This is a genomic window from Rhodococcus sp. BE178 (assembly GCF_050433545.1).
In the GTDB taxonomy this organism is placed as follows: Bacteria; Actinomycetota; Actinomycetes; order Mycobacteriales; family Mycobacteriaceae; genus Prescottella.
The window spans coordinates 1-57,671 of sequence record NZ_JBNPXA010000021.1 but is presented as its reverse complement, the minus strand read 5'-3'; the positions used below and the strand labels follow the sequence as shown (position 1 = coordinate 57,671).

42 protein-coding genes and 1 pseudogene (1 of these 43 running past the window's edge) are annotated in these 57,671 nt (G+C 68.1%); 18 read left to right on the top strand and 25 right to left on the bottom strand.

Annotated features, from left to right (window positions below; all coding sequences use genetic code 11):
• Window positions 1-706 carry the 5' end (the start) of a SpoIID/LytB domain-containing protein gene (locus tag J2X34_RS26255; protein WP_429520157.1) on the bottom strand. Its footprint begins 1,010 nt before the window's first position, so the window shows 706 of its 1,716 coding nt (coding positions 1-706); the start codon lies at window positions 704-706; its stop codon lies beyond the left edge, outside the window.
• 389 nt (window positions 707-1,095) lie between these two features.
• Between J2X34_RS26255 and J2X34_RS26250 the strand changes: the two genes are divergently transcribed.
• Window positions 1,096-3,126: an N-acetylmuramoyl-L-alanine amidase gene (locus J2X34_RS26250; protein WP_429520156.1), complete on the top strand. Its 2,031-nt coding sequence runs from the start codon at window positions 1,096-1,098 to the stop codon at window positions 3,124-3,126.
• A gap of 144 nt (window positions 3,127-3,270) precedes the next feature.
• Here J2X34_RS26250 and J2X34_RS26245 read toward each other — a convergent pair whose 3' ends face one another.
• The 13 genes from J2X34_RS26245 to J2X34_RS26185 form a co-directional block, all read right to left on the bottom strand.
• Window positions 3,271-6,513, bottom strand: coding sequence for a protein kinase domain-containing protein (locus J2X34_RS26245; RefSeq protein WP_429520155.1), 3,243 nt, complete (start codon window positions 6,511-6,513; stop codon window positions 3,271-3,273).
• Window positions 6,514-6,795: 282 nt separating this feature from the next.
• Window positions 6,796-7,620, bottom strand: a complete 825-nt coding sequence (locus tag J2X34_RS26240) for an HAD family hydrolase (RefSeq protein ID WP_114724131.1) — start codon at window positions 7,618-7,620, stop codon at window positions 6,796-6,798.
• 91 nt (window positions 7,621-7,711) lie between these two features.
• Entirely contained in the window at window positions 7,712-8,470 is a 759-nt protein-coding gene (locus J2X34_RS26235; RefSeq protein WP_114724132.1) for a lysophospholipid acyltransferase family protein, read from the bottom strand.
• A 119-nt stretch (window positions 8,471-8,589) separates the two neighbouring features.
• A complete protein-coding gene (locus tag J2X34_RS26230; protein ID WP_429520154.1) occupies window positions 8,590-11,172 on the bottom strand; it encodes an Ig-like domain repeat protein in 2,583 nt (860 codons plus the stop codon).
• 203 nt (window positions 11,173-11,375) lie between these two features.
• Window positions 11,376-13,376, bottom strand: coding sequence for an Ig-like domain-containing protein (locus J2X34_RS26225; protein ID WP_258558155.1), 2,001 nt, complete (start codon window positions 13,374-13,376; stop codon window positions 11,376-11,378).
• A 106-nt stretch (window positions 13,377-13,482) separates the two neighbouring features.
• Entirely contained in the window at window positions 13,483-14,898 is a 1,416-nt protein-coding gene (locus J2X34_RS26220) for an Ig-like domain-containing protein (RefSeq protein WP_114724133.1), read from the bottom strand.
• 435 nt (window positions 14,899-15,333) lie between these two features.
• Window positions 15,334-16,581, bottom strand: a complete 1,248-nt coding sequence (locus J2X34_RS26215) for an Ig-like domain-containing protein (RefSeq protein ID WP_429520153.1) — start codon at window positions 16,579-16,581, stop codon at window positions 15,334-15,336.
• A gap of 250 nt (window positions 16,582-16,831) precedes the next feature.
• Complete coding sequence (locus J2X34_RS26210; RefSeq protein ID WP_429520152.1) at window positions 16,832-17,887, bottom strand: Ig-like domain-containing protein; 1,056 nt, start codon at window positions 17,885-17,887, stop codon at window positions 16,832-16,834.
• The gene (locus J2X34_RS26205) at window positions 17,770-18,906 is read right to left on the bottom strand and encodes an Ig-like domain-containing protein (RefSeq protein WP_429520151.1); all 1,137 of its coding nucleotides are present in this window, start codon (window positions 18,904-18,906) and stop codon (window positions 17,770-17,772) included. Before J2X34_RS26205 ends, J2X34_RS26210 begins: the two co-directional genes overlap by 118 nt.
• 26 nt (window positions 18,907-18,932) lie before the next feature.
• Entirely contained in the window at window positions 18,933-21,254 is a 2,322-nt protein-coding gene (locus J2X34_RS26200) for an Ig-like domain-containing protein (protein WP_429520150.1), read from the bottom strand.
• Between the two features lie 257 nt (window positions 21,255-21,511).
• Entirely contained in the window at window positions 21,512-25,177 is a 3,666-nt protein-coding gene (locus tag J2X34_RS26195; RefSeq protein WP_429520149.1) for a beta strand repeat-containing protein, read from the bottom strand.
• A 325-nt stretch (window positions 25,178-25,502) separates the two neighbouring features.
• Window positions 25,503-28,436 carry an Ig-like domain repeat protein gene (locus J2X34_RS26190; RefSeq protein ID WP_429520148.1) on the bottom strand — a complete coding sequence of 978 codons (2,934 nt, stop codon included), beginning with the start codon at window positions 28,434-28,436 and terminating at the stop codon, window positions 25,503-25,505.
• Between the two features lie 221 nt (window positions 28,437-28,657).
• Entirely contained in the window at window positions 28,658-31,879 is a 3,222-nt protein-coding gene (locus J2X34_RS26185; protein ID WP_429520147.1) for a beta strand repeat-containing protein, read from the bottom strand.
• A gap of 553 nt (window positions 31,880-32,432) precedes the next feature.
• Between J2X34_RS26185 and J2X34_RS26180 the strand changes: the two genes are divergently transcribed.
• The gene (locus tag J2X34_RS26180) at window positions 32,433-32,921 is read left to right on the top strand and encodes a PaaI family thioesterase (protein WP_114724140.1); all 489 of its coding nucleotides are present in this window, start codon (window positions 32,433-32,435) and stop codon (window positions 32,919-32,921) included.
• 83 nt (window positions 32,922-33,004) lie between these two features.
• Here J2X34_RS26180 and serS read toward each other — a convergent pair whose 3' ends face one another.
• Entirely contained in the window at window positions 33,005-34,264 is a 1,260-nt protein-coding gene (gene serS / locus J2X34_RS26175) for a serine--tRNA ligase (RefSeq protein ID WP_174907455.1), read from the bottom strand.
• Window positions 34,265-34,294: 30 nt separating this feature from the next.
• Window positions 34,295-34,717: an ankyrin repeat domain-containing protein gene (locus J2X34_RS26170; protein ID WP_429520146.1), complete on the bottom strand. Its 423-nt coding sequence runs from the start codon at window positions 34,715-34,717 to the stop codon at window positions 34,295-34,297.
• A 51-nt stretch (window positions 34,718-34,768) separates the two neighbouring features.
• Here J2X34_RS26170 and J2X34_RS26165 point away from each other — a divergent pair, with 51 nt between their 5' ends.
• The 5 genes from J2X34_RS26165 (at window position 34,769) to J2X34_RS26145 (ending at window position 38,709) form a co-directional block, all read left to right on the top strand.
• Window positions 34,769-35,851 (top strand): septum formation family protein, encoded by a 1,083-nt coding sequence (locus J2X34_RS26165; protein ID WP_429520145.1) that lies wholly within the window; start codon window positions 34,769-34,771, stop codon window positions 35,849-35,851.
• A 1-nt stretch (window position 35,852) separates the two neighbouring features.
• The gene (locus tag J2X34_RS26160) at window positions 35,853-36,203 is read left to right on the top strand and encodes a metallopeptidase family protein (protein ID WP_114724143.1); all 351 of its coding nucleotides are present in this window, start codon (window positions 35,853-35,855) and stop codon (window positions 36,201-36,203) included.
• A 124-nt stretch (window positions 36,204-36,327) separates the two neighbouring features.
• The gene (locus tag J2X34_RS26155) at window positions 36,328-36,636 is read left to right on the top strand and encodes a PE family protein (RefSeq protein ID WP_114724144.1); all 309 of its coding nucleotides are present in this window, start codon (window positions 36,328-36,330) and stop codon (window positions 36,634-36,636) included.
• A 55-nt stretch (window positions 36,637-36,691) separates the two neighbouring features.
• Window positions 36,692-37,918: a PPE domain-containing protein gene (locus tag J2X34_RS26150; RefSeq protein ID WP_114724145.1), complete on the top strand. Its 1,227-nt coding sequence runs from the start codon at window positions 36,692-36,694 to the stop codon at window positions 37,916-37,918.
• On the top strand, window positions 37,915-38,709 hold the full coding sequence (locus J2X34_RS26145) for an ESX secretion-associated protein EspG (RefSeq protein ID WP_114724146.1): 795 nt from the start codon (window positions 37,915-37,917) through the stop codon (window positions 38,707-38,709). The genes J2X34_RS26150 and J2X34_RS26145 overlap by 4 nt, the downstream gene beginning before the upstream one ends.
• A 3-nt stretch (window positions 38,710-38,712) precedes the next feature.
• Here the strand turns inward: J2X34_RS26145 and J2X34_RS26140 are convergent, their stop codons facing one another.
• From J2X34_RS26140 to J2X34_RS26130, 3 genes are read right to left on the bottom strand one after another with little or no spacing between them, the layout of a single operon-like run.
• The gene (locus tag J2X34_RS26140) at window positions 38,713-39,402 is read right to left on the bottom strand and encodes a histidine phosphatase family protein (RefSeq protein ID WP_429520144.1); all 690 of its coding nucleotides are present in this window, start codon (window positions 39,400-39,402) and stop codon (window positions 38,713-38,715) included.
• A complete protein-coding gene (pheA, locus tag J2X34_RS26135) occupies window positions 39,399-40,313 on the bottom strand; it encodes a prephenate dehydratase (protein ID WP_429520143.1) in 915 nt (304 codons plus the stop codon). Before pheA ends, J2X34_RS26140 begins: the two co-directional genes overlap by 4 nt.
• Window positions 40,314-40,369: 56 nt before the next feature.
• Window positions 40,370-41,104 carry a hypothetical protein gene (locus J2X34_RS26130; RefSeq protein ID WP_429520142.1) on the bottom strand — a complete coding sequence of 245 codons (735 nt, stop codon included), beginning with the start codon at window positions 41,102-41,104 and terminating at the stop codon, window positions 40,370-40,372.
• A gap of 157 nt (window positions 41,105-41,261) precedes the next feature.
• Between J2X34_RS26130 and J2X34_RS26125 the strand changes: the two genes are divergently transcribed.
• From J2X34_RS26125 to J2X34_RS26095, 7 genes are all read left to right on the top strand, one after another.
• Window positions 41,262-42,026: a DUF2470 domain-containing protein gene (locus J2X34_RS26125; protein ID WP_429520141.1), complete on the top strand. Its 765-nt coding sequence runs from the start codon at window positions 41,262-41,264 to the stop codon at window positions 42,024-42,026.
• Window positions 42,027-42,119: 93 nt separating this feature from the next.
• Window positions 42,120-43,514, top strand: coding sequence for a WS/DGAT/MGAT family O-acyltransferase (locus tag J2X34_RS26120; RefSeq protein ID WP_429520140.1), 1,395 nt, complete (start codon window positions 42,120-42,122; stop codon window positions 43,512-43,514).
• A complete protein-coding gene (locus J2X34_RS26115; RefSeq protein ID WP_114724152.1) occupies window positions 43,511-44,737 on the top strand; it encodes a serine hydrolase domain-containing protein in 1,227 nt (408 codons plus the stop codon). The genes J2X34_RS26120 and J2X34_RS26115 overlap by 4 nt, the downstream gene beginning before the upstream one ends.
• A 36-nt stretch (window positions 44,738-44,773) precedes the next feature.
• Window positions 44,774-45,592: a CPBP family intramembrane glutamic endopeptidase gene (locus J2X34_RS26110; protein WP_429520139.1), complete on the top strand. Its 819-nt coding sequence runs from the start codon at window positions 44,774-44,776 to the stop codon at window positions 45,590-45,592.
• 37 nt (window positions 45,593-45,629) lie between these two features.
• A complete protein-coding gene (locus J2X34_RS26105) occupies window positions 45,630-46,991 on the top strand; it encodes an LCP family protein (RefSeq protein WP_429520138.1) in 1,362 nt (453 codons plus the stop codon).
• Window positions 46,992-47,064: 73 nt separating this feature from the next.
• Window positions 47,065-47,610 (top strand): ferritin, encoded by a 546-nt coding sequence (locus J2X34_RS26100; protein ID WP_114724154.1) that lies wholly within the window; start codon window positions 47,065-47,067, stop codon window positions 47,608-47,610.
• A 159-nt stretch (window positions 47,611-47,769) separates the two neighbouring features.
• Window positions 47,770-48,318, top strand: a complete 549-nt coding sequence (locus tag J2X34_RS26095; protein WP_114724155.1) for a ferritin — start codon at window positions 47,770-47,772, stop codon at window positions 48,316-48,318.
• A 73-nt stretch (window positions 48,319-48,391) separates the two neighbouring features.
• Here the strand turns inward: J2X34_RS26095 and J2X34_RS26090 are convergent, their stop codons facing one another.
• From J2X34_RS26090 to J2X34_RS26075, 4 genes are read right to left on the bottom strand one after another with little or no spacing between them, the layout of a single operon-like run.
• The gene (locus J2X34_RS26090) at window positions 48,392-49,306 is read right to left on the bottom strand and encodes a DUF5926 family protein (RefSeq protein WP_114724156.1); all 915 of its coding nucleotides are present in this window, start codon (window positions 49,304-49,306) and stop codon (window positions 48,392-48,394) included.
• A 33-nt stretch (window positions 49,307-49,339) separates the two neighbouring features.
• The gene (locus J2X34_RS26085) at window positions 49,340-50,104 is read right to left on the bottom strand and encodes a glycerophosphodiester phosphodiesterase (RefSeq protein WP_114724157.1); all 765 of its coding nucleotides are present in this window, start codon (window positions 50,102-50,104) and stop codon (window positions 49,340-49,342) included.
• Complete coding sequence (locus J2X34_RS26080; RefSeq protein WP_429520137.1) at window positions 50,101-51,042, bottom strand: DUF4328 domain-containing protein; 942 nt, start codon at window positions 51,040-51,042, stop codon at window positions 50,101-50,103. Before J2X34_RS26080 ends, J2X34_RS26085 begins: the two co-directional genes overlap by 4 nt.
• On the bottom strand, window positions 51,043-51,390 hold the full coding sequence (locus tag J2X34_RS26075; protein WP_114724159.1) for a rhodanese-like domain-containing protein: 348 nt from the start codon (window positions 51,388-51,390) through the stop codon (window positions 51,043-51,045).
• Window positions 51,391-51,917: 527 nt separating this feature from the next.
• On the opposite strand from J2X34_RS26075, the gene J2X34_RS26070 reads away from it, so the two are divergent.
• The 3 genes from J2X34_RS26070 (at window position 51,918) to J2X34_RS26060 (ending at window position 55,441) form a co-directional block, all read left to right on the top strand.
• The gene (locus J2X34_RS26070; RefSeq protein ID WP_114724160.1) at window positions 51,918-52,847 is read left to right on the top strand and encodes an LLM class F420-dependent oxidoreductase; all 930 of its coding nucleotides are present in this window, start codon (window positions 51,918-51,920) and stop codon (window positions 52,845-52,847) included.
• Between the two features lie 244 nt (window positions 52,848-53,091).
• On the top strand, window positions 53,092-54,609 hold the full coding sequence (locus tag J2X34_RS26065; RefSeq protein WP_429520136.1) for an MFS transporter: 1,518 nt from the start codon (window positions 53,092-53,094) through the stop codon (window positions 54,607-54,609).
• A 127-nt stretch (window positions 54,610-54,736) separates the two neighbouring features.
• Complete coding sequence (locus J2X34_RS26060; RefSeq protein WP_114724162.1) at window positions 54,737-55,441, top strand: hemerythrin domain-containing protein; 705 nt, start codon at window positions 54,737-54,739, stop codon at window positions 55,439-55,441.
• Window positions 55,442-55,459: 18 nt separating this feature from the next.
• On the opposite strand, the gene msrA is transcribed toward J2X34_RS26060, so the two are convergent.
• Both msrA and J2X34_RS26050 read right to left on the bottom strand, forming a co-directional pair.
• Entirely contained in the window at window positions 55,460-56,128 is a 669-nt protein-coding gene (gene msrA, locus J2X34_RS26055) for a peptide-methionine (S)-S-oxide reductase MsrA (protein WP_114724163.1), read from the bottom strand.
• A 9-nt stretch (window positions 56,129-56,137) separates the two neighbouring features.
• A complete protein-coding gene (locus tag J2X34_RS26050) occupies window positions 56,138-57,334 on the bottom strand; it encodes an acyltransferase family protein (protein ID WP_429520135.1) in 1,197 nt (398 codons plus the stop codon).
• Window positions 57,335-57,512: 178 nt separating this feature from the next.
• Between J2X34_RS26050 and J2X34_RS26045 the strand changes: the two are divergent.
• Window positions 57,513-57,671, top strand: a pseudogene (locus J2X34_RS26045) (hypothetical protein); the annotation flags it as partial.

Below are 57,671 nucleotides of genomic sequence, written 5' to 3'. Positions count from 1 at the left end.
CGTAGAGATAGTCCTCCATCAGTACCCGGTTCACGGTCCGCCAGGCGCCGTTGCCGTCGCGCGTGGCGTTCATCGCGCCGCGATACGGCACGTTGCCGTCGCACAGTCGCAGGTGTTCGTTGGCCGGACGGTTCCCGCCGAGGTTCACCGGGTCGACCCACGGATGGTTGGTGGAGCCCCGCCAGATCTCGCGGCCGGTGCACCCCTCGGTGACGGTGACATCGGCGCCACCCGGCGTCGGGGTGAGGTGCGCGGAGGAATTGGGCCCGAAGTAGCGACCCGCGACGTTGAGTCCGGCCTGCGAGTAGACGTCGAGGCGCTTGTCGTCGCGGCCGAGCAGTCGCACGGCCACCCACGGGTCGTCGACTCGGCCGAGGCTGGTGTTGCCGTAGTAATGGCCCACGATCCGCTCCGCGGACCAACCCTGATTCTTGGCGTAGCCGTAGGCGCCGTACTGGCCCATCCCGCGGCCGTGTCCGTAGCCGTGACCGTTGAGCGTGATGGATGTCTCGGCGGCAACCACCGGCGCGATCGCGGGTTCGGAGTCACGCTCGAATGCGGCGAGTCCCACCACGGCTCCCACCGCGAGGGCCGGGGCCAGCCCGAATGCTGTCAGTCGGGCCAGGGACCAGGAGGGGCCGGTCACGGATCGTCGGCGGATACGGACACCGCGATTCGTGACTCTGCGGAGACGGGGGGTCGCCATACTGCGCTCCTCATCGGTGAAGGGTCCGGAACATCGCGCGAGGTCCGGAAACGGTCGTGCCGACGACGCAGCTGCCGTGGATCTGGAGCGAGGCAGCCGCCCGACCTGCACACTCCCAAAAGGCTCAAGCTAAGGTTGAGCGTTATGGATGTTGCGACTAGTGTGGCAACTGTGACTGGTGTTGGCAACAGCTACCACTGAGGTAACACCAATCACATCAGTAACATCTGCATCACAAGTTGCAGACATCCTCGGATGATCTGTGGACTTCCTCCCGGGGCAGCCCCCAGGATTCAGTCCGAACCCCGACCCCACCGGGATCGGTCCGGCCGAGAGGTCGCTCGCAGCGCACGAAGACACCCCGCGCACTACCACGAGGAGAATTCGCCTTGCCGCACCGTCGACCGAAGAACTCGATCGTTCTGGCCGCAGTCGCCGCGGTGGCAGTCGCCACGCCGTTCGCGGTGCAGGCCCTGAACAGCGACCAGTCCGATGTCCGCTCCGCCAGTGATTCCTACCCGACGATCGAGACTCAGATCGCGGAGGTCGTCCTGGCCTCGGTTCCGGACATCGTGATCCCGCTCAAGGAACTCACCGGGCTCGATCTTCCGGACATCCACCTGCGTGACCTACCGTTGCCGACCCAGATCCCGCTTCCGGGTGGCGGTTCGCTCGACCTGCCGTCACTGACCACGCCGGACGCGCCGGGCGACATTGCCGCTCCCACACCGGCACCGGCGCCCGAGACGACGACGGTCCCGGCCGATCAGCTCGGTGCCACGGTCAAGGAGATCACCCGGGACGAGCCGTTCTCGATGGTCGCGCTCACCGCGCCGGACCTCGAGTCGACGGTCACGAAGCTCCGCGCGAAGCTCGCCGACGGGTCGTGGGGTGAGTGGTTCACCCCCGACGTGATCGAGAGCGGCAGCTCCGACATGGCATCGCAGTCCGGCAAGCAGGGCACCGATCCCGTGTTCGTCGGCGAGACCAATGCGGTCCAGATTCTCGTGTCGCCCAAGGACGGTGCCGCCGCCGGCACCGCTGGAACCGGCGAGCAGGCAGCGCCGGCCGCAGGGGCCCCCGCGGAAGCGCCCGCCGAGTCCCCGGCCCCGGACGCAACGGCCGAGACGCAGCAGCCGCTGGGCTACGTCCCGGCAGCGGTGTCCAAGCCGCTCCACGCGGCCACCGTCAACGCGAACGACATCGCCGCCGTCCTCATCAATCCCGGTAGCGGACCGCAGGATTCGAACCTCTCCGACATCGCGACGCCGACGTCGGTGAACGGCATCAACGTGATCTCACGCAAGGCGTGGGGCGCCGACGAGGGCATCCGCTGCCAGAACCCGACCTACGATGACTCCACCGGCGGCGCGACCGTGCACCACACGGCCGAGAACAACAACTACACGAAGGACCAGTCGGCGGGCATCGTGCGCGGCATCTACGCCTACCACGCGCAGACGCTGGGCTGGTGCGACGTCGGCTACAACGTGCTCGTCGACCGCTTCGGCCAGATCTTCGAGGGACGTTTCGGTGGCCTCGACCGCCCCGTCCAGGGTGCGCACGCCGGTGGCTTCAACGAGAACACCGTCGGTATCGCCATGATGGGCAACTTCGTCAACACCCCCGCACCGGCCGCGACGATCGAGTCGGTGGGCAAGTACCTCGGCTGGCGGCTCAAGCTCGCGAACCTGAACCCCAAGGGCTTCACGACCATGTACTCCGAGGGCACCTCGTTCACGAAGTACCCGCTGGGCACGGCCGTGAATCTGCCGATCATCTTCGCGCACCGCGACGTCGGCTACACCGAGTGCCCGGGTGACGCCGCCTACAACCAGATGAACCAGATCCGTGACATCGCTGCAGCCAACTACGGCGGCGGAGTCGGCGGCCCGCCGCCCACGAACCCCAGCTCGGGCAACAACGGCGGCAACAACAACGGCGGGAACAACGGCGGGAACTCGCTCGACCTGGCGCAGCACATTCCGGCCGTCGTCAACGGGATCCTGTCGATCGCCGACTCCAACCCGATCGCACAGCAGTGGCTGGCCATGGGCGGCAACCGCAGCATGCTGGGCGACGCCATCACCGGACTGCTGACCACCGCGACCGGACAGCTGTACGCGTTCTTCCAGAACGGCGCCATCTTCACCTCACCGCAGGGCGGGGTGGTCACGATGCTCGGCGAGATCTTCAAGTCGTGGCAGGCGTCCGGCGGCGCACTGAGCGACATCGGTCTGCCGATCAGCGACGAGTACCGGGTGGCCAACGGCTTCCGCAGCGATTTCGAGCGTGGATCGATGATCTTCGACGAGACCACCAAGCAGGTCACGACGATCCTGAACTCGCCCGCAGCGGCGGCCCCGGCCGCAGCAGCACCGGCGGGCACGGTCTCCGAGGCCCCGGTCCAGATCAACTGATCACCGCTCGCGACAACGAAAGCGCTTCCGCTTCCACACAGTCGGCGGATTCCAGGCGTTGTCGCGACACGCGAACCGAACACGAAGTGCTTGCCACGACCGAGGTCGTGGCAAGCACTTCGTGTTCGACGATCCGGTTTACTCTCACATACCCGACGCATGTTCCTGTTCGACGACCCAAGCCGCGATCTGCGCCCGCGAAGTGAACCCCAGTTTCGTCAGGACATGCTCGACGTGCCCGTCCACCGTTCGTTGCGAAAGTACGAGTCGGGCTGCGATCGCCTTGTTCGTCAGGCCCTCGGCGACCAGCTCGGCGACCTGTTGTTCGCGCTTGGTCAGGTCGGCCGGGGCACGGGCGGCGGCGGTCCTGTCGTCGGAGCGCTCGCCGAGGGCGAAGGCGATCGCGGCCTCCAAGTCCAACGAGCGACCCTCGCGGTAGGCGGTTTCGAACGCTCGCGCACCGAGTGCGCGACGGGCTTTCCGCTCGGACTGTTCCTCGTAGGGGAGCAGACTGGGAAACAGAATTGGCGGGCTGCCCACGGTATGCCGCAGTTCGGCGGCGGCTCCCATCATGACAGCGGCCCGCCGAGAGTCGTTGCGCTCGGCGGTAATCCACGCCAGTGCCTGCAGACACGTCGATGTCGTAATCAGATTGTCCACCGGTCGAGTAAGCAGAAGTGCCTTTTCGAGTTGTTGTAGCGCGTAATCGCTGTCTCCGTGCCGCCATAGGGCGATTCCCATGGCCGCCAGCGCGTACGACCTGTACACCGACTCGCCGTGAGATTCCGTGATGGCCAGTACCTTCTCGTGATTGGCAAGAGCTCGAGCGGTCTGACCGCTCATTTGGTAAACCCATCCGAGCAGCAGGAGCGCATAGATCCGTGGCGGGAGGTCGTCCGGTACTTCGGGTACCTCGGTGGCCTCTTCGAGGCACTCCCGTGCTCGGTTCAGATCCCCGCCGGCGACAGCGACGAACCCCTCGGCGGCGGCGACGAAGGCGTGCGTCAGGGGGTCGACTCCGGCTCCCGGCACCTCGAGGGCATGAGCTTCCGCGACCCAGGTGTCGGCCGCTGCCAGGTCACCTTGGATCGCAGCGAACTCGGACGCGGCGAAGATCGCCTTGGCGCGTTCGACGGTCGAGTCTCGGCGGGGCTGGGCCAAGGTGCGATCGAGCCAGCGTCGGCCCTCGCTGACCAGTCCCCGGGAGCGCCAGAATTCGTAGAGGGCCGCAGCGATCTGGAGTGCGCTGCCGTCGCGCTCGGAGAGGCCGAACTCGAGGGCTTCGCGCAGGTTCGGCAGTTCCCGCTCCAGCCGGGTGATCCAGTCGAGCTGACGGGGACCGATCCACTCGGCTTCGGCGGCCAGCGTCAGCCGCTGGTACCACTCGCGGTGCCTGCGGCGCAGATCCTGGTACCGGTCGGCGTGCGTGATCGCGTCCCGACCGTAGTCACGGATCGTGTCGAGCATCCGGAAGCGGACCTCGCCGTTCGATCCCTCGCAGATCAGGATCGACTTGTCCACCAACGCGGTCATCGTGTCGAGGGGATTGTCCGGCGCCCCGTCGCCGCCGCACACGTACTCGGCCGCACCGAGGTCGACGCTGCCGGCAAACACCGACAGCCGACCCCACAGCTGTTGTTCGGCGGAGGTGCACAGGTCGTAGCTCCAGCCGATGGCCCCGCGCAGCGTCTGCTGCCTGGTCGGGGCGCTCCGGCTGCCACGGGTCAGCAAGGTGTACCGGTCGGTCAGCCGCTGCAGGATCTGCTCGGGCGAGAGCGTCCGAATCCGCGGCGCCGCAAGCTCGATCGCCAACGGCAGCCCGTCCAGGCGAGCACAGATCGCGGCGACGACGCCCCTGTTCTCGTCGGTGAGTTCGAAGCCCGGTACGGCGGAGGAGGCGCGTTCGGCGAACAGCGTCATGGCGTCGAAGCGGGACACGTTCCGCCGGGAGAGAGTGTCGTCCGGTTCGGGAGTCGTCAACGGGGACACCCTGATCACCGATTCGCCGCCGATGCCGAGTGCTTCTCGGCTGGTGGCGAGGATGCGCAGCTTCGGGCATCTCGTCAGCAGTGTCTGTGCCACGTCGGCGACGGCCGCGATCACCTGCTCGCAGTTGTCGAGCACCAGGAGCGTGGTGCGCGGGGCCAGGACATCGACGAGAACCTCACGCACAGGTCTGGCCGACTGGTCGCGTACTCCCAAGGAGGTGGCGATCTGCTCGATCACCAGCGCGGGGTCGCGCAGCTCGCCGAGTTCGACCAGCCACACGCCGTCGGGAACTGCCCGCTGTGCGGCCGCGGCAGCCCGCAGCGCGAGCCGGGTCTTGCCGACCCCGCCGATGCCGGTCAGCGTCACCAGACGAGCTGCCGACAGGGAATCTCGCACCTGCGACAGTTCGGTGCGGCGCCCGACGAAACTCGTCAGTTCCGTCGGGAGATTTCCCCGGCGTGCCCGGTTCTTCCGCGCATCTGCCGCCGCGATGTCGGTGCCGGCCGACGGTGCGGTCTGCCGTTCGAAAACCGGGTCGGCCTCTGGCGCAGTGTCCGCGACGGACGGGCCGTCGCCACGCTCGAGTCGGCTGAGCTGCTCGCCCAACGCCTCCGGGGTGGGGCGCTGGAGGGGGTCTCGCGCCATCGCCGCCTCGATGGCCGCACTGACGTCGGCGTCGATCCCACTCTCGCGCAGGTCCGGTACGTGTTGGGTGGTGATACGCAAGAACTGTGCGACCAGTCGCTCACCGTCGTAGCGCTCGAACGCGGCATGGCCGGTGAGCGCGCAGAACAGGGTCGCGCCGAGCCCGTACACGTCGGCGGCAGGCGTGGGGGGTTGGCCGCCGAGCACCTCGGGGGCGGTGAAGGCGGGCGAGCCGGCGACGATGCCGGTGGCAGTCTGGAAGCCGCCCGAGATGTGGGCGAGACCGAAGTCGGCCAAGGCCGGCTCACCGTAGTCGGTGAACAGGATGTTCGCCGGCTTGATGTCGCGGTGCACGATGCCGAGCCGGTGCGCTGTCTCGAGCGCCCCGGCCAAGTTCACCCCGAGCCGCAGCACCTCCTGCACCGGGAGGGGGCCGCTTTTGCGAATCCGGGCGTCCAGGGATCCCTGCTGGTGGTACTGCATCACCAGGAACGGACGCCCCGATTCCGTCTGGCCGAACTGCAGTATCCCCACGATGTGCGGGTGTCCGGTGAGCTGCCCCATCGCGCGTTGCTCGCGCAGGAATCGCGGCAGATTCTCCGCGTCCGGTTCGGCCGCGAACATCTTCACCGCGACCGTCCGGTCGAGACCTACCTGGGTGCAGCGGTAGACGATCCCGAACCCACCCCGCCCGATCTCGACAGCACTGTCGAACCCAACCGCGCTCAACTCCGCGGCTGGGGCCGACTCCACGTTCCGCTGTGTTCTGAAGGGATCGTTCTCGACCATGAAGTCACCTGCGATTCAACTGCCAAACCAGGGTAGCCCGACGCAGGCCGACCTCGTCTTCCCGAATCCGGTGCCGACCGTTTCGTTTCCGACGACCGATTCGTTTCACAGGTTCGTGGTTCCACCGGGCTGATCGCCTCCGACCGACACCGGCCTCGGCACAGTCGTTGCACCACAACATGGTTCACACAGGACCGGAATGCCCCACAGCCGAACTACGTGGTGGGGGCAGGGGTTGTTCTCGGTTCAGTCCGCCCAGATGCGTTCGAGGACCCGGGCCACGCCGTCGTCGGAGTTGGTGGCGGTGACCTCGTCGGCGGCCGCCTTCGCCTCCGGGTGCGCGTTGTCCACGGCGACACCGTGACCGGCCATCGCCAGCATCGGGATGTCGTTGGGCATGTCCCCGAACGCGACGATGCCCGACTCGGGCACCTCGAGCCGCTGCGCCATCAGCTGCAGCCCGGACGCCTTGGTCACGCCCGGCGCCGACACCTCGATCAGACCGTTGTTGGTCGAATACGTCAGGTCGGCCCGCTCCCCCACCAGTGGGCGCAGCTTCGCCGCCATGTCGGCGCTGCTCGCGCCGGGAACACGGATCAGCATCTTGACCGCGGGCGCGGACAGCAGGTCCTCGGGCGCCATCTCCGTGTGGCCGGGATTGAGCCAAGCGTGCTCGTAACCGGGGGCGCTCACGAACTGTGCGGTCGCGGTGTCGTGTGCGCTTGCACCGATCCGTTCGGCCGCCAGGCCGGCGCCCGGTAGCTCCCACTCCACCAGGTCCGCCAGCCACGCGAGGGTCTCGAGCGACAGCGTCGCAGCGGAGATGACCCGGTCGGCTTCCGCGTCGTAGAGCACCGCGCCGTTCGCGCACACCGAGAGCGGCGCGAAGCCCAGACCGTCGACCACCGGGCCGAGCCAGCGCGGCGGGCGGCCCGTCGCGAGGACGAACGGCGTGCCGGACTCGACCACCGCCTGCACCGCCGCCCGGGTGCGGGCGGTGACGCGTTCGTCGTCGTTGATCAGGGTGCCGTCGACATCACTGGCGACCAGGCTGGGGAGTTCGGGGTGCACCGGGCCATTCTGCCCCGTTCGGGCGACTTCCCGCCCCTGGGTTGCGATCGGTGAGCGCAATCTCACCACCCGCGTGGACGGGCCCCGGCCGCTAGCTTGCCCCGGTCTCCTTGTTGCGGCGTGCGGCCGCCTTGGCCTCGGCCTCGTCGGCGTCCATCTTGTTGGCTTCCTCGAGCGTCGGTGCCCCGCCGCCGAGCCGCGCGGGAACCCAGTACTCGCCCGCCGGATGGTCGTAGTTCGCTTGCACCCCGCGGAGCAACTCCTCCATGCGGGTGTGCAGCAGTGCCGTCATCTCGGACGCGGGTTCGAACGGCGCGATCGGTTCGCCGACCGCGATGGAGATGGGGGTGTTCGTTCGTCCGAGACGCTTGGGGAACCCCTTGGTCCACACGCGCTGCGAACCCCAGATCACCATCGGGATCACCGGAGTGCCCGATTCGAGCGCCATCCGGGCGGCGCCGGACTTGAAGTCCTTGAGTTCGAAGCTGCGGCTGATCGTCGCCTCGGGGAAGACACCCACCAGTTCACCGTCACGCAGGGCCTGTACCGCCGCGCGGTACGAGTCGGAGCCGGCGGACCGATCGACGGGGATGTGCTTCATCGCCCGCATCAGCGGGCCGGAGATCTTGTTGACGAAGACGTCGTTCTTCGCCATGAACCGGATGTACCGCTTCACGGCGCGGGCGGGCAGGCCGGCGTAGGTGAAGTCCATGTACCCGGTGTGGTTGATGGCGACCACCGCCCCACCGCGCGCGGGAACGTGCTCCTCGCCGGTCACGGTGAACTTCAGTCCCTGGCCTGCGAATACGACACGAGCAACGCCGATGATCGTTCGGTAGAAGGGTTCCACACCGAGCAGCGTAGTCGTCGGGTGGTGGCCACGGACACATCCGTTCCCACAGACGACACGGTCCCCCGCCTCCGGTGAGGGCGGGGGACCGTGTTCAGCAGCTCAGGAGATCAGGACCCTCAGGACCCGAATCCCGAGCGTCCGGCGCCGCCGAGCGACCCGAAGATGGTGCCGAGCGAACCGGCACTGCCGGTGCCGCCGTTGTCCGCCGCGGTGACCTGAACCGACTGCTCGGCGGAGGCCGACGCCTTGACCCCCTGTCCGCCCGAGTAGCGCGCGGTGATGCGGTGCGCGCCGTCGGTGGTGAAGGTGTGCTCCAGATTCGCGACGCCGTCGACGAGGGCGACATGGTCACCGATCGGGAGGTCACCGTCGTAGAACTGGACCGTGCCGGGCAGATTCGTGCCGCCTGCCACGGTGGCCGACAACGTCACGGGGCTGCCGACCGTGGCCGTCGCCGGGACGGTCACAGTGGTCGTGGTGACCGTGTCGTCCGGGGTCGGCACCGACACCTGGACCGTCTGCGAGGCTCCGTTCGAGTTGGTGAAACCGGATGCACCCGTGAACGTCGCGCCGACGGTGCGGTCACCGGCCGCGGTGAAGGCGTGCTCGAGCTTCGCGACACCGTTCGCCACGGTGACGGGGCCGCCGATGGCGACGCCGTTCTCGGTGAACTGCACGGTGCCCGACGCGTCGGCCGGGGTCGTGGTGGCGGTCAGGGTCACCGACGTGCCCGTCTGCGCCGCGGACGGCACCGACAGCTCCAGCGACGTCTGTACCAGCGCGGTGCTCACCGTCACGACCCGAACCGCCGACGTCGAGTTCTTGAAGCCCGTGTTGCCGGTGAAGACCGCGGTGATGCTGTGCTGACCGGCCGTCGTGAACGGCGTCTGCGTGGTGGCCTTGCCGTTCGAGACCGCCACTGCGTTACCGATGTTGACGTTGCCGTCCTTGAACTGCACCGAACCCGAGGCGTTCGCCGGATCCAGATCGGCAGTGAGAGTCACCTGCTGCCCGGTCTGCGCCGTGGCCGGTGCGGTGAGCGTCGTGGTGGTCGCGACGTTCGGCACGCTGACCGCCACCGACTGTGCCTGCGACGTCGATCCGACGAATCCGGGAGCGCCGGAGAAGACGGCCGTGATGCTGTGCTGACCCGCCTCCGAGAAGGTGTACGACAGGTCGGCCTTACCGTTCGACACCGCAACCGGCGCACCGATGTCCGCGCCGTTGTCCTTGAACTGCACGGTGCCGCCACCGGGATTCGGTGCGACGTCCGCCGACAGCGTCACCTGGGCACCGGTGTCCGCCGTGGACGGGACGGTGAGCGTCGTGGTGGTCGCCGCATCCGGGACGCTGACGGCCACCGTCTGCGCCGCGGAGGTCGATCCGGTGAATCCTGCGGAGCCGGAGAACACCGCCGTGATGCTGTGCTGACCCGCCGCGTCGAACGTGTGCTGCAGTTCGGCAGCGCCGTTCGCGACCGTGACCGGTGATCCGATGTTGTTGCCGTTGTCCTTGAACTGCACCGTTCCGCCACCGGGGTTCGGAGCGACGTCTGCCGACAGCGTCACCTGCTGCCCGGTCTGCGCCGCGCCCGGCGCGGTCACGGTCGTCGTGGTCGTGGTGTCCGGGATGCTCACCGACACCACCTGCGCGGGTGCCGACGAATTCACGAACCCGGATCCGGCGATGAAGTCCGCCGCGATGCTGTGGTTGCCGGCCGTGTCGAACGTGTGCTGCAACGTCGCCGTACCGTTCGACACCACCACCGGCGCACCGATATTCGTCGACCCATCCCTGAACTGCACCGAACCCTGAGCATTCGACGGCGTCACCGTCGCCGTGAGCGTCATCGCAGAACCCGTCAACGCCGACGCCGGAGCCGACACCGTCATCGACGTCGCCACCGACACCGAAACCGACTGCGGCGCCGACTCCGACGCCTTCGCCTTCGCCGTCCCCGCAAACTTCGCCTGCAACGAATGCGCACCCGCCGACGACGGCATCCACGCGAACGTCGCCGCACCCGACGCATTCAACACACCGGTCCCGACCTTCGTCGCACCGTCATAGAAATCGACCGAATCACCCGCCACCGCACCGGACACCGTGGCACTGAGCGTCACCGACTGCCCCACCTGCACACCACCCGACACCGCAGCCAACGACGTCGACGTCGCGTTCTTCGCGACCGTGACCGTCGGGCCCTTGTTGGAGTACGTACCGTCACCGAGCGTCCCGCTGTAGTGCACCGTCGTCATCAACGGCGTCTCACGCGCACAATCCGCACCCACCCGATACGTCACATCGTAAGTCTGCAAATTCGGCTCGATATGCGGGTACAACGCCCAACTACCCGTCACACGGGTGTAATCCGACTGCACCTCCGGAGTGATCGAACTCCCCGACAACCGAGCCGAACCCGCCACATACGTCATGCACGGAGGATGAATGTCCTTGATCGCCTGGATGTACTCCACCACACCACCGGTACGGTCGAACTGCGTCGACACCGTAACCTGATCACCCTCGTTCGGCGTCGTATTACTCACCGTCCGCGTGATCCGCTCACTCCCGTCATCCCACGTGACGGACCCCGGTGCCGCACCGGACACACCGGCACCCACCGTCACCACAAACCCCGCAGCCACCGCGGCGGCAGCCCCCGCCGCCACGGCCATCCGTTTTCTCGATCGGGCCATTTCTGTTCTCCCTTCAGAGCACTGTGCGGCCCCGAGGGATCTCGAAATCCCGACCGCTCATGTGATCGCGTTTTGACTACCACTCCCCCACGCCGGCCCGACACCGAGCGCAGAAGGTTTCGATCTTGTTGTACGACTGGGTCGGTCCGCTTCCGGACCACGCGAGGCCCTGCCCACTCGGAGCGAAGCCTCGCGTTGTCAGGTCAGGAACCGAACGGTGATCGTCCACCGCCCAGGGAACCGAGCGAACCGGTCCCGCCACCGTCGCCGCCACCGGATGCGGCGACCTGCACCGTCTGGGGCGCGGACGTCGATGCCTGCGAGCCGGATCCGCCGGAGTACACCGCGGTGATCACGTGTGCGCCAGGGGTGGTGAAGGCGTACTCGAGGACCGCCACGCCGTTGTTCACCGACACACCCGCGCCGAGAGGAGTTGTCCCGTCGTAGAACTGGACGGTTCCGCTCAGCTGATCGGCACCGGTCACGCGAGCCGAGAGGCTCGCGGTCCGACCCACGGTTGCAGTTCCCGGAACGGTCACCTCAGTGGTGGTCGCCGGATCGGTCGGATCCGGATCCGAGACCTGCACCGTGTGCGCGGTCGACGTCGATCCGATGAAGCCGGCGCCCGCGGTGAACACTGCTGTGATCGAGTGTGATCCCGAAGTCGTGAACGTGTGCTGGAGGCCGGCGGCACCGCCGTTCACGGCGACCGGATTTCCGATGTTGTTGCCGTTGTCCTTGAACTGCACGGTGCCCGACGCGTTGGCAGGCGTCACGGCCACGGACAGCGCCACAGCCGCACCCGTCTGCGCGGTCGGCTGGACGGTCAGCGCCGTGGTGGTCTCCACGTCCGCCGCGGGCGGGTTGGTCGCGATCACGTTCTTCGCCGTTGCGGTCGATCCGAGGAACCCGGTGCTCCCGGTGAAGACCGCAGAAACGCTGTGGTTACCTGCGGAGGTGAAGGTGTGGCTGAGCTCGGCCTTGCCACCCGACACGGTGACCGGAGATCCGATGTTGCTGCCGCCGTCCGTGAACTGGACCGTGCCCGCCGCGTCGGCCGGATCGATGTCCGCTGTCAACGTGACGGCGGTTCCGGTCTCCGCGGTGGGCGGAACCTGCAGCGTGGTGCTCGTCTGGACGTCGGGAGCGGTGACCGTCACCGGCTGCGGCGCCGATGTCGATTCCCCGAACCCGGCGCCGGACGTGAACGCTGCGGAGATGTCGTGGTTGCCGGCCGTGTCGAACGTGTGCTGCAACGTCGCCGTACCGTTCGACACCACCACCGGCGCACCGATATTCGTCGACCCATCCCTGAACTGCACCGAACCCTGAGCATTCGACGGCGTCACCGTCGCCGTGAGCGTCACCGCAGAACCCGTCAACGCCGACGCCGGAGCCGACACCGTCATCGACGTCGCCACCGACACCGAAACCGACTGCGGCGCCGACTCCGACGCCTTCGCCTTCGCCGTCCCCGCAAACTTCGCCTGCAACGAATGCGCACCCGCCGACGACGGCATCCACGCGAACGTCGCCGCACCCGACGCATTCAACACACCGGTCCCGACCTTCGTCGCACCGTCATAGAAATCGACCGAATCACCAGCCACCGCACCGGACACCGTGGCACTGAGCGTCACCGACTGCCCCACCTGCACACCACCCGACACCGCAGCCAACGACGTCGACGTCGCGTTCTTCGCGACCGTGACCGTCGGGCCCTTGTCCGCATACGTCCCCGAACCCAACGAACCGCTGTAATGCATCGTCGTCATCAACGGGGTCTCCCGAGCACAATCCGCGCCCACCCGATAGCTGAACTCGAAAGTCTGCGACTGCGGGCTGATGTTCGGATACACCGGCCAGTTCCCCGTCACCCGCACATAATCCGCAGCCACCTCCGGACCGGAAGTATTTCCACTGACATACGTGAAACAGGTCGGATGCAGATCCTTCACCGCCTGCAACCACTCGACCACACCACCCGTGCGCTCGAACTTCGTCGACACCGTCACGATGTCACCCTCGTTCGGCGTCGTATTGCTCACCGACCGCGTGAACTTACTACTACCGTCCTGCCACGACACCGAACCCGACGCCGCACCGGACACACCGGCACCCGCCGTCACCACGAACCCCGCAGCCACCGCAGCAGCAGCCCCCACCGCCACGGCCATCCGTCGGCGAGTCCTTCTGTCAGACATAGGTTTCCTCTCGACGACGGACTTCGCCGACCGCCATGGAGTGAGAAGTGGACCTCCGGCCCGGGACCGAGGTCCTGGGCCGGAGGGAAATCGAAACTCGAGGCGACTATCCGCCGAGCGAACCGAACATCGTGCCGAGCGAACCGGCACTGCCGGTGCCGCCACCATCGCCGCCGGTGCCTGCCGGCGCGACGGTGATCGACAGGTCATCGGACGAGGCATTCACGGTGCCGGCACCCGAGTACTCGGCCCGGATGACGCGCTGCCCCTGGGTCGTCGGGGTCCAGGTGACCGATGCGCGGCCGCTGCCGTCGACCGTGGCCGTGCCGATGACGGTGTTGCCGTCCTTGAAGGTCACGGTGCCGCCGGCACTCCCGGTGACCTGCGCCGAGATGGTCTGCGCCACACCGACCTGACCGTTGCCGGCCGAGACGACGGTGCCGGACTCGGTGTTGTTCACCGGCTTCGCGGCGACAGTCACGGTCGCGCTGGAGTTGGAGCCTGTGACTCCGTCCCTGCCGGAGAACTCCGCCTTGATCGTGTGGCTGCCGTCGGTCGTCGGCGTCCACGCGTAGGTGGCCTCACCGGCACCGTTCACAGCGACCTCGGCGAGGAGCTGTCCGCCGTCCGTGAACTTGACGGTTCCGCCGGCGGCGGCCGGGTTGACGGTGGCCTTGAGCGTCGACGCCTTGCCGACCTGGGCGCCCGAGACGGCGGCGATCGCCGTGCTCGACGGAAGGTCCGCCTGGATGACCTCGATACCCTGCACGGCTGACTCGGAAGCGGTGGCCCTCGCGGTACCGAGGAACTTCGCCTTGAGGTTGTGCGTGCCACGCGCCCCGGGCGTCCACGCGTAGGTGGCGGTGCCGTTCGCGTCGAGGGTTCCGGTGCCGATCTTGGCACCGCCGTCGAAGAAGTCGACGGCGTCGCCCTGCACGCCACCGGTCACCGTCGCGGCCAGAGTGGTTACCAACCCGACCTGGGCGCCGGAAACCTGCGCGAGCGTCGTCGACGTGGTGTTCTTGTTCACCGTGATCGTCGGGCCCTTGTTCGAATATGTGCCGCTACCCAGGCTGCCGCTGTAGTGCATCGTCGTCATCAACGGGGTCTCCCGAGCACAATCCGCGCCCACCCGATAGTTGAACTCGAAAGTCTGCGACTGCGGGCTGATGTTCGGATACACCGGCCAGTTCCCCGCCACCCGCACATAATCCGCAGCCACCTCCGGACCGGAAGTGTTTCCGCTGACATACGTGAAACAGGTCGGATGCAGATCCTTCACCGCCTGGATCCACTCCACCGGAATTCCGGTCCGCTCGAACTTCGTCGACACCGTCACGATGTCACCCTCGTTCGGCGTCGTATTGCTCACCGTCCGCGTGAACCGGCTGCTGCCGTCGTCCCACGTAATGGATCCCGGTGCCGCACTCGCCGCACCGACACCGGCAGTGACCGCGAATCCGGCGGCGACTGCGAAGGCACTCAGGCCGGCGAGTACACGACGGGTGTTCTTGTCAGACATGCATTTCCTCTCGACAACGAACCTCGATGAACATCGAACCCACGTTGCGGACGACTGGGGCGACTCGCGTGGTGGACATGGTTGTGCCAGTCAGAGGGCGTATCGGTATGACGATCCGAACACGCGGGCCGCGCGGCACTCCGCCGCTGTTCCCGCGGTCGACGAAGTGAATCGCGTCGTCGATCGGGCCATTCTCCGACTCCCCTCAGAGCACGGTCACCGTGGTTCCGGATCCTTGAATCACCGGGACCACGTGTTCTTCCGCCCAGGTGTCGGCCCGACTCCACACACCTGGCTCGTTCTTCTCGACCACAAACGTCGAGTGAAACGCGCCCCACTGTATCGAACAAACGTCCAGATCTGTGTGGAAACCGTTACCGCGAAAGATTCGAGGCCCCCTGCGCATGCGCAGGGGGCCTCGAATCGAGCATCGGATCAGGAGCCGAACGTCGAGCTTCCCCCACCGAGGCTTCCGAGGCTTCCGGTGCCGGGCGAGATGGGCGCGTCAGCGACCTGCACGGTCTGCGAGGTGGACGAAGAGCCCCTCACACCGGGTCCGCCGGTGAAGGACGCGCTGATCTGGTGCGGGCCGGTCGTGCTGAAGATGTGATCGATGCCGACGACACCGTTGCCGACAGGGATACGGGGTCCGATCGGGTTACCGCCGTCGTAGAACTGGACCGTACCGGTGAGCGGCGCCGTGCTCGAGACCTGCGCGCTGAGACGCACCGAGGTGCCGGCGGTCGCATTATCGGGAGCGGTCATGAGCGTCGCCGATTCCTTGGCACTCGGGTCCGGCGTGGACACCTGGACCAGACGCCCTGCCGCACTCGAGTTGGAGGATCCGGCGCTGCCCGAGAACTCCGCCGAGATCGCATGGGATCCGTCGGTCGTGAACGTGTGCGACATGCTTGCGATGCCCCCGGCCACCGGCACGGGCGCGCCGATGTTCGTGTTGCCGTCCTTGAACTGCACCGTGCCGGACGCGTTCGACGGCGTCACAGCCGCCGACAGGGTCACCGGTGCACCCTTGTCGGCCGTCGGCGGAACCGTCACCGCGGTGGTCGTGTTCGTGACCGGCTGCTGCACCGACAGGTTCAGCTGGTCGAGGGGGACCCACCGCTGCGTGTTGTTGAACGAGTAGATGTCGAACTCCATACCCGTAGTTCGCGGGCCTGGCTGAGCGTCCGCCGCCACCTTGTAGGTGAATGTCAGGGTCGCGCCCTTGTTTAGGAGCCCCAGACGGCACCATGCAGCGACGCAGTTGCCAGGTCCCTTCCAGTCCAGCCGCACCAACCCCGTGACCGAATCCTGAGTCGCGTTGCCGTCGAACTGCCCCGACTTGTTCCATCCGCCGCTCACCGAGTCGCCGCGCCACACGTTGGCGGTGACGCCCTGCAGGACGTAGTTCTGCGGCGGGTGGTCCGTGAAGTTCTGCAGATACCGGTCGATGATGTTGGTCGTTTGGAACGTCACCGTGGAGACCACCGTGTCCCCCGGGAAGGCGTTGGGCTTGTCGATCGTCTTGGTCGCCTTGATGTTGTCCGTCGTCACCGTCTGCGACACCGGATCGGCCGCAGCGACACCGCCGCCGAGGACCGCCTGTCCGACTCCGAGCGTGGCGACCGCCATCGCCCCGACGAGCATCTTCGACACGGTTCTCCGCATCACCGATCGGGCCATTCCGACTCCTTCCAGAGCGTCCACCCCGCGCGTCGGTGGGGACACCGACTCCACGCAGCGCATACGAACGCATGTGCAAATGATTCGTCGACCGCCGGCCCGACTCCAACGTTCGACCGTGCTCGATGTGCCGCAATGGCACTCGGAGCCCGTCTCGATCTTTATAGAACAAACGTCCAATATCAGCGAGTTTTCGTTACACCCGCCCGAGGAGGACGGCGGATCTCGCCGCCGCCCTCCTCACGGATGCTTACGACCCGAAGCTCGGCAGACCCGCGAGGCTGCCCGTGCCGGTGGTGCCGCCGGGTGCCGTTTCGGTCGAGGTGATCTCGACGACGCGCACATCCGACGACGAACCCTTCAGGCCTGCCGCACCGGAGTAGACCGCGGTGATCCGGTGGGCACCGGACGTGGTGAACGCGTGGTCCCGCGTGGCGACGCCGTCGACCAGTTCGACGGCCTCCCCGATCGGCGTGTCACCGTCGAAGAACTGGACGGTCCCGTCGACGGGGCCCGACGACACCACCGAGGCCCACAACCGGACGGTGCTGCCACTGGCCGCGCCGGCCGGAACTGTCAATGCCGTCGCGGTGTCGGCATCGGTCGGCGCCGGTGCCGTCACGTTCACCATTCGGGTGACGGCCGTCGACCCGTCGAGCGATGAAACTCCGGAGAACACCGCGGAGATCGCATGTGCACCAACGCCACTGAACGTGTTTGGCAGCCGCACCACACCGTCGGTCACCGCGATCGGGGCGCCCAGATCGGCCCCGCCGTCGCGGAACTGGACCGTGCCACCGTCGACGGCGACACCGGCCGACGTCCGGACCGTCGCCCAGAGATCGGTGACGACGCCGGTCTTGGCCTCGCCGGGCACACTGAGCAGCGTCACCGTTCCACGGGGCGACACGACGGGATCGGTCACCGAGACGGACTGCGGCGGCGACGTCGACGGCTCGAATCCCGCTGCGCCCGAGTACGTCGCGGTGATGTTGTGGGTGCCGACGGACGTGAAGGCGTGGTCGAGCGTCGCAGCGCCGTCGACGACGGCGATAGGGCCGCCGATGGCGGTGGCGCCGTCCTTGAACTGCACGGTTCCGCCGGTCGGCTTCGGGCTGACCGACGCCGACAGCGTCGCCGCGGCACCGGTCTGAGCGGCCGACGGCGCGGTGACCGTCGTCGTGGTCTTCAGATCCGGATCGGTGACCGAAACCAGCTGCGGCTCAGAGGCGGACGAAACGAAGCCGGCGCCGGTGAAGGCCGCCGTGATCGGATGCGTGCCCGCCGAGGCGAATGTGTGAGACACCTGAGCTGTGCCGGCGGTGACCGGAACCGGTGCACCGATGTTCGTGTCGCCGTCCTTGAACTCACCGTGCCGGAGGCGATCCCGGGCTCGACCTTGGCGGTGAGGTTCACGGCGGTGCCGGTGAGGGCGCTCGGTGGCACCGTCGCGGTCGTGGTGGTCGGGACGTCGGCCTCGGCGACGGACACCGACTGCACGCCCGACTCGGATCCGTTCGCGAACGGCGTGCCGGCGAACTCGGCCTGCACCGACCGCACTCCGGCCGTCGACGGCGACCACGCGAAGGTGGCCACACCCGACGCGTTCAGCTGTCCTGAACCGACCTTCGCCGGGCCGTCGTAGAAGTCGACCGGGTTGCCCTCCGCGCCACCGGTCACGGTTGCACTCAAGGTCACCGACTTCCCGACCTGCGCACCCGGCACCGCGGCCAGCGCCGTGGTGGTGGTGTTCTTCGCGACTGTGATCGACGGACCCTTGTTGTTGTACTCCCCCGAACCCAACGATCCGCTGTAATGCATCGCCGACGTCAACGCCACCCCACGCGCACAGTCCGCACCGACGCGATACGAGAACTCGAACGTGTGCGGCTTACCGTTGATCAACGCGCCCACGGGCCATTCCACGGACGACCCCTGGACCCGTGCGAAGTCGGCGCCCTGGCTCTCCAACCCACGCACCGAACCGTTCACCTTCGCCGACCCGTCGACATACGTCAGGCACGTCGGATGAAGATCCTTGACGGCATAGATGTACTCGCCGGGAATCGCCGTCCGTTCGAACTTCGTCGAAACGGTGATGACGTCGCCCTCGTTCGGCGTCGTGTTGCTCACCGTCCGCGTGAACTTGGTGCTGCCGTCGTTCCAGGTCACCGAGTCCGACGCGGCACCGGCCGTACCCGCGCCGAGAACGACGGTGAGCCCCGCCGACAGCGCGGCCACACCCGCGGCGGCCACCAGCCTCCGCTTGGTCCTACTCGACATGCCCATCTCCCGTTCCTCGTGCCACGTCGTCGTTTTCGTCATTCGCTCGCGCATCGTTTCGTTTCCGCTCACGAGCCGAAGGCCGGGATGTCGATGCTGCCGGTGGTGGTGCCACCGCCGGTGGTGCCGCCGGCTTCGGTGACCGCCAGAGTTCCGGAAGTCGACGTGGCGGCGATGAATCCCTCCGCGCCGCTGTACTTCGCGGTGATCGAGTGGGCACCGGTCCCGGTGAACGTGTGCGCGAGCGTCGCGCGCCCGTCCACCAGGTCCACGGCCACACCGAGGGGCTTGTCGCCATCGAAGAACTGCACGGTGCCGTGCGGGGTCCGCGGCGCGATCACGCGCGCGGTGAGAGTAACCGGGCTCCCGGCCGTGCCGGACGCCGGAATCCCCAGCTCGACAGCCGTCGCCAGGTCGCTCACGGCTGCCGCAGTGACGTTGATGTCCTGAGTGTCGGTGGTGGAGGTGCCGTAGGCTCCCGCGCCGCTGTAGACGGCCGAGACCGCATGCGTGCCGGCGGTGTCGAATGTGTGCACCAGCTTGGCAGTTCCGCCCACGACCGGCACCGGAGAACCGAGATTCGTCGCGCCGTCACGGAACTGCACCGTGCCGCCGTTCGACACCTCGGTGCCCTCGGGCAGCTCGAAGACCGTGGCCCACAGCTCGATCGGCGCGCCCGTCTTGGCCTCACCGGGAGCGTTGAGCAGCGTCACCGTACCGATGTTCGACGCCGTCACGGCCACGTTCACCGGCGAGGCGCTGGAGCCGAGGGAGCCCACACCACCGCTGTAGACCGCGGTGATCGGATGCGACCCGCCACGCGCGAACGTGTGGGCTAGCGTCGCGACACCGTCCGAGACGAGCACGGGGGAGCCAAGATCGGTTGCACCGTCACGGAATTGCACGGTGCCGTCGAGAGGTGCCGGGGACACCGTCGCCGAGATCGTCACCTCTGCGCCGACCTCGGCCGTCGAGGGTGCCGTGACGACGGTGGTGGTCGCGACCGCGTCCGGCATCGGCTCGGACACCGTCACCGTCCGGTTGCCCGACATCGAGGGCGCGAATCCGGTGCCGCCCGAGAAGCTGGCGCTGATGCCGTGCGCACCCGTCGTGGTGAAGGTGTGCGACAGCGTCGCGATCCCACCGGCCACCTGGACCGGCGCGCCGATGGCGTTGCCGTTGTTCGTGAACTGCACGGTGCCCGACGCGGTGGACGGCGTCACCGCGGCCACGAGATCGACGGCGAGGCCGGTGGTTGCGTTCGGCGGCACCGTGACCGCCGTCGTGGTGGCGGCTACGGGCGGCGTGACCGTCACGGTTCGAGCCTCCGAAGTCGACGACGCGAAGCCGGATGCGCCCGAGAACTCGGCGGTGATGCTGTGCGCACCGAGCGAGCCGAACGCGTACGACAGAGCAGCCGAACCGTTGGCGACGGGTACCGCCGCGCCGATGGCGTTGCCGTTGTCCTTGAACTGCACGGTTCCCGACGCGTCCGCGGGCGAGACCGCGGCAGTCAGCTGGACGGCGGAACCGGTCGCGGCGGTGCTGGGCACGGTCAGCGCCGTCGTGGTGGCCGCGTCGGGCACGGTGACCCGGATTGTCGCGAGCGGACCCGCGCCCGCGTTGAGGCCGCTGGATTCCCCGTTGCGCGGGCTACAGCGCGTCGGCGCCCACTGCACGCCCAAGAACGACGCCTTTGCAAGCTGGGTACTGAAGTTCTTGTCGTTGTTGTAGCTGCCCGCGTCACCACTCGTGCGGATCTTCGGCTGGATGACACCGGGCTGCCCGGCGACCATCGTGACGTCGATCGCCGGCATCTGGAACCAGGAGTCGCCGTTGCCGTTGGGCGTGCCGTTGATGTTCTTCTTCAGCTTGGGGGCCAGAATGCCGCCCTCGCTGTTGGTGCTGTTGGAGGCGCCGTTTCCGATGACCTCGTTGTTGCCGGAGATCCGAAGAATCGTGCCGTTCGGGTCGACGGTTCCGCTGTCGTTGACCCGGATGACGCTCGGTGCGACGCCCGAGATGTTGACCGCGGAGTTCCCCACGATCGACGCGCTGACGAACGTCGCGTTGGTGGGGATCTCGAAATCGTTCTTGAGGCGCGACAGGTTCGTCGTGGACGCACCCGAATCGGAGTCGGGGAACGACTGCGCGTTCGTCTGCATGCGGAAGGTGAACGTCTCACCCGGCGCGACGCTCGCGGGACTCGTCACCGTCACCGAGGCGGCGGGAGTCTTGGTCACGTTCATCGTCGCCGTGGCCCGGCATGTGGTGGTGAACTCGACCGTCGACGTTGCGGCCGAAGCCGGTTGGACGATCAGTAACGGCCCGGACAGCACCACGGACCCGGCGAACGCGACAGCGCAGCGCCTCCGAAACGAGGAACTCATCAAACTCCCTGAACAAACAGTCGAAGGGCGCCGCGGTTGCTGAGCTCCCGAGCCGGAAGGATAGACCCTCCAACTGGAACGTGTGTCAGTTTTCTAAGTCAAACGTTCAGTTAGCCATTTAACGACAACGACCGAACGAACGAACTGGTCGGATGCTGTTCTTTCGCTACACGAAACAAGGAATTATCCGCCGGTGAAGGACGAATGGCCCCCTGCCCGATACCGGGCAGGGGGCCACTCACTCAGGAGCTACGGAGTCAGGAACCGAACAGTAGGCCGCTCAGGCTGCCGAGCGAACCCAACGAACCGTTACCACCGTCACCGCCGCCGGACTGCACGACGTCCAGCGTCTGCACCGGCGACGTCGAACCCTGCACGCCCGGGCCGCCCGAGTACACCGCGTAGATCTGGTGCGGCCCACTCTGGGTGAAGGTGTGCACCAGTTCGGCGACACCGTTCACCACCGACACCGGCTGACCGATCTCGACACCGCCGTCGAAGAACTGGACCGTGCCCGGCAATGTCGGAGCACCGCCCACCTGGGCAGTCAACGTGAACGCGGTACCCGCCGTTGCCGACTGCCCCGACGCGATCACCACCGTCGACGGCACGTCGGTCGGATTCGGCGCGGACACCTCGACCGGATGCGGCGTCGACGTCGAAGCCGCGAACCCGGCACCCGGAGCGAATACCGCGGTGATCTGATGCGTCCGTACCGTGGTGAACGTGTGCTCGAGCGTTGCCGCACCGTTCGACACCGTCACCGGCGAACCGATCTCGATGCCGCCGTCACGGAACTGCACCGTGCCCGTCGGCACCGCCGTCCCGGACTGCGCCTGCACCGTCGCCGAGAGAACCGTCTCGATGCCCGTCGTGGCCGTGTCCGGGGAACCCACCACGGTCACCGTCTCGACATCGATCGGGGCAGGATCGGAAACCGTGATGCTCTGCGTCGCGGACGTCGAGCCCTCGAATCCGGGCGCGCCCGAGTACACCGCCGAAACCGCGAACGATCCAGCCGAGTTGAACGTGTACGGCATGCTCGCGTGGCCGCTCACATCCACAGTCACCGGAGCGCCCGCATCGGCACCGGCCACCTTGAACTGCACGGTTCCGCCCGTCGGAGCCGGCGACACCGCCGCCGACAGCGTCACCTGTTGACCGGTCTCGCCGGTCGCGGGAACAGTCACCGCCGTGACGGTTTGTGTATCCGGGACAACCGGATTCGTCACCGTGATGCCCTGCGGGGCAGCGGTCGAGTTCGTGAATCCGGCAGCGCCGGTGAACTCGGCAGTCACCGAGTACGAACCAGCAGCACCGAACGTGTACGGCAGCGTTGCGGAACCACCCGACACCGCCTGCGCGGTTCCGACCGGTGCGCCGTCGACCTTGAACTGCACCGAACCCTGGGCATTCGACGGACTAACCGTCGCCGACAGGTTCACCGAAGCGCCCGTCTCCGCAGAGCCCGGAGCGGCAACCGTCAGCGACGTCTGCTGATCAGGATCCGTCACCGTCACCGACTGGGCCGCGGCCGATGAATCCACGAAACCGGGGCCCGCCGCGAAATCGGCAGTGATGCTGTGGGCGCCCGACGTAGTGAAGGTATGCGGCAGAGTGGCAGCACCGTTGACGACGGCTACCGGGGATCCGATGTTCGTGCCGTTGTCCTTGAACTGAACCGTGCCTGCAGCATTCGATGGCGACACCGTCGCCGTCAGATCAACCTCGGAGCCGGTCTGAGCCGAACCCGGAACCGTCAACGACAACGACGTCTGCTGATCGGGGTCGGTGACCGTCACCGACTGTGCCGTGGCAGTCGAGTTCGTGAACCCGGCAGCACCGGTGAACTCCGCCGTCACCGCGTAGGTTTCAGCGGCGTTGAACGTGTACGCGTACGTCGCCGTACCACCTGACACCGTCACCGGGCCACCGACAGCAGTGCCGTCCACCGAGAACTGCACCGTGCCTGCAGCATCCGACGGAGACACCGTCGCCGTCAGATCAACCTCGGCGCCCGTCTCCGCAGAAGCCTGAACACCAACCGTCAGAGACGTGGTCACATCAGGATCGGTCACCGTCACCGACTGGGCCGACGCCGACGAATTCACGAAACCGGAACCGGCAATGAAATCGGCCGTGATGCTGTGCGAACCAGCCGCAGCGAACGTGTGCGGCAAGGTCGCCGAACCACCCGACACCGACACCGGCGAACCGATACTCGTGCCGTTGTCCTTGAACTGCACCGAACCCTGAGCATCCGACGGAGACACCGTCGCCGTCAGATCAACCTCGGACCCCGTCTGAGCCGAACCCGGAACCGTCAACGACAACGACGTCGTCACATCAGGATCTGTGACCGCTACCGACTGCGCCGACGCCGACGAATTCACGAAACCGGAGCCGGCAACGAAATCGGCCGTGATGCTGTGCGAACCAGCCGTCGTGAAGGTGTGCGGAAGGGTAGCCGTGCCACCGGACACCGTCACCGGCGATCCGATGTTCGAACCATTGTCCTTGAACTGCACCGAACCCTGCGCGTTCGACGGAGACACCGTCGCCGACAGATCCACCGAAGCGCCCGTCTCCGCAGAAGCCGGAGCCGCAACCGTCAACGACGTCGCAACATCAGGATCGGTGACGGTGATCGACTGCGCCGCAGCGGTCGAACCCGTGAACCCGGCAGCACCCGTGAACTCAGCGGTCACCGAATACGAACCAGCAGCACCGAACGTATGCGGCAGCGTTGCCGAACCACCCGACACAGGAACCGCCGCACCCACCGGAGACCCATTCACCGAGAACTGCACCGAACCCTGAGCATTCGACGGAGACACCGTCGCCGACAAATCCACCGACGCACCCGTCTCAGCAGAAGCCGGAGCCGCAACCGTCAACGACGTCGCCACATCAGGATCCGCGACCGTCACGGTCTGCGCCGCTGCCGACGAATTCACGAAACCGGAACCGGCCACGAAGTCGGCGGTGATGCTGTGCGCGCCGGTAGCTGTGAAGGTGTGCTGCAGCGACGCCTGGCCACCGGACACCGTCACCGGGGATCCGATGTTCGAACCATTGTCCTTGAACTGCACCGTGCCCGACGCGTTCGACGGCGTCATCGCCACGGACAGGGTCACCGGAGTGCCGGTCACGGCAGTTCCCGGGACCGACAAGGCGGCGCTGGTTGCAACCGGGGCGTTCACCTGCACGTTCTGCGCGGCGGACTGCGACGAGGCCGCGATCGCCGTGCCCGGGAACTTCGCCGACAGACTCCGGGCACCCGCCGTGGTCGGAGTCCACGCGTAGGTCGCGACACCCGCCGCGTTCGACTGGCCGTCACCGAGCTTCGTTGCACCGTCGTAGAACTCGATCGTGCTGCCTTGCGCCACGCCGGTCAGCGTCGCACTCAGAGTGACCGCCTGCCCCGTCACGATCGGATTGGGCACCGCGGCCAACGTCGTGGTGGTGGCGTCCTTCGCGACGGTGATCGTCGGACCCTTGTCCGTGTAGGTGCCATCGCCCAGTCCGCCCGAGTAGTGCATCGTCGTCATCAGCGGAGTCGCACGGGCACAGTTCGCGCCCACTAAGTAGTTGAACTCGAACGTCTGCGACTTCGGGCTGATGTTCGGATACACCGGCCAGTTTCCCGACACCCGAACGTAGTCGGGAGCGATCTGCGGGTTGGAGGTGTTTCCACTGACAAATGTCAGGCACGGCGGGTGGATGTCCTTCACTGCCCAGAGCCACTCGACCCCGCCACCGGTGCGCTCGAACTTCGTGGACACCGTGACGGTCTCCCCCACAGAAGGGGCGGCGTTGCTGACCGTGCGGGTGAACTTGCTGTTGCCGTCCTGCCAGTTCACCGACGCCGGTGCGGCACCTGCTGCCCCCACACCGACGGTCGCTGCGAATCCCGCGGACAATGCGAAAACGCTAATTCCGCCGACTATTCGGCGAAGTCCCCTGCCAACCATGCACTTCCCTCTCGACGACGACTCGACGGCCGCCAACTCAACGGATCAGGTACGACCTGGGACATCGCGCTGAGGGGATCGAGTCCGGGGCGCGTTGCAGGGCCCATGCCACCCCCTGCAACCAACCGCAGCCCGACTCCGCGTCTGAAATGCGGCTCGAACTCTACCGGACAAACGTCCAGATCAGGATCGAACGAGGGATTCGACCAGTGGAACGACTGTGGCCCCCGGACCATCAGGTCCGGGGGCCACAGTCTGCGTCAGTCGAGAGGTGTCAGGACCCGAACCGCAGCCCGCTCAGGCTGCCGAGAGACCCCGTCCCCAACGACCCGAAGCTGCCCGTGCCGTCACCGGACTCGGCGACATCGAGCACCTGCACCTGGGACGTCGAACCCGCCACGCCCGGGCCGCCCGAGTAGACCGCGTGAATCTGATGCGGACCGCTCAGGGTGAAGGTGTGCGCGACCTCGGCGAAGCCGCCCACCACGGGCACCGGCTGACCGATCTCGACGCCACCGTCGAAGAACTGCACCGTGCCCGGCAGCGACTGCGCACCGATCACCTGAGCCCTCAACGTGAACGGCGTGCCGGCCGTCGCGGATGTAGTCGACGTCATGACCGCCGACGTCTGGACGTCCACGGGGTTCGGCGCGGACACCTCGACCGGACGCTGCGTCGACGTGGATCCCGCGAAGCCCGAGTCGGGCTGGAACACCGCGGTCATCTGACGCGTCCCCGGGGCGGTGAACGTGTGCTGAAGTGACGCCGAGCCGTTCAGCAGGGCTACCGGCGAACCGATCAGCGAATCGCCGTCACGGAACTCCACCATTCCCGTCGGGACAGCTGTCCCGCTCTGCGCCTGCACCGTCGCCGACAGCGTGGTCTCCACGCCGGTCGTCGCCGAACCCGGAACACCCAGCAACGTCACGGTCTGGATGTCGACCGGAGCCGGATCGGTCACCGTGATGTTCTGACCCGTGGCCGTCGAGTTCGTGAACCCGGTAGCACCCGCGAACTCGGCCGTAACCGTATACGTATCAGCAGCATTGAACGTGTATGGCACTGCCGCAGCACCACCCGACACCGTCTGCGGCGATCCCACCGCGACACCGTCGACCTTGAACTGCACCGAACCCTGAGCGTTCGACGGTGACACCTGAGCCGACAGGCTCACCTGCTCACCAGTCCTAGCGGTCGCCGGCACCGACACCGTCGTCGTGGTCTCCTGATCCGGATCAGTCACCGTCACCGCCTGGGCCGAAGTGGTAGAGCCCGCGAAACCCGCAGCACCGATGAACTCCGCCGTCACCGCGTACGTGTCAGCGGCATTGAACGTGTGCGCCAGAGTCGCCGAACCACCCGACACCGTCACCGCAGCACCAACCGTGCTGCCGTTGACCGAGAACTGCACCGTTCCTTGAGCATTCGACGGAGTAACCGTCGCCGACAGATCCACCGACGCACCCGTCACCGCAGAACCCGGCACCGTCAACGACAACGACGTCTGCTGATCCGGATCCGAAACCGTGACGTTCTGAGCCGACGCAGTCGAATCCGTGAACCCGGCCGCACCCGTGAACTCAGCGGTCACCGAGTACGAACCCGCAGCACCGAACGTATACGGCAGCGTCGCAACACCACCCGACACCGTCTGAGGCGAACCCACCGCGACACCGTCGACCTTGAACTGCACCGTGCCCTGAGCATTAGCCGGAGCCACCGCCGCCGACAGGCTCACCTCGGAACCGGTCTGAGCCGTACCCGGCACCGTCAACGACACCGACGTCGTCACATCAGGATCCGTCACCGTCACCGACTGGGCCGCCGCCGACGAATCCACGAAACCGGGGCCGGCCGTGAAATCGGCAGTGATGCTGTGCGAGCCCGCAGAGGTGAACGTATGCGGCAACGTCGCAACACCATTCACCACGACAACCGGAGAACCGATCGGGGCACCATTATCCGAGAACTGCACCGTGCCCTGAGCATCCGAGGGAGACACCGTCGCCGTGAGATCCACCGACGAACCCGTCACCGCAGAAGCGGGAGCGGCAAGCGCCAGCGAGGTAGTTACATCGGGATCGGTGACCGTGACGTTCCGTCCCGGGGCCGTCGAGTTCGTGAACCCGGCAGCACCGGTGAACTCGGCCGTCACCGCGTAGGTGTCAGCCGCGTTGAACGTGTGCGGCAACGTCGCCGAACCACCGGACACCGGAATAGCCGTACCCACCGGAGCGCCGTTCACCGAGAACTGCACCGAGCCCTGAGCATCCGACGGCGACAACGTCGCCGTCAGATCCACCTCGGCACCCGTCTGGGCCGAACCCGGAACCGTCAACGACAACGACGTCGCCACATCAGGGTCGGTGACCGTGACGGACTGCGCGGCCGAAGTCGACCCGAAGAAGCCGGCGCCGGGGACGAACTCCGCGGTGACGCTGTGCGCGCCGGCCGAGTCGAATGGATGAGAAAACGTGGCCACACCATTCACCGGCGTCACCGGCGAACCGATGTTCACACCGCCGTCCTTGAACTGCACCTGGCCGATCGCGTTGGTCGGGTTCACGGTCGCTGTCAGCGTCACCGGCTGCCCCGTCGTCGCGGACGTCGGCGCCTGGAGTGTGGTGGTCGTGGCGAACTCCTCGACCCTGACCTTCACGTTGAACGGATTGGCACCCTTCGGGTTTCCGGAGAACGCCCACACGTCCAGCAGCACGCCGCTGTCATACGTACCGAACGCGAAAGTGTCCGGTACCCGGTAGCTGGTCTCGAGCGTGACGTTCTGCCCGCTCTTGACGATGAACCCGTTGCCGAAGGCGTTGCAGCCACTGCCGCTGCACTTTGCGGTGACGCCGCCATCCGACTCGTTGGTGAAGGTGGCCTTGTTCGTGGCACCCAGGTACGTCACCTTGGGGCTGCCCGACACCAGCGTGAACCCCGCGGGCGGCACGTCCCGGAACTTCGGAATGTAGCGCTCCACACCGCTGTCCACCCAGATGGTGCTCTTGTACGTGACCGTGTCGCCTCGATGGAGGACGTTGCTACCGATCACTTCCTTCTTGAACTTGACGTTGTCGGACGAGCCCTGGTTGCTGGCCGGAGGTGGATCGGCCGCAAAGGCCAGGCCACTTCCCGCGACCAAGAGTCCGACCGCCGCTACACCCGCTACGACCGGTGTAGCGAGCCGCCGCAAGGATGACAAACCCACTGAATCCTCCCTCAGGTATGCGCTTCCCCGACCCAGCGGTGTAAAAAGAATGCCGACGCTAGCTGGACTGCAGCGTCACCGTTTGCTGATCGTTGCAGAGTCGTTTCTCGGCAACCGCCAAGAGCGATTTCCATTCGCCAACAATCATTTTCGGATCTGACGATCTCAGGCGCGGCCCCGTCTCCGCATGGAGGCGAGACCGCGCCTGGATCAGGAACTACTTACGAGCCGAACTTCAAGCCACCAAGAAGGCCGCCGAATAGTCCGCTCAGACTGCCCAAGCTTCCGCTCGGGTTGCCCCCGGAGACCTGGACGGTCTGCGAACCCGAGGTCGAGTTCGCGATGCCCTGGCCGCCACTGAACACCGCGTGGATGCTGTGCGCACCCGACGTGGTGAAGGTGTGGTTCAGAACCGCCGTGCCATTGACCACCGGCACCGCGTCCCCGATCGGGTTGGCCCCGTCGAAGAACTGGACCGTGCCGTTCACCGCAACGTCACCCGCACCGGTCACCTGCGCCGACAACTGCACCGAGGTTCCGGCCGTCGCGTTCGCCGGCACCGTCACTACGGTGGCCGTCTCGACGTCGGCCACTGTCGGCACCGTGACCACGACCTGCTTCGCCCCGGCGTTGGAACCGGCAAACCCGGTCGCGCCGCTGAACGTCGCGGTGATGGTGTGCGTGCCCGCCGCGGTGAAGGTGTGCGCCAATGTGGCAACACCGTCAACCACCGGAGCTGTTCCGATCGACGTTGCGCCGTCGAAGAACTCGACAGTGCCGCCGCTCGGGACGACCTCCGCAGTCGCGGCGTTGTACACGGTTGCGTACAGATCCTCCGGCTCACCGGTCTTGGCGTTGCCCGGGACGTTCAGCATCGTCGTGGTGTCCGCCTCCACCGGAGTGGGATCCGAAACCGCGATCGTCTGCGCAGACGCAGCCGAGTCCGTGAATCCGACCGCACCGGTGAACGCTGCAGTCACATTGAACGAGCCCGCGGCAGCAAAGGTGTGCGTGTACGTTGCCGCACCGCCCGACACCGTGACCGGAGCACCGACCGGGCTGCCGTTCACCGAGAACTGCACCGTGCCTGCGGCATTCGCCGGAGTCACCGACGCCGACAGATCCACCGCAGCACCCGTCTCAGCCGTGGCCGGAACCGTCAGCCCCAGCGTCGTCACCACATCCGACGGAGCCGGATCCGAAACCGCGACGTTCTGAGCCGACGCCGTCGAACCCGCGAACCCGGTGGTTCCCGAGTACACCGCGGTCACTGCATACGAACCCTCCGCATTGAACGTGTACGGCATGCTCGCGTGACCGGTGCCATCGACATTCACCGGAGTACCGACATCGCTGCCGGCGACCTTGAACTGCACCGTGCCACCGGTCGGAACCGGGGCAACCGCAGCAGACAATGTCACCGAGGAGCCCGTCTCAGCGGTGCCCGGGGCCGTCACGGTGGTGGTGGTCTCGGTGTCCGGCACCACCGGATCGGTCACCGTCACGGTCTGTGCACCCGCGGTCGAGCCCGCGAATCCCGCTCCACCGGTGAAGGTGGCCGTGATGCTGTGCGAACCGGCCGAGGTGAACTGATGCGACAGCGTCGCAACACCGTTCGAGACCGTCACCGGCTGACCGATGTCGGTGCCGTTGTCCTGGAACTGCACCGAACCGACCGCATTCTGCGGAGTGACGTTCGCCGTCAGGTCCACCGCTGCGCCGGTCTCCGCGTCCTGCGGGACCGTGAGCTCAGTCGTCGTCGTAGTGACCGGATCCGTCACAGTGACGTTTTGCGTCTGCGCCGCAGTGGAGGCAGCGAATCCGGCGTCACCGGTGAATGCTGCGCCGACCGCGTACGAGCCGGCAGTGGCGAACGTGTGCGGCAGCGTCGCAACACCGTTGGACACCGTCACCGGCGAACCGATGTTGCTGCCGTTGGCCGTGAACTGCACCGTGCCGGAAGCATTCTGCGGGGCGACGTTCGCGGTGAGCGTCACCTCGGCCCCGGTCGCGGCGTTGGCCGGAGCCGACACCGTCGTCGTGGTCTCGACATCCGGAACCACCGGATCGGCGACGGTCACGTTCTGGGCTCCCGCGGTCGAACCCGTGAAGCCGGGTGCGCCCGTGAAGTCGGCCGTGATCGCGTGTGCGCCGGCCGCGGTGAACGAGTGCGACAACGTCGCCGCACCGGACGCCACCGTCACCGGGGAACCGATGTTGTTGCCGTTGTCCTTGAACTGCACGGTGCCCGCGGCATTCGCCGGGGTCACGGTGGCGGTCAGGTCGACGGCCGTGCCGGTCTCCGCGTTCTGCGGAACCGTCAATCCCAGCGTCGTCGCGACATCGACCGGGGTCGGGTCGGACACTGTCACGGTCGAAGCCGCCGACGTCGAACCGGTGAAGCTACCGGCACCGGTGAACACCGCCGTCACCGAGTGCGAACCGGCAGACGTGAACGTGTGATCCAGGCTGGCCGAGCCGCCCGACACCGCCACCGGGGAGCCGATGTCGGTGCCGTTGTCCTGGAACTGCACCGAGCCCGTCGCGTTGTTGGGCGCGACGTTGGCAGTCAGCGTGACCGGGGCACCGGTCTCCGCGGTCGCCGGGGCCGTCAGGGTCGTGGTGGTCGACACCTGAGAGGCAGCGACATTGATCGTCGCGAGTGGTCCGGCGCCAGCATTGAGCGCTCCGCCCTCAGTGTCGCGGGGGCTGCAGCGGGTGTCGGCCCACTGCGTGCCGAGGAGAAAGACCGAAGCCTTGGGCAACGTCGTGTTGAAGTTCTCGAACGCGTTGAAGTTGCCGGCCGCGCCAGCCGTTCGAATCTTCGGAGTGATGGGGGTCCCGCCAACACCGGCGACGACTGTGACGTCGACCGCCGGCAACTGGAACCAGCTATCCCCGTTGCCGTTGGTGCTGCCATCGATGTTCTTCTTCAGTTTGGGCGCCCGAATCCCACCCTCGCTGTTCGTGCTGGACGAAGGCCCGTTACCGATGACCTGGTTGTTTCCGGACAGACGCAGAATCTGCCCGCTCGCGTCCGGGCTGCCGGAGTCGTTGACACGCAGCACGCCGGGCGCCACGTTGTCGAGGTTGATCCCGGATCCGACCACCGCCGCACTTACGAAGGTGGAGTTTTCCGGAATCATGAAGTCGAACTTGAGCCGCGAGATGTTCGTCGTGGTCGCACCCGAATCGGAGTTCGGATACGAGGAGGGTCCCGACTGGATGCGGAATGTGAAGGTCTCGCCCGGCTCCACCTGAGTGGGTGCCGTGACAGTCACTGAAGAATCGGTCGTCTTGACGACCTGCGAGATCGAGTTGTTCGCCTTGCAGGTCGTCTTGAAGTTGGTCGTCGTAGTGACCGGGGCGTTCGCCGCGGACGCGGTGGTCGGAGTTACCACCAACATCGCGCCGGCGACGAGCGCTGTGCCTGTGAGTGGCACGACACAGCGCCTCACTATCGAATTTTGCATACTCGCTTCCTTTGCAGAAGTTGCGGATGGGGGGAGGGGAAATCCGCAGAGGTCCGCACACCATAACGGCGGGATTACGCCTATGTGTCGGTTTTGCCGACCAAACGTCCAAATGTTGCTGGGGATTTGCCAAACACACGTTTGTTACCGGCCGGTACGTCCGATCCGGAAGAAACCCTCGGCCGCCACATGGACACGGAGGCGAAAAAATAGCTTCCAACTGGGTCAACATGCCTGGACATGAGTCCAGTACCATGTCTAGCGTCGCCGTGTGTCCAGAATCGGGAACTTCACCTCGGGATTAACCCTTACGCTTCACCCCGCACCGAAATGAGCCCCAAACTCGACACCGATGGCCCCGCCCTCGCCGAGACGCCGACCGGGAATCGACCCGCTACGGCGAACAAAGAATTGATCACTCCTACATACCGCAGGGTATTATTGAATTGAATTCCAGAAATGGAATTCGGCCTGGCCAGCCACCGGGCCGCGAGCCCGCACCGCCGCGGGTACGGTCTGACGGGTGTCTCCCGAACGTCAGCGCACCTACACCTGGAACGACCCCGCCCCGATCGCGGATGCCAACCGGAACCTCAGTGGACTCGAGTTCGTCCGCGGCCTGGTCGACGGCACCGTCCCGCACCATCCCACCGCGAGCACCCTCGGCTTCCGCGTCACCGACGCCCGCGAAGGCTTCGTCGAGATCACGGCCGAGCCGGCCGAGTGGCACTACAACGCCGTCGGCAGTGTGCACGGCGGCGTCATCGCCACGATGATCGACACCGCGATGGGCTTCTCCGTCTCGAGCACCCTTCCGGCCGGCGTCGGATACACCACCCTCGACATCACCGTCCGGTACATCCGCGGCATCAAGGCCGAACAGGGATCCATTCGCGTGCACGGCTTTTCGGAGCACACCGGCCGCACCACCGCCACCGCACGGGCCGAGGTCCGCGACGACCGGGACCGGCTGCTGGCGACGGCGTCCACCACCTGCCTGATCCTGCGCTGACCCCGAAAACACTTCGGCCGAATGTCACATGCGTTCGGTCCAACTGAACGCATGTGACATTCGGCCAACACCAAAAGTGAGCACTACGGCGCCGTCAGCACCTCACGGCCGACGAACGGCACCAGGGCGGCGGGGACCTTGACGGAACCGTCTGCCTGCTGGTGGTTTTCGAGGATCGCGACGAGCCAGCGCGTGGTGGCGAGGGTGCCGTTGAGGGTCGCGGCGGTCTGCGGCTTGCCGTTCTCGTCGCGGTAGCGCACCGCGAGGCGGCGGGCCTGGTAGGTGGTGCAGTTCGACGTCGACGTCAGCTCGCGGTACTGCTGCTGGGTGGGAACCCAAGCCTCGCAGTCGAACTTGCGGGCCGCGGACGAACCGAGGTCGCCGCCGGCGACGTCGATGACGCGGTACGGGAGCCCCATCGCGTCCAGCATGTCGCGCTCCCAGGCGAGCAGACGCTGGTGCTCGGCGTCGGCGTCCTCGGGCTTGCAGTAGGTGAACATCTCCACCTTGTCGAACTGGTGGACGCGGATGATGCCGCGGGTGTCCTTGCCGTAGCTGCCGGCCTCGCGACGGAAGCACGACGACCAGCCCGCGTACCGCTTGGGGCCGTTCGACAGGTCCAGGATCTCGCCCGAGTGGTAGCCCGCGAGCGGGACCTCGGACGTGCCGACGAGGTACAGGTCGTCGTCCGCGAGGTGGTAGATCTCGTCGGAGTGCTGGCCCAGGAAACCGGTGCCCTGCATGATCTCGGGGCGCACCAGCACCGGCGGGATCATCATGGTGAAACCGTTGGCCATCGCCTTCTGCGCCGCGAGCTGCAGCATGCCGAGCTGGAGCATCGCACCGAAGCCGGTGAGGAAGTAGAACCGCGAGCCCGACACCTTGGCGCCGCGCTCCATGTCGATCAGTCCCAGCGACTCACCGAGCTCGAGGTGATCCTTGGGCTCGAAGTCGAACGTCGGGATCTCGCCGACGGTCTCGAGCGTGATGAAGTCGTCCTCGCCGCCGGCGGGCGCACCCTCCTGCACGATGTTCGAGATCGCGCGGTGGGCGGCCTCCATCGCGGCCTGCGCCTCGTGCTGGGTCGCCTCGGCGTCCTTCACCTTCCGCGCCAGTTCCTTGGAACCCTCGAGCAGCGCGGGACGCTCCTCCGGGGACGCCTGCCCCACCTTCTTGCCGAACGCCTTCTGCTCGGCGCGCAGGGTGTCGCCGGCCAGGACAGCGGCGCGGCGGGATGCATCGGCCTCGAGCAGCGCGTCGACCAGACCGGGGTCTTCACCGCGGGTGCGCTGCGAGGTGCGGACGGCGTCGGGGTTCTCGCGAAGGAACTTGAGGTCAATCACGACCACAAACCCTACTTGGTGACACCACGCTCATTCCGGGTGCTTCCCCAATATCTGCAGATAGTCGTCGCGTCCGAACATGCGTGCGGCATCGAGCGCCGACGGCTGACCGGCCGCCGCGTCGGCCCCCGCGTCCACGAGCGCGGCCACCACGGCGTCCTCGCCCTTGAACACGGCACCCGCCAGCGGCGTCTGTCCGCGGTCGTTCGGGCGGTTCACGTCGGCGCCCCGCTCGATCAGCGCCCGGACCGCGTCGGTGTGCCCGTGGTAGGCCGCGAGCATCACCAGCGTGTCGCCGCTCGCGTTCGTGAGGTTGACCGGGACCCCGGCGTCGACGTACTGCGCCAACGCGGTCGCGGCGCCGGTCCGGGCCATGTCGAACAATCGACCGGCCAACTCCTGCACGTCTCCCGGCAGGTCGCCGTCGTGCTCACCGGGATGTTCCTCACTCATGTCGGACGAACCTACGCGGAAACTTCGGCATCTGCCCCCGATGCGGGCATTATGGAACCAATGTCCGACGATCAACCGCAGCCGACACCACAGCCGGAGCGGCGCCGACACGTGTCCGCGCCGGTGACCAGGCGTGCTCTCGCGCTCGTCGCGATCGGCGCGGTGATCGCCGCCATCGCCACCATCTTCGTCTCCGGCGGTTTCGACCGCGGCGAGAAACTGCCTGTTCACACGAGTGGCGTGGGACCGCAGCCCACCGGCGCCGTCGCCGGCGAGGCGTTCGGCTCGGCCACCACCGGCGATTGCCTGACATGGAGCAGCGCCGACGCCAGCGACCTCGAGAAGGTCGACTGCGCGCAGGCGCACCAGTTCGAGGTCGCCACCGATGTGGACCTCAGCCTGTATCCGGGCGTCGAGTTCGGTCCGGGCTCCAAGTTCCCCGGTGTACTGCGCTTCTCCGAACTCCGCGACGAACACTGCGCGCCGGCCGTCAACAACTACCTGGACGGACGGTTCGACCCCAAGGGCAAGTTCAGCGTCGGCCTGATCAATCCCGGCGAGGCCGGCTGGGCCGCCGGCGAACGCACCATCCGCTGCGGCCTGCAGTTCTCCGGTGTCACCGGAACACTGCTGCCCATCGAGGGCCGCGTCGCCGAGCAGGACCAGTCGAAGGTGTGGAACGTGGGCACCTGCATCGGCATCAACCAGAACGTCCCGTCCGATCCCGTCGACTGCGCGCAGTCGCACGCGTTCGAGGTGGTCGGCGTGATCGACCTGGCCAGCCGCTTCCCCGGTGGCATGCCCTCCGTCGAGGACCAGGACAAGTTCCTCGAGGGCGCGTGCACCGAGGCCGGCAACGGCTACCTCGGCTCCCCCGACACGCTGCGTGACAAGACCCTGACGCTGTTCTGGGACAACCTCGACCTCGACAGCTGGCTCGTCGGCAGCCGCAAGATCAACTGTTCGATCGGCAAGGAGGTCGACGGCAGCGGATTCGCGACCATCGTCGGCAGCGCCAAGGGCGCCATCCTCATCAACGGGCAGGCGCCCGTCCCGCCGCCGCCCGCGCCCGAGGGCCGTTCCGTGCCGACCCCGCTGCCCGGCGCCGCGCCGCTCCCCCCGGCCGGGGGCTGACGTGCCGGTGACCATGACGGCCGCTCACTTCGAGGAGCTGGTCTCGGAAGCGCTCGACCTCATCCCGCCTCAACTCGCCGCGGGAATCGACAACGTCGTGGTGCTCGTCGAGCCGCGCAACGACGAGGAGCCGACCCTGCTCGGGCTCTACCACGGCATCGCCCTCACCGAGCGGGACAGCCACTACGGCGGCGCCCTGCCCGACACCATCACCATCTACCGCGACGCGATCCTCGACGTGTGCCACACCGAGGACGAGGTGGTGCACGAGGTGATGGTCACCGTCATCCACGAGGTGGCGCACTACTTCGGCATCGACGAGGACCGGCTGCACGAGCTCGGCTGGGGCTGACCCGTCCCGATCCGGTCGAATTCGAATGGAACCGACCGCTCGCTTTCGGCGTCCAAGCAATCAAGGGACGAGTTTCATCTGCTCGCCCCGGTTGCCATCGACCCCGATTCGAGGAGATACCCGCATGTCGGATCACGTGTTCGTCGACCCTGACGTCCTCCTCGCCGCGGCCACCGAACTCGACGCGCTCGCCGTCCGCCTGCAGGTCACCCTCACCGCGGCGGCACCGGCCCTCACCGTCGCGCCGTCCGGCGCCGAGGAGGTGTCGGTGATGGCGGCCGGGTACTTCAACGGCCTGGCGAACAGCTTCAGCCCGGCGGCCGGGCGCAGCATCGAGGAACTCACCGCCGCCGCCGCGATGCTCCGCACGCAGGCCGCGACCTACCGGGACGAGGACCAGACGATCGGGACGTCGCTCGCGGCCGGCATGTGACCGCGCCGGACCGGGACCTGCCAGCCACATTCGAGGGGAACGAGGAAAACACAGCATGACCACTGGTGTCACCGGAGTCGTCTGGATGCCGCGCGGTGCGACCGTCAATTCGACGACGCTCACCGCGGGCGCGGGGCCCGTGCCGCTCAGCGCGGCGAGCCCGGCGTGGGCCGCGGTCGCGGAGAGCTTCGCCGACGCCGGCGCGACGCTGAACAGGGTGATGGCGGAGCTGCGCACCGGCTGGGAGGGCGTGGCCGCCGAGGCCGCGCTCGGCAGGATCGCCCCGTTCGCCGCGTGGGCCGAACAGACCGCGACGCTCGCCGCGGACACCGCGACCAAGGCCTCCGTCGAGGCCGGCGCCTACACGTCCGCAGCGCTGACCATGCCGAGCCTGCCCGAGATCACCGCGGTCAAGGCAGCCAAGACCGCCGCCTACAGCACCGGCGGCGTGGTCAACGGCTCCGCCGCCGTCGCCGAGGCCGCCGACCGTGCGATGGACATCCGGGCCGGGCTGGTGATGGAGGCGTACGAGGCGGCGTCGAGCATCCTGGCGACACCGGGATCCTTCACGCAGCCGCCGCCGCTCACCAACGAATCCACCGCCGGCCTCGAGTCCCGCGACGCGGGCGAGGTCGCCCGCCGCCGACTCGAGAACGACTTCCGCACCGACCCGGTCGGCACCATCGCCGCGGCGGCGACCGCCTTCGCCCAGAACCCGACCGTCATGGCGGCCGCATCGCAGGTCGGCACGGTCGCGGGCACCGTCTCGGGTGCCACCTCCGCCGCCGCCAACATCGGCGGTGCCGTGCTCGGCGGCGTCGCCGGTGGCGCCCCCGCGGTCCTGAACACGTCCACCGCGCCCACCTCGGGTGCAGCCGGGGCCGCGACCGCCGGCGGCGCCGGCCGGGGGTCCGGCTACACCGCCGCGCGCGCCGCGGGAGTCAGCGGTGGGGCCGGCGGCGCGCGGGCCGCCCTCCCCGACGGCTGGGCGCAGGCCGGGCAGCTCGACGGGTCGGGCTCGCGCAGCGCCCCGGGGACCGGTGCCGGACCGGCCACCGGCCCGGGCTCGATCGACGCAGCCCGCGCCGACGCGTCGGCGGCCGCGGCCGCCCGCGGGACCGCGATGGGAGGCGCCCCGATGGGCGCACACCGCGGCGCCCTGGCCTCCGACGAGGCCGAGCACGCCACCCCCGGTTACCTCAAGCAGTTCGAGCACTTCGCCGACGGGCGCACGGTGATCCCGTCGGTGATCGGCGCCGACCTGCCCGAGGACGGGCGGTGATCGACTTGGGCATCGAACCGGTGACCGCAACCCTGCCGTCCGCGACCCTGCACGTCGACGAACTCGACCTGCTGGTGGACCTTCTGGACATCGACGTCCTGCCGGTCGTGCTCGACGCGGCCCCACGATTCGATTCGCTGCCCGAGCGGGACCGGGTCTTCCGATCGGCGCAGGACTCCCTCGCGGCGGCCGGGCTGATCGACGGGATCGCGGTGCACCCGGAACTGGCCCGCTGGCTGCGCGCCCTCGCCCGGCCCCGCGACGAGATCGCCCTGCGCCGCTACATCGACGGCACCGTCGCGCGACTGTGCCTGGCCCGCGACGACGAGATGGCCGTGCTCGCGCTGCGCAGCGGCGACACGTTCACCGTCCAGCGGCTCGAGCACGACCTGGCCGGGCCGATCGTCCACGCCCTCGGTGGCGCCGAGCCCCTCGCGTTCGGGGTGGTCAACCGGCCGACCACGGACCTCGGTGCCGCCCTGAACCGGATCGTCGACCCGGGCACGGCGGCCGCCCAGCTGACGGCGATCGGGGTCCCGGCCGCGGAGGCCGCCGTCGTCGGGCCGGCGTTCGTGGGCTGCACGACGTTCACCGAGATCGTCGGAATCGTGCACGAAGCCGGGCATCCCGGTCTGATGCACGGACCGGTCACGGTGTTCGACACCGCCGCCGGGCGCATCGTCGGCACCACCAGCGTCGCCACCGACGGCACCCCGTGGACCTCGTTCAGCCCGGGCACCCCGGGACGGCTCAGGCAGGCACTCGACGGCCTGCTCGCGCAGCTCGACTGACCGTCAGCCCATCGGGTCGTCGGTGGCCGCGACGGCCTCCGGGTCGAACCACGGCCGCTGCGGCGTCGCATCGAACGGTGGGTCGTAGGTGCCCCACCGCACGCACCGCCAGCCCGTGTCGGTCGGCACCAGCTCCACCGTCGAGGTGTTCTCGAGATGCCGGTCCGCGGCGAACGCGCCGGGCACGCCCGCCAGGTACGCGGCCACCAATCGGATCGCGGCGCCGTGGCTGACCACCACGACGTCGCCACCGGCACCGGCGTCGATGTACTCGGCACGCAGCGAATCGACCACCGGCACATACCGTTCGATGATGTCGATACCGGACTCGCCACCCGGGATCCGCGCCGACAGGTCACCCGCGTGCCACGTGTGGAACACCTTCGCGAACATCTTGTGCGACTCGATGTCCGAGCGGTCCTCGAGCTCACCGGCCTGCGCCTCGTGCAGCCCCTCCCGCACCTGCAGCGTGATGCCCGACGCCGTCTCCACGAACCCGGCGGTCTCCCGGGCCCGCAGCGCCTGCGACGACACCAGCGCTGTCGGCGGCCGGTCCGCCAGCCGGCCTCCGAGGGTCTGGGCCTGCGTCCGGCCGAGCGCCGTCAACCGCGCCCCGGGGAGCCGGGTGTCGAGCCGCCGTTCGACGTTCGCTTCGGTCTGCCCGTGTCGGACCAGGATCAACCGACCGCTCACGCGTTCTCCTCCCCACGACGCAGGCCTTCGAGCCATGCGGTGTCGTCGGCGACGGGCATCGGTGCGCCGCCACCGGGCACGGCCGACGGCCACGACCCGAGGAAGCGGACGTCGCTGAACCGGTGCAGCGCCTTGAGCGCCTCGGCGACCAGTCCGTCGTCGATGTGCCCGACGCAGTCCAGATGAAACAGATAGGTGCCGAATTCCTTGCGCGTGGGCCGGGATTCGATCCGCGTCAGATCGATGCCCCGGGTCGCGAATTCGGTCATCGCCCGAACCAGGGAGCCGGGCACGTTGTCGAGATGGAGCACCACGCTGGTCCGGTCGTTACCGGTGCGGGCGGGCGCGGGACCCGGCCTGGTCACCAGCACGAAACGGGTGCGGGCTCCGTCGTAGTCGGCGACGCCCGACGCCAACGCCACCAGGCCCAGCCGTTCCCCCGCCAACGCGGTCGACACCCCGGCGTCGGCGACGCCGGCGGCAACATCCTCGGCGGCACCGGCATTCGACGACGCCGGCTCCACACGGGCGTTCGGCAGGTTCCGGTCGAGCCAGCCCTGCACCTGCGCGGTCGCGACCGGATAGGCACGGACGGTGCGGACGTCGTCGAGCGTGGCGCCCGGGCGTCCGACGATCGTGAACGCGACGTCCAGCTCGGTCTCGGCCATGATCTGCAGCCGGTCGCCGAGGGAGAGCGCGTCCATCGTCGGACGGATCGAGCCCTCCACCGAACTCTCGATCGGCACCACGGCGCCGTCGACGTCACCGGCGCGGACGAGTTCGATCGCCGCGGCCTGGCTTCCGGCGGACACCCGCTCGACGACACCGTCGAACGTGCCGCCCGACTCGAGCTGGGCGAGGGCCATCTCCGTGAAGGTCCCGCTGGGTCCGAAGTACGCGATACGAGGCACGCCTACGAGATTACGCACTCCCGTCCGGCGCACTTCGCGGATCGGTTCCGGTTCCGTTACAGCAGACCGGCGTCGGCGAGCACGCCCTCGACCTGATCGGGGTCGTCGACCTCGATGCCGAGCAGCACGCCGCGCACCGCCTCGGCCGCCTCCGGGATCAGCGCCGCCAGCGCGGCCGGATCGGGTGCGGACAGGGCGGCCCGGACGTCGTCTCCGCGCAGCGCCGCGACGGTGCCGGACAGCAGCGCGAGGACCTCGGCACCGTCCCGCGCCCGCCCGACGAAACCGACGGACGTGTGCGCGAGGACCGCGAGGAAATCGGCCACGACGTCGGCCGGGCTGCCGGCGATCAGCCCCGGGCTGTGGCCGGCGTCGGCGAGCAGTTGCGCGGACTCGGCAAGGCTCGCGGCGTCGGCAGCTTCAGGGGCGGAGGGGTCCGACGCCGTGACGAAGACGGTGACGGGCGCGGGCAGTCGGAGACGGATCGCGTCCTCGACCTGCTCGGTCGTGCAGGTCACGTGGTAGCGCAGCGCACGGTGCTCGACGGCCCCGGCCAGCTCGTCCGGATGGATGTCGAGGTCGATGACGACGGCACCCGCGTCGGCGTCGGTCCCGGCTGCGGCGGTGAGGATCGACGCGGCCACGATCTGCGGTCCGGTGGTGACGGCGTCGCGAACGACGGCCGGGACGGCGGTATCCCGCCGTCGGAGAAGTAGCCCCGCCACGAGCGGCTGCGGCGCGCTGTTGCGGGACGGAAGAGTCGGCATCGACAGGGAAACAGGAATCGACACCCCAACACGTTAGCCCGGACCGGCGAAAACTCCCGCTTCCGCGTCCGAGGGGTTGCCGTCCACCCCTCCAGGAATTAGCTTAGGTTTACCTCATTTCGCAGCTCTCGATCGCACCGCCACCGCCTCCGTCTCGCGTCTCGACCCGAAGGATGCCGCCATGAACCGCACCACCACCGGACCGTCCACCGCCGAACGGATGCGGAGCACCAGCGCCCGCGCCACCGGAGCCGTGCTCGCGATCGCCGGCAGCGATCCCACCGAGACCTCACTGCACCAGCTGCGCGCCGACGGCACCGCCGTGCTCCTGGCGCCGTCCGACTCGACGGCCATCGGACTCGCCTGGCAGGCCGGAGCGGGCGGACTGCCCGCGGTCCTCGAGCTCACCGACTTCGCACCCCTCGCGCTGCGCGAACCCGTCCGCTCCCTCGTCTGGCTGCGCGGCACCCTCGTCGCCGTCCCCGACGACCGCGCCCGCGGCCTGGCCGACGACGTCGCCGCCGAACACCCGCACCCGGCCCTGCTCGACGTCGGGCACGGCGCGACGCTGCTCCGCCTGCGGCTCGACTCGGCCGTCGTCGCCGACAGCAGCGGCGCCGAGGCCGTTACCGTCGAGGACCTGCTCGCCGCCGACCCCGACCCGTTCTGGGAGGTCGAGACCGGTTGGCTGCAGCACCTCGAGGAGGACCATGCCGACCTCGTCGAGCTGCTGGCCCGGCGGCTGCCCTCGGCGCTGCGCACCGGCCCGGTCCGCCCGCTCGGCATCGATCGGTACGGGATCCGGCTGCGCATCGAGGGGGTGTCGGGCGACCGGGACGTGCGGATGGACTTCACCGAACCCGTCGACGACGCGCCGTCGCTGAGCCGGGCCCTACGGATCCTCGTCGGCTGCCCGTTCGTCAACGGATTGCGGGCGAGGCACTAGTTCCGTTGCGGGTCGGTCACTGCGGACCGATACCGGCCCCGCTCGCCGTACTTGGGTGTACAGAGAATTTGTGAGCCTGCATCGCGGTGCGCGATGACGACAACGACGCTGATGTCGCCGGTGGACGTGCTGCTGCTCGCCGGCGAGATCGGCTCGCGCACCCTTCACATCGGCGCACTGCTGGTCTTCGGCCCGTCCCCTGACGGCACCGACACCTTCGCCGCCGACGCCTACCGGGCCGCGCTGGACGCCACCAGCGCGCAGTCCGCACTGATGGCGCAACCGGTTCTCTCGTTCGCCACCGCGGGCTTACCAACCTGGCAACCCGCCGAGCGGATCCTCATGGACCGGCACCTGCGACGGCTCGCGCTGCCTTCTCCGGGTGGCGACGACGAACTGTTCGCGCTGGTCGCACGCCTGCACGAGACCCGCCTCGACCGCTCGCGGCCCATGTGGGAGGGCTACCTCATCGAGGGTCTCGCGGGTGGCCGGTTCGCGCTGTACGGGAAGATCCACCACGCCACGCTCGACGGGATGTCGGGCATCCGCATGATCGAACAGTCCATGGACCCGGACCCCCAGCGCCGCGGCATGCCGCTGCTGCTCACCCCGGACGAGCCGGAGCCCACCTCCGACCACCGTTCCCGGAACCCCCTCCGACTGGTGCGCGACGGGATCTCCGGCGCCGTCGCGGCCGCCGACATCGTCCGTCACACCGCCATCGGTGCCCTCGACTGGCTCGGCAAAGGCGTCACGACCGAGTCGACCGCTCTGCCTTTGAGCGCACCCCGGACCGTGTTCGACGGCAAGGTCGGACCCGACCGGGCGTTCGTCGGGAAGTCGTGGCCCAAGAAGCGGCTGCGAGCAATCCAGCGCGCGACCGGAGCGACCGGCAACGAGGTGACGCTCGCGATGTGCGCGGGCGCACTGCGTAGCTACCTGTCGGCGCGGGGCGAACTGCCGTCGACGTCCCTGATCGCGCTGGTGCCGGTCGCACAGCGCCGACGCGAGGAGGCCATCGGCGGCAACGAGTTCGGCCTGGCACTGTGCACCCTCGGGACCGACCTGGCGGATCCGCGTGCCCGGCTGGACCGGATCCGACACTCGATGGCAGACGCCAAACGGCGCGTGCGGGCGATGGGGTCCAGCGCGTCGATGCTCGCGTCGGTACCCTCGCTCCTCCCGAACGTGGCCCGGATCCTGCCACTGGGCGAACTGCTGCCACCGAGCTACAACGTGGTGATCTCCAACGTCCCGGGGCCGAAGTCCCCGCTGTACTGGAACGGCGCCGAACTGCGGCACATGTACCCGCTGTCGATCGTGTTCGACGGGACTGGCCTGAACATCACGATCTGCCATTACGCCGACCGGCTCAACTTCGGGTTTCTCGCTAATCCGGAATCAGTTCCGGAACTCGAACGTTTTACAGATGAGACCGAGACCGCGCTAGGCGATCTCGAACGAATTCAGGAAGTTCGCTCGATATGACTGCCGCAATCCCACGGCGAGACTCGGGCGGGACCCCTCGTCGCCGTGAGCAGTACCGACCGCCCACGACGATGCTCGTCGACCCGCGGTTCGAGGCGCTCGCGACCCAGTTCTTCCACCTGTTCCGGCGTACCCGCGACGGAGGCGGCGCCCTCGCCGTGTACCTGTACGGCAGGCCCGTCCTCGATATCTGGGCCGGGTGGGCGTCCCCGATCCGCAAGTGGGACTCCGACACCGTCACGCTGTCGTTCTCCACCGGCAAGGGCGTGGCCAGCACCGTACTGCACCGCCTCGCGCAGCGCGGACTGATCGACTACGACTCCACCGTCGCCGAGTACTGGCCCGAGTTCGGCGAGGCGGGCAAGGAGTCGATCACGGTCCGCGAACTCCTCAGCCACCGCGCGGGCCTGCACCGCATCCGCGGACTGGTGCCCGGCCGGCTCGCGCTGCTCGACCACGACCGGGTCAGCGCCGCGCTGGCCGCCGCCGTGCCGGACCCGCGCCGCACCAAGATGCCCGGCTATCACGCCGTCACGTACGGCTCCCTGATCGCGGAGTTGACCGCACGGGTGGCCGGCAAGCCGTTCACCGAACTGGTCCGGACCGAGGTCGCCGAACCGCTCGGCATCCCGGAGTTCTGGTTCCAGGTGCCGGAGTCCGAGAAGGGCCGGATCGCGAAGGTGTTCCCGCACATCAACCCCTACGGGGTGCCGTGGGGCGCGACGTCGCTGGCGTTGTCGCTCGTGCCGCATCTCAAGGACATCGCCGACGCCGGCATGCCGGAGGGCTTCGACCTCCTGGTGCGCGACCCGACGATCCACGACTTCGTGATGCCGGGCTGGAACGGCGTGTTCAGCGCCCGCGCCCTGGCGCGCATGTATGCCGCGTTCGCGAACGGCGGCGTGGTCGACGGCATCCGGTTCCTCGAGCCCGACACGATCGCCCAGCTCAGCGAGGTGCAGACCCGGGCCCGGGACTACGTGCTCGGGATCCGGATGAACTGGCGGCTGGGGTACCACGCGGCGCTGGTCGCGGCCCGCACCCAGCACTCCGGCGCGTTCGGCCATTACGGGCTGGGCGGATCCGGTGCGTTCGCCGACCCCGACACCGGGCTGTCGGTCGCGTTCGTGACAAACCGGCTGGGCAACGCGCTCACACCGTTCGCGGACCTGCGGCTGCCCAGCCTCGGTGCCCGGGCCGAGTCCCTCGCCAAGCACGCCTGACGCCGTTCGCGCCGCGTTCCGTCTAGCGTCGACGGGGTGATCTCGCGTACCACCGTCGACTCGTGGCTCCGTCCGGCGACCCCGCAGCCACCCACGCCGCCGTTGGACGCGCGGGAGCGGCGGGCCCTGTGGTTCGAGATCACCATCGTCCTGCTGGTGACGTTCGGCCTCAACGGGATCTACAGCGTGCTGTCGCTGCTCGAATCGGCGCTGGCCCCGGGCCGGCTGTCCGAGCAGGCCGTCGCGCTCAATCCGTCCCGGTCGACGCAGTCGTACATCGACCTGGCCCGACAGCTGCTCGGTGTCCTCAAACTGGCCGCCTGGGCGGCCCTGGGGTTGTACCTGCTGTGGCGCAGTGGCCTCGGCCCCACCCGGATCGGCCTGGGCCGGACGAAGCTGCGCGACGCGGTGCTGCCCGGCGTCGGTCTGGCCGCGCTGATCGGACTCCCCGGCCTGGCGTTCTACCTCGCGGCGGTCGCGCTGGACGCGAACCTGACGGTGATGCCCAGCACGATCGACGATCACTGGTGGCGCCTGCCCGTGCTGGTGCTGTGGGCGATCGCGAATTCCGCGGCCGAAGAGATCCTCGTGGTCGCCTACCTGATCTCCCGGCTGCGGCGACTCGGGTGGAGCGAGAACTCGTCGTTGCTGGCGTCGGCGCTGCTGCGCGGCAGCTACCACCTCTATCAGGGGCTCGGAGGTGGTCTCGGCAACGTCCTGATGGGCTTGATCTTCGGCCGGTACTGGCAGCGCACCGGCAAACTGTGGCCACTGGTGATCGCACACGCCCTCATCGACACCGTCGCATTCGTCGGTTATGCACTGCTGCGCGGGCACGTGTCGTGGCTGCCGTGATCCCGGTCCGACCGGTTCCTGCGTATTCTCGGTGATCGTGAACGGCGAGACCCCCGACAGACGTCAGCCGGGCCCGCCGCCGCGCGGCCGGCCCCAGCCGCCGCGCCGCATTCCCCCGCCGCCGCCAGGCGGTCAGCCGCCGCAGCGCCGGCCGCAGCAGCCTCCACAGCCCGAGGGCACCCAGGTCATCCGCCGCGACGGACGCCCCGGCGGCCCGAACCCGGGCCGCCCCGGACCGGCCCGCGCCTGGTCGCAGGCGCCCGAACCGCAGCAGGCCTGGTCCCAGGCACCCGCCGGACCGCCGCCCGGCGGCTATGCGCCGACCCAGAAGCCGCAGCCGTACGCCGAGCCGCGCCGCATCCCGCCGGCCGCACCCCCGCCGCGTGCGCCGCAGCCGCCGCGTCCCCCGTCGGCGCCGGCCGAACCGCCCAAGCAGCGACGACCGCGGAAGCGGGGCGGGTGGCTGCGCCGCGTCGCGCTGGTGCTGATCGTGCTCATGGTCGCGTCGGTCGGTGGACTGCTGCTCCTCGACACCAAGCTGAACCGCGTCGACGCGCTCGCCGACTACCCGGGCCGGATCGCCGACACCCCCGGCACCAACTGGCTGCTGGTCGGCTCGGACAGCCGCGAGGGCCTGACCGCGGACCAGGACCGGGAGCTGGCGGCGGGCGGCGACATCGAGGGCAAGCGCACCGACACGATCATCGTCGTGCACGTCCCGAAGAGCGGCGCCACCACGATGGTGTCCATTCCCCGCGACTCCTACGTCAACATCCCCGGCATGGGCCGGGGCAAGATCAACGCCGCCTTCAACAACGGCGGCCCGCAACTGCTGGTGCAGACCGTCGAGGAGGCCACCGGCCTGCGGATGGACCACTACGCCGAGATCGGCTTCGGCGGATTCGCGGGCATCGTCGACGCCCTCGGCGGTGTCGACATGTGCGTGCCGTACCCGATCGACGACCCCCTCGCCGGTATCAATCTGCAGGAGGGCTGCCAGAAACTGACCGGGCCCGAGGCCCTCGGATTCGTCCGCACTCGCGCGACGGCCCTCGCCGACCTGGACCGGATGAACAACCAGCGCGCGTTCATGAGCGCACTGTTGAAGAAGGCCACCTCGCCCACGACGCTGATCAACCCGCTGCGGTTGTGGCCGATGATGTCGAAGACGGCCAACTCGCTGCAGGTCGACGACGGTGACCATCTGTGGAATCTCGCGGGACTCGCCTGGGGCCTGCGCGGCAAGATGGTCACCACGACCGTGCCGGTCGGCGGATTCGAGGTCGTCGACGGTTGGGGCGACGTCCTTCTGTGGGATCGCGAAAAGGCCACGGAATTCTTCGATGCGCTTGCAAATGATCGCCAGGTTCCGCAGACCCTCCTGACCGGCGCGCCGTGATATTCGTCGCTGTGGACGCTTTCACGGCTCAGCACCGGGTCCGGTCCCCAATCCGGGCGGTAATGTTCGGTCCATGACTGAAGCGGCGCACACGAACGAGTTCCACCGACTGTTGCAGGACCAGATCCGAAATGAATTCACCGCCTCGCAGCAGTACGTCGCGGTCGCCGTCTACTTCGATTCCCACGATCTGCCGCAGCTCGCGGGCCGCTTCTACCGCCAGTCCGCCGAGGAACGCGATCACGCGATGATGATGATCCAGTACCTCATCGACAACGACCTGCCCGTCGTCGTGCCCGGGATCGACGCCGTCGTCACCGAGTTCGGATCGGTCCGCGAGCCGGTCGCGCTCGCTCTCGCGCAGGAGAGGACGGTCACCGAGCAGGTCACTCGCCTCGCCCGCACTGCCCGGGACACCGGCGATTACCTGGGCGAACAGTTCATGCAGTGGTTCCTCAAGGAACAGGTGGAAGAGGTCGCGAGCATGACGACGCTTCTGACCATCGTCGACCGAGCGGGCGACAACTTCTTCAACATCGAGGATTTCGTGGCTCGCGAGATGAGCTCGGGCCTGACGGCGGACTCCACCGCTCCGCGGATCGCGGGCGCCGGAGCCTGACGTTTTTCGGACGTATGCCGCAATTGCCGCTCGGCAATTGCGGCATACGTTTTCCAGGGCAGCCCAGCCTAAATTAGCAAGCACTAATTGAGGCCATACTTGCCTCAATTAGGTACCGCTTGGATGACAGTTCCAGCTGACCAGCGATATCTTTGACACATGAGTGCCTCAGACGATTCGCATCGGACGAAATTTCACGCACTTCTCCACGACCAGATCCGCAACGAATTCAACGCGTCGCATCAGTACCTGGCGACCGCGGTCTATTTCGACAACGCGGATCTCCCCCAGTTGGCCCGGCACTTCTACAAGCAGGGCAACGAGGAACGCAACCACGCGATGATGATCATCCAGTACTTCCTGGATCGGGACATCGCGGTGGAACTGACCGGCGTCGACCCGGCCAAGAGCCACTTCGAGAATGCGCGCGAGCCGATCGCGCTCGCACTCGCGCAGGAGAAGTCGGTCACCGAGCAGATCGTCACGCTCGCCCGCACAGCGCGCGACGACGGCGACTACCTGGGCGAGCAGTTCATGCAGTGGTTCCTCAAGGAACAGGTCGAGGAGGTCGCGCGCATGACGACGCTGCTGACCATCGCCGACCGTGCCGGCTCCAACCTGTTCGATCTCGAGGACTTCGTGGCCCGAGAGATGAGCAGTGTGGACGACGCATCCGGTGCACCGTCCGCCGCGGGCGGCAGCATTTAGCGACCGAAACAGCGAAAGGTCCCTTCACACGTTCGCAGCGTGTGAAGGGACCCTTCCGCGTCTTCTGCGCTGATCAGCGCAGCGTGACCTGACGGCCCCGCAGGCCGTCGCGGGCGCGCAACTCGGCGGCCGTGAGCGGCGCGTCGACGGTCAGCGCCTGCGCCAGGCGATCGCCCAGCTCCGCGGTGGCCGCCGCCCACTCGTTGGCGTGCTTCTCGGGGTCGAGGTCGAAGACCGGCACCAGCAGGCCGTGGGTGCGGAACGAGCCCGCGAAACGCGAACCCTCACCCAGGTGCAGTCCACCGGCGGCGTGGACGCGGGCGAGGGCCGGCATCAGCGCGTCCTCGTCCTCGGGGCGCACCCAGCGCAGGTGCGCCTTCTCGCCGGCATCCACCCACCACGCGGCGACGACGCCGTCGGCCTCGACACGCGCGGACGGCATGATCGCCATATTGGCTTGCTGCACGGTCGCGGCGACGTCGGCGGCCGGCTCGACGCCCTCCGGGATCCACCAGTCGAAGCTCTGGTGGACGGTGATCGTCGGCAGCGCGTCCGCGACGATCAGGTCCGCGAGGCGGGGGCTGTCGGCGCCCGGGTTGGCCGCGGTGAGCGAGGTTCCCGGCTCGGCCGTCTGGGCCCAGGCCACGGCGGCACCGAGGTCGGCGCCGGGGTCGGCGGTGTGCGCCTGCACCTGCAGCCCGACGTATCGGCCGGCGTCGCCGGACTCGTCCCGGACCAGCGCGGCCACGGCACCGGGCAGCACGGTCGCCGCGGTCACGGGCTTACCGGCGTCGGTGACGGGCAGCACGGCGAGAGCGGACGGCACGAACTCGCGCAGCGCGACGAGGTCGCATTCGGCGGCGAGGCCCTCGAACGGCCGGGTCGGCGCGGTTACCTCGGCCTCGCGTGCGAGGCGACGCTGCTCGAGCTTCTCGGCGCGACCGCTGCCCGGCTTGGGACCACTGTTTCTCTTGCTCTTCTTACCCACGGGGCCAAAACCTACACGGACGCGCGGATTCTCTCAGCCGCCCAGCAGTTTCTTGGTGCGTCCCGGATGGTTGGTCGCCACCCAGCTCACCCCGAGCTCCTTGCAGAGCGCGACATCGGCGGGGTCGTCGACGGTCCAGCAGTAGGTGGCGCGGCCGGCCGCGGCGGCCTTGTCGACGATCTCGGGATGCTCCTGCAGTGTCCGGATCGACGGCCCGACGGCGGTGGCGCCGACGGTGGTCGCGGCGCCGCCGCCGAGGTAGCGGGACGCGTCGCCCAGCAGCACGGTCGGCAGCAGTGGCGCCGCCCGCCGGACCCGCCACACGGCGCTGGCCGCGAACGACATCACGACGGCGCGCGAGTGGTCGGCGGACGCGGGCGCGGCCAGCCCGAAGCGGGCCAGTTCGGCGAGGACCTTGCTCTCGACGAGACCGCCGTAGCGGACGGGGTGCTTGGTCTCGATGAACAGTTTGGTCGGGCGCGACGTCCAGTCCAGGGTCAAGGTGATGAGCTCGGCGAGTGTGAGCAGTCCGGCGGGCTCGCCGCCGGCGCCGTAGTCGTGTTCGCCGAGCGACTGCAGTGTCATCTCGCTGACGATGCCGGAACCGGTGGAGGTCCGGTCGATCCGACGGTCGTGGACGCAGACGAGGTGGCCGTCGCGGGTGAGCCGGACGTCGCACTCGAGTCCGTCGGCACCTTCCTGCAGTGCCAGGTCGTAGGCCGCGAGGGTGTGTTCGGGCCGTTCGGCCGAGGCACCGCGGTGTGCGACCACGAGGGGACCTCGTCGATCCGGGCTCATCCGGCCATCGCCTCCTCTGCCTTCTCGGATTGCGGCGCGTTGACCCACCGGGTGACGCGGCGCGGCCGACCGAACAGGTCCAGGCCGTCGAAACACCGGATCACGTACAGCGTCAGCACGGCCGTGGCGGCGCCGACGGCGGCCGTGATCGCGGCCAGCACGACGCTGTCGGCCTGCGCCTGCAGCGAATCCTGGTTGCGCCAGAGCAGTCCGATCGCGACCAGGACACCGTTGGCGGCCCACGTCGCCCACCAGATGCGCACGACGGTGCGGGTTCGGCGGTCGTCGCCTGCGATCTCGGTGAGGTACACCCCGGGCATCACGAGGTTGACGACCGGGACGAGAACGCCCAGGGCGAGCGATCGAGGTGTCCGCGGATCGGCGAGTGTCCGGGCGGCGAACACGTCGCGGCGCGTGACGACGAGCCTGCACACGGTGGTAACGGCAGCGGCCAGCGCGACCAGGGGCGCGGATACCTGCGTCGCCCACACCGCCGCATCCGACACCGCGAGCGTCACCGGGTCCACCAGTCGCACCCGGTTGAACACGAGCAGCGCGTACCGGAAGGCCTCGGAGACCGCGGCGAGCGCGAAGACGATCGCGGTGCACGCGAGAAGGGTGGGCGCGAGGTCCGCGGCCACTTCGGTGCGCGGAGCACGGTCGTCCGGTTCGGGCGGCGGTGGATCGAGCAGACCCCACGGCGGGACCTGGGTGTATCGCGGCGTCGGGCCGAGGCGGCGTGGGGCGGGACGACGACGCCCCAGCGGCGGGTACGGGCTACGCGCGACCCAGCGGAAGTTTCGGCCTGCCGCCGGGGCGGGGCGGGCGGTGTCGACCGGGGAGAGCAGGACGCCGCCGCACCGCGGGCACCACTGGGCCGGGCTGCCGGCCACCGGCCACCGGGATGCGCAGCGCGCGCAGACCTGGACGACGCTCATCTAGTAGATCTTCGCCGAACCGGGGTCGTGGTCGGCGGTGAGCGGCAGTCCCGCGTTCTGCCACGCGACCATGCCGCCGGCGACGTTGTAGGCGTCGAAGCCGAGGTTGTTGAGGTACTCGACGGCGACGATCGACCGCCCGCCCTGACGGCACATGACGTACACCTCGGCGTCGATGTCGATCTCGTCCATACGAGCGGGCACGTCCACCAGCGGGATGTGTTGCGCGCCGGGAGCGTGGCCGAGCTCCCATTCGTCCTCCTCGCGCACGTCCAACAGCACGATCGCCTCAGCGGGCTCGGTCGGCAGATCCGTCACGGCGACGGTGGGAACGTGCGGGATGCTCACAACCTCGATTCTGGCACGAGCGACGTTCCCGGGCCGCCCATCTCTCGTTACGCGCCAGAGCAGTTCGTGACCGGACCGAGACGCTCGAGAGTCCTCGAGTCGCCTATTGGGTCCTAAAATGTGATCTGCAGCACTTGAACTATCGAGTTATCCACAGTTTCCACAGGCTCATCCACAGTTCTGAACAAACTTGGAGGGCATCATCCACAGGTCAGAGGCATGCTCTGGATGATTCGTTGACAACTGTGCACGGCCGGGCGGAGCGGCAATCCACAACCTGTGTGGATTTGCATGGAAACGGGGTGGCGTGAGAGGAGGTCGGCACGGGCCCGCACGGGCCGGAGTTCCCCCACCGACAGGATGTGTGCCCCATCCCTCGTTCCGAACTCCGGCCCGGCTCCCCCCCATTCGTCGGGACGCTCCCGTCCCGACACTTGATCTGACGCGGCATCGGGCGGATCGGTTCCATTCCCTTCGGACACGTCCTCCGGCGCAGGTCACATTCCCGCGTCCGGCACAGTGGGGGCATGGACCTGAGAATCTTCACCGAACCGCAGCAGGGCGCCACGTACGACGATCTTCTTGCGGTCGCCAGGGCGGCCGAAGCGTTCGGGTACGAGGCGTTCTTCCGGTCCGACCACTACCTCGCGATGAACGCCGAAGGCCTGCCCGGACCCACCGACGCGTGGATCACGCTCGCCGGGCTCGCCCGGGACACCTCGACGATCCGCCTCGGCACGCTGGTCACGTCGGCCACGTTCCGATACCCGGGCCCGCTGGCGATCGCCGTGGCCCAGGTCGACGCGATGAGCGGCGGGCGCATCGAGCTCGGTCTCGGCGCCGGCTGGTTCGAGGAGGAGCACCGGGCGTACGGCATCCCGTTCCCGCCGCTCGGTGAGCGCTTCGACCGGCTCGAGGAGTCGCTCGCGGTCATCACCGGACTGTGGGAGACGCCGCTGGGGCAGACCTTCACCCACGAGGGCGCCCACTTCCCGGTCACCGACTCCCCCGCGCTGCCCAAGCCGGTGCAGACGCCGCGCCCGCCGATCGTGATCGGCGGCATGGGCAAGCGCCGCACCCCCGCGATGGCGGCCCGCTACGCGGACGAGTTCAACCTGCCGTTCGTCTCGATCGAGGACACTGTGGCGCAGTTCGACCGGGTCCGGGAGGCGTGCGCGGCCGTGGACCGCGACCCGGACAAGCTCGTCTACTCCAACGCACTCGTCCTGTGCTGCGGGCGCACCGAGGACGAGATCGCGCGGCGCGCGGCCCGCATCGGGCGCGAGGTGGACGAGCTCCGGGAGAACGGTCTGGCGGGTACCCCGGCCGAGCTGGTCGACAAGATCGGACGCTACAGCGAGGCCGGGACGCAGCGGATCTATCTGCAGACGCTCGATCTCGCCGATCTCGACCACCTCGAGCTGGTCGCCTCCGAGGTCATGCCCCAACTGAACTGACCGACAACAAACGTTTGACAAGACAATTTCACAGCTCGGACATGTCAACGGCCGCAGACGATTAGCGGTGACAATGACCGGACACGAAGTGCACACCTGGCGAAACCCGGTGTGCACTTCGCATTTCCGGCACCCGGCCGAAATTCGTGTTCCGTTCAACGGGACAGCTATCTGTGAACGGTCCCGCGCCATCTGCAATGGGCGTCACATCGTGACCCGGACCACATTCCCAGAAAGGCGTTACATGTCAGGAACTCTCGGCACCGCAGCCACCGAGCCGCGCGCCGTATCCGAAGGCGGTTGGACCCCGCGCCTCATCCTGTCGCTGATCTCGATCGCAGTCGTGCTCGAAATCGTCTCCATCAGCTCCACGATGGCCTCGGTCGCGATGATGCCCATCGGCGAGCACTTCAAGACCGATCAGATCGCCTGGGTGACCACCGCTTACCTGCTTGCCGCCGCCGTGGCATGCCCCCTCGCCGGCAAGCTCGCCGACATCCACGGCAAGCGCAAGGTGTTCCTGGTGTGCATGGCCATCGCGGCCGTCGGCGCCCTGATCTCCGCGGTCGCCCCCAGCTTCCTGATCCTCGTGCTCGGCCGCGCCCTGTTCGGCGTGATCATCGCCTGCATGTTCCTCGGCTTCTCGCTCATGCGCGACGTCTTCCCGCCGAAGACACTGGCCCTCGCGGTCAGCCTCGCCGCAGGCGGCATGGGCCTGATGACGATCCCGTCGCCGTTCATCACCGGCCTGCTCGTCGACGCGTGGGGCTTCCGGTCGATCTTCTGGTTCCTCCTGGTCACGCTCGTGGTGATGATCCCGCTCGTCGTCCTCACCACGGCGGAGTCGCCGGTCCGCAGCTCGGCCCGGCTCGACGTTGTCGGCGCCGCCCTGCTCGGCGGCGGCCTGGCCGCGGTCCTCGGCGGCATCAGCTTCGGCCCCAGCTGGGGATGGACGGGCGGCGGTACCCTGCTGCTGATCATCGGCGGCCTCGCCCTCATCGCGATCTGGGTACCGCTCGCTCTTCGCACCACCGATCCGCTGGTCGACCTGCGCTTCTTCCGTCACGGTCCGATGTTCCGGATCTGCCTGTCGGCCGGCTTCGCCTACGGCACGATCTCGCTGTACGCCACGCTCATTCCGATCATGTGCATGACCCCGGCGGTACTGGGCCTCGGCTACGGATTCGGCGTGGACGCCAAGGGCGTCGGGCTGATCCAGATCCCCATGGGTGTCGGCAGCGTCATCGGCGGCGTGCTCGTCGGCCGCATGCTGCGGACCAAGTTCCCGACCCTGACGCTGGCCGGTGGCGCAGCCCTGATGATGCTCGGATCGCTGGTCACCGCCTTCTGGCACGGCGGCAAGGTCGAGGTACTGTTCGGCATCCTGCTGTTCGGCCTCGGCATGGGCGCGACGACGGCGTCGATCCCGAACCTCGTCATCGCGTCGGTCCCGCCGTCCGTGCAGGCTTCGATGGCGAGCATGGTCCAGGCGTCGCAGACGCTGGTCGCGTCGATCATGCCGGTCATCGCATTCGCGGTACTGAACTCCAACATCGCCACGGTGATCGACGGCTACGGCTTCTACAGCGACGGCAGCATGGGTGTCGCATACCTGATCTCGGGCGCGTCGTCGCTCATCGCGATCATCATCGTGATGACGCTGCACCGCCACCGCAAGTCCATCACGGCCCGGGTCGCGGCCGAGTCCGCGACCGAGTCCGCGTCGAACGAGCGTGACCCGGAACCGCTGCCCGCGGCCTGATCTCTCACGGGACGGGCCGGCGCGTACCGGCGTCGGCGCGTCCCGTGGTCTTGTGTCGATCGGGCTCGGGTCCTAGCCTGGAATTGGGTCGCGGCCGAAACCGATACTGCGACACCGGGAGCCCGTCATGAACGGAAGATCCAACGAAACTGCTTCTACCCCTGCAGATACCACGATGATGGGGGTGGTGCACGATGCCCTTCGCCGCGACCTCTCCCGCACGAACGACGTCCTCGAGATCGGCCGGATCGAAACCCGGCAGCGTTGCGCGCTGGCCGCCCACACGCGCTGGATGATGGAGTTCCTCCATGCCCACCACAGCGCCGAGGACCGCGGGTTGTGGCCGCTGATCCGCCGGGCCGACCCGGACGCCGCACCGGTACTGGAGCGGATGGACGCCGACCACGCCCGGATCGGTCCCGAGATCGACCGACTCGAGGCGGCGGCCGCACTGTTCCACGACGACGAATCCCCCACTGCGGAAGGACAGTTCGCCGACGCGCTGGCCGGCCTCGAAGACACACTGCTCCCGCACCTGCGCCGCGAGGAGGACGAGGCGATGCCCCTGGCCACTCGCACACTGACCCAGGCCCAGTGGGACCACTGGGACCAGACCGAGAACATCGCACCGAAATCGAAGTGGGAGTTGGGGATCGAGGGACACTGGCTGGGCGACAGCCTCGATCCGCAGCGGGTCGACCTGCTCCATCACCAAGTGGGTCCGGTGACCCGGTTCGTCCTGTTGCACGTCTTCGACGGCCCGTACCGCCGCGCGTGCGCGGCCCGGTGGGGTGCCGACGTGCCCGTCGGACCGCTGCAGATCCCCGGGTGACCCGACCCGAAGTGAGACTCAGGCGCCGAGACCGACCGGGCAGCTGACGCCCGTCGCGTGAACGGGGCAGTAGCCGCCGGGGTTCTTCGCGAGGTACTGCTGGTGGTAGTCCTCGGCGTAGTAGAACGTGTCGAGCGGCGCGATCTCGGTTGTGACAGCCCCGTAGCCGGCGTCGGCGAGACGCTTGCCGTAGGCCTCGGCGGTGGCCCGGGCCGTCGCGGCCTGCGCGTCGGATCCGGTATAGATCACCGAGCGGTACTGGGTGCCGTGGTCGTTGCCCTGACGCATACCCTGCGTCGGATCGTGGTTCTCCCAGAACTGCTTGAGCACTGCCTCGTACGAGATCACCTTCGGGTCGAACACCACCGACACCACCTCGGTGTGCCCGGTTCGTCCCGAGCACACCTCTTCGTACGTGGGGTTGGGCGTGTAGCCACCGGCATATCCGACAGCGGTGGAGTACACGCCGTCGAGCTGCCAGAATTCCTTCTCCGCGCCCCAGAAGCAGCCCATGCCGACGACGGCGGTCTCCATGCCGTCGGGAAAGGGCGGCTGCAGCGGGTGCCCGTTGACGAAGTGGGCGTCGGGCACCGGCATCGGGGTCGCGCGGCCCGGCAGGGCCTGATCCGGCGTGACCATCACGGATTTCGCGCCGGCACGGGCGACGATGTCATCGAACCAAGACATACGTCGATGCTACGCGTGGTCCGACGCGTCCACCGGTTGCTCCGGCGCCCCGGTGGGCTCGGGGGGCTCGGGGGGTTTGGGTGGCTCGGACGGTGTCGCCTTCCTGCCGATCCGGCTGGTGCGGGACGACAGCCAGCGCGCGGCCGGCACCTCCACCCACCGGTACAGCACCTCCGAGACCAGGGCGGTGACGGCGAGGAACGCGATGACGGCGCCGGTGCGGCCGAGCGGGCCCACGGCGTTCTCGTAGACGCGGTACAGGATCAGCGTGTGGACGAGGTAGATCGCGTAGCTGCGGGTGGCGGTCCACCGGATCACCGACCACCGCGTCGGGCGTCCCCGGTAGCGACCGAGGAGCACCACGCATGCGGTGACGACGGCGATGGTCCACAGGTAGCGGTCCCCGGCCCAGTACACGCGGATCTCGGTGGCGAGCCGGACCACCTCGATCTGCGCGAGCACACCGACGATCACCCAGCGCCAGTCGGCGAGGCGCGCCCACCACAGATAGATGAGCTGGCCGAGGAATATCGTCGGCAACGTCGCGGCGACCTTGGACAGCATCGGCACGGTGTACGGCTGGGGAACGTAGAGGTTGTAGAGCAGGATCAGCGCGCAGATCGCCGCGCCGAGCAGCGGCACCACGATCGGCCGGGTGCGCAGGATGGGCCGCGCGGCAACGCAGTACACGTAGAACAGCACCTGAACGACCAGTGTCCACGTGACACCGAGCACTGCGACCTCGGGTTTGAGGAAGAACCCGCCGAGCACGAAGCTGAGCGCGGCCTCGCCGTTCGAGAGCCCCGGCTGCCCGCTGAACATGCCGTTGATGCCCAGTTTGACGAGCAGCACGGCGGCGGCGATCGCGATCCAGAACGCAGGCAGCAGGCGGCCCACCCGGTCGAGTAGGAATCGCGCGGGACTGTGCCGGATCGCGGATCGGGTGATGAGCGCGCCGGTCAGGGTCATGAAGATGGCGACGCCGACGAACGACAGGTGCTGGTTGAGGTTCAACCCGTCCACGAACACCTCGTAGACGATGTCGATCATCCACCAACCGGACCCGAGATCGTCGATCAGATAGAAGGAGATGTGCGAGTAGACGACGGCGAGCACAGCGATGGTGCGCAGCAGGTCGGCGCCGGTCAGGTCGACGCGAGGTGCCACCTCTGGCCGCGAAGCTGCAGCGGGCATGTCGGATGGCATCGCCTGATCCTAAGGTTCCGTTCACCGCCTGTTCCAATTACCGGCCCCGCCCGCAATGTCCGACGGGCGCATTCGACGCCCGATTTCAGGGTCGCCGAACTTTTTTGTACGGTTATTCCCACCTCAGCACGCGGCTTGCGCAGGGTGTACCAATGAGATTGGGTTATCCCCGAGCACGATTCAACGAACACACACGTCAGGGCGCCACGCCCGCGAAGAAGGGATTCTCGTGTCTGTCTACACGCTGCCCGATCTCCCCTACGACTACGCCGCCCTCGAGCCGCACATCTCCGGCAAGATCATGGAGCTGCACCACGACAAGCACCACGCCGCCTAC

Excerpts from the sequence above, each read along its gene's own strand:
- J2X34_RS26200 (WP_429520150.1), bottom strand. The coding sequence starts at position 21,254 with ATGAGTTCCTCGTTTCGGAGGCGCTGCGCTGTCGCGTTCGCCGGGTCC.
- J2X34_RS26155 (WP_114724144.1), top strand. The coding sequence starts at position 36,328 with ATGTCGGATCACGTGTTCGTCGACCCTGACGTCCTCCTCGCCGCGGCC.
- J2X34_RS26205 (WP_429520151.1), bottom strand. The coding sequence starts at position 18,906 with ATGACGAAAACGACGACGTGGCACGAGGAACGGGAGATGGGCATGTCG.
- J2X34_RS26115 (WP_114724152.1), top strand. The coding sequence starts at position 43,511 with ATGACTGCCGCAATCCCACGGCGAGACTCGGGCGGGACCCCTCGTCGC.
- J2X34_RS26085 (WP_114724157.1), bottom strand. The coding sequence starts at position 50,104 with ATGAGCCCGGATCGACGAGGTCCCCTCGTGGTCGCACACCGCGGTGCC.
- J2X34_RS26070 (WP_114724160.1), top strand. The coding sequence starts at position 51,918 with ATGGACCTGAGAATCTTCACCGAACCGCAGCAGGGCGCCACGTACGAC.
- J2X34_RS26100 (WP_114724154.1), top strand. The coding sequence starts at position 47,065 with ATGACTGAAGCGGCGCACACGAACGAGTTCCACCGACTGTTGCAGGAC.
- J2X34_RS26220 (WP_114724133.1), bottom strand. The coding sequence starts at position 14,898 with ATGTCTGACAAGAACACCCGTCGTGTACTCGCCGGCCTGAGTGCCTTC.
- J2X34_RS26165 (WP_429520145.1), top strand. The coding sequence starts at position 34,769 with ATGGAACCAATGTCCGACGATCAACCGCAGCCGACACCACAGCCGGAG.
- J2X34_RS26150 (WP_114724145.1), top strand. The coding sequence starts at position 36,692 with ATGACCACTGGTGTCACCGGAGTCGTCTGGATGCCGCGCGGTGCGACC.
- J2X34_RS26170 (WP_429520146.1), bottom strand. The coding sequence starts at position 34,717 with ATGAGTGAGGAACATCCCGGTGAGCACGACGGCGACCTGCCGGGAGAC.
- J2X34_RS26050 (WP_429520135.1), bottom strand. The coding sequence starts at position 57,334 with ATGCCATCCGACATGCCCGCTGCAGCTTCGCGGCCAGAGGTGGCACCT.
- J2X34_RS26080 (WP_429520137.1), bottom strand. The coding sequence starts at position 51,042 with ATGAGCGTCGTCCAGGTCTGCGCGCGCTGCGCATCCCGGTGGCCGGTG.
- J2X34_RS26095 (WP_114724155.1), top strand. The coding sequence starts at position 47,770 with ATGAGTGCCTCAGACGATTCGCATCGGACGAAATTTCACGCACTTCTC.
- J2X34_RS26230 (WP_429520154.1), bottom strand. The coding sequence starts at position 11,172 with ATGGCCCGATCGAGAAAACGGATGGCCGTGGCGGCGGGGGCTGCCGCC.
- msrA (WP_114724163.1), bottom strand. The coding sequence starts at position 56,128 with ATGTCTTGGTTCGATGACATCGTCGCCCGTGCCGGCGCGAAATCCGTG.
- J2X34_RS26225 (WP_258558155.1), bottom strand. The coding sequence starts at position 13,376 with ATGTCTGACAGAAGGACTCGCCGACGGATGGCCGTGGCGGTGGGGGCT.
- J2X34_RS26120 (WP_429520140.1), top strand. The coding sequence starts at position 42,120 with ATGACGACAACGACGCTGATGTCGCCGGTGGACGTGCTGCTGCTCGCC.
- J2X34_RS26215 (WP_429520153.1), bottom strand. The coding sequence starts at position 16,581 with ATGGCCCGATCGGTGATGCGGAGAACCGTGTCGAAGATGCTCGTCGGG.
- J2X34_RS26065 (WP_429520136.1), top strand. The coding sequence starts at position 53,092 with ATGTCAGGAACTCTCGGCACCGCAGCCACCGAGCCGCGCGCCGTATCC.
- J2X34_RS26060 (WP_114724162.1), top strand. The coding sequence starts at position 54,737 with ATGAACGGAAGATCCAACGAAACTGCTTCTACCCCTGCAGATACCACG.
- J2X34_RS26125 (WP_429520141.1), top strand. The coding sequence starts at position 41,262 with ATGAACCGCACCACCACCGGACCGTCCACCGCCGAACGGATGCGGAGC.